Raw genomic sequence first — 57,671 nt, 5'->3', positions numbered from 1 at the left:
GACCCGGCGGTAGAGCGTCTCCTGCTCTCCGGTGAGCGACACCAGGTGGTCGGTGACCGTCTTCGGCGGCAGCTCCGGCGCGATGCCCGGGTCGGACTTGCGGCGCCGCAGCAGGAACGGACGGACCAGACGGGACAGTCGGTCCACGCCTGACACGTCCCGGTCCACCTCGATCGGCCGGGCCCACCGGGCCCGGAACGTGCCGACCGTGTCGAGCAGGCCGGGGGTGGTCCAGTCGAGGATGGTCCACAGCTCGGAGAGGTTGTTCTCCACCGGCGTGCCGGTGAGCGCGAGACGGGCGTCGGCGGGGATCTCGCGCAGCGCCCTCGCGGTGCCGCTGAGCCGGTTCTTCACGTACTGCGCCTCGTCGGCGACCACCAGCCCCCACCGTCGCCGGCCGAGCACCGCGGCGTCCAGTCGCATGGTGCCGTAGCTGGTCAGCACGAACCCGTCGGTGCGGTCGTCGAGCGTGCGGGCCGCGCCGTGGAACCGGCGGACCGGCACGCCCGGCGCGAACCGGCGGATCTCGCGTTCCCAGTTGCCCAGCACCGAGGCGGGACAGACCACGAGCGTCGGCCCGGTGAGGGCCGGGTCGGCGCGGCGGCGCAGGTGCAGCGCGACGACGGTGACGGTCTTGCCCAGACCCATGTCGTCGGCGAGGCAGCCGCCGAAGCCGAGCGAGGTCATCCGCTCCAGCCAGCGCAGCCCCCGCAGCTGGTACGCGCGGAGCGTGCCGTCCAGCCCGGCCGGCGGGGCCAGCCGCTCGGGGCCGCCGTCCGGCTCGGCGATCCGCTCCCGCAACGCGCCGAGCCAGCCGTCGGCCACCACCTCGACGCGTTCGTCGTCCACCTCGGTGCTGGCGATCAACGTGGCGGCCAGCGCGTCGTACGCCCGGAGCGGCGGGAGCTGCCGCTCCCGGGCCCGGCGGGCCAGCTCCGGCTCGACCGCCACCCACCGCTCCCGCAGCCGGACGATCGGCCGGGACTTGGCGACCAGGTCCATCTCCGCGTCGGTGAGCGCCTCGCCGCCGAGCGTGAGCTGCCAACTCCGCGGCATCGGCGCGGCCGAGCGGAGGAAGCCGGCCGGGTCGGCCGGCTGTTCCGGCGGCGAGGAGATCAGGACGCGGGCGGTGAGCTCGCGGGACAGCCGCGGCGGCCACTCGACGTCGACGCCGGCCGCGGCGAGCCGCCGTTCGGCGCCGCCCAGCAGGTCGATCAGATCCTCGTCGAGCAGTTCCAGCTCGACCGGGGCGGCCTCGTCGAGCAGCCGGGCCAGCGGCTGCCACACCGTCGCGGCCCGGCGCACCGCGCGCATGGCCTCGAACGTGGCCTGCTCGCCGAGGCCGTGCGCGTCGCCCTCCCAGAGCGCGGCCGCGTCGCTGACCACCGTCGGGTCGGCGAGGCTGCGCAGGCGGACGACCGCGGTGAGGCCGGTGGTGGCGAAGTCGCCGCGTCCCTCCAGCCGCAACGCCACCCGCAGCCCGGTGTCCACGCCGGCGGAGACCTCCCGCGCCCAGTCGCGCAGCTCCTCCACCGGCTGCGGGTCCAGGGCGGTGAACCGGTCGTCGCCGGTCAGCCAGGGCGCCGCCGGAATGCGCGGCAGCGTGTCGGCCACCGCGTCCAGGAACGCCCGGACCAGGTCCTCGGCGGCGGGCAGCACGAGCGTGCCGGCGAACGGGTCGACCGGCACGGCGCGAGCCCCGGCCGGCATCGCCGCGGCGAGCGCGCGGATGCGCTCCACGTCGGCCACGTCGAAGGGGCCGACCCGCCAGGCGTCGTGCCCGTCCGGGGTGACGCCGGGCAGCAGCCGGCCCCGCGCCACCAGGTGCAGGCCGGTGACCGCCACCGCCGACCAGAACGCGGCGGCGGGCGTCACGTCCGCCGCGTCGCGCAGCGCGACGAGCTGCCGGACCGCGTCGGCGACCGGCACGGCGCAGACCCGCACCTGCCACGCCGCGACCGGGCCGTCGAGGGGCAGGGCCAGCGTCAGTTCGCGGACGTCGCCGAGTTCGTCGCACTCGTCCGGCACCGCGTCGCCGGTCGGGTGGTAGAAGCTGACCGTGCCGGCCCGGGGCGGATCGCCCGGCTCGAAGACGACCGCGAACCGCCCGAGCAGCACCTCGTACCTCCCGATCGCACCGGCGGCCCACCCCGCTTGGCGTACAACGTACCGTAGCTTACCCGTCCGGTCCGACGGTCAGTTGCGCAAGGAGCGGTATCCGCGGACCGCCAGCGGCAGGAAGACCGCCACCAGGACCAGCGGCCACGCCACCGCCAGCACCGGGTAGTGGGACACCACCCAGGAGTCGCCGCCCCAGCCGGGGTTGCCGAACAATTCCCGGACGGCGCCGACGGTGGCCGACAGCGGGTTCCACTCCGCCACCGCCCCGAGCCACGCGGGCATGGTGGACGGCGCCACGAACGCGTTGGACAGGAAGCCGAGCGGGAACTCCAGCGTCTGCACGCCGACGACCGCCTGCGGCCCCTTCATCACCAGACCGAGGAAGATGCCGACCCAGACCAGGGCGAAGCGCAGCAGCAGGATCAGCCCGAACGCGGCGAGCGTGTCGCCGACGCCGCCGTGCGCCCGCCACCCGACGGCGAGGCCGGCGAGCACCATCACCGCCAGGGTCACCACCGCGAACAGCATGTCGGCCGCGGCGCGGCCGATCAGCAGGGCCAGCGGCGACACCGGCATCGACCGGAGCCGGTCGGTGACGCCCCGGTCGACGTCGGCGGAGACGGCCAGGGTGGTGAGGCTGATGCCGAACACCATGGTCATGGCGAACATGCCGGGCATCAGGAACTCGCGGTAGTTGCCGCCGCCCGGCACCTGGAGCGCGCCGCCGAACAGGTAGGCGAACATCAGCACCATGACGACGTCGAAGCCCAGCGACGCGATCAGCGGCCCGGGGTCGCGGCGCCAGTGCGCCAGGCTGCGCCGGGTCAGGGTGACGCTGTCGGCGAGCAGGAACGGTCGCCCGGGCACAGCGGCCGGGCCGACCGCGGTGGGCAGGGTCGCGCCGGTCACGCGGCCACCTCCTCGGCCGCCCGCGAGCGGTGGCCGGTCAGGTGCAGGAACACCTCGTCGAGCGTCGGACGGCGCAGCGCCACGTCGGCCACGGAGACGCCGCCCGCGTCGAGCGCCCGCAGCACCTCGGTGAGCGCCCCGACCCGGTCGCCGACCGGGGCGCTCACGCGGCGGCGGTCGTGGTCGACCTCCGGCTCGGCGCCGGCGACCAGCCGCAGCCGCGCGGCGGCCACGGCCAGGTCGACGGCGTTGTGCAGCACGAGGTCGATCCGGTCGCCGCCGAGCCGCGACTTCAACTCGTCGGGGCTGCCCGTGGCGATGACCCGCCCGCTGTCCAGCACCGAGATCTGGTCGGCGAGCTGGTCGGCCTCGTCCAGGTACTGCGTGGTGAGCAGCACGGTGGTGCCGGAGCGGACCAGTCCGCGGACCGACTCCCAGACCTCGTTGCGGCCGCGCGGGTCCAGACCGGTGGTCGGCTCGTCGAGAAAGAGCACCGACGGCGCGAGGATCATGCCGGCGGCCAGGTCGAGCCGGCGCCGCATGCCGCCCGAGTACGCCTTGACCGGCTTGTCGCCGGTGTCGGCGAGGCCGAAGCGCTCCAGCAGCTCGGCGGCGCGCTGCCGGGCCCGCTTCGTGCCGAGGTGGCAGAGGCGGCCGAAGAGGACCAGGTTCTGGTGGCCGCTGAGCACCTCGTCCAGCGCGGCGTGCTGCCCGACCAGACCGATGCGGTGGCGCACCTGGTCGGGCCGGCGGGCGACGTCGAAGCCGGCGACCTCGGCCCGTCCCTCGTCGAACCGGAGCAGGGTGGACAGGATCCGCACCGCGGTGGTCTTGCCGGCCCCGTTCGGGCCGAGCAGGCCGCACACGGTGCCCGGCGGGACCCGTAGGGCGAACCCGTCCAGGACGTTTCTGTCCCCGTACCGCTTGCGTAGCCCCTCCGCGATGATCGCGTGTTCGCCTGCTGCCACGTCGCGCCCTCCTCCGCAGTATCGCCCGATGGCGGCCCTAGCGTACATCATACGGTAGCGGTTACGGCAGAGCCGGACACGACGCGGGGAACGCCGGCTGGCCGGCGGGGTCACGACATTCGGCGGGGCGCGGTCCGGCGACGGCCGGCACGGCGCGGAGCGGGCCTCGCGACGGCGAATCGGCCCGGGAGAGAGCGGGGGCACTGATGTTCCCCGCCACCATCACCATATAGCGCACCCCGGGTCTTGCGGCAAGACCCCGGTGGGGGCGCAGAATGGCCGGCCGAAGCGATTCTCCCGACATGGAAAAGGCCGCCACGAGCGGCGGGTGGCTCGTGTCCGCCTCCGCCCGGACCGGGCCCACCACAAGCGTTTCGCGGCACACCGGCCGGCCGCCGGCCGCAGATCGGAGCTGATTTCGTGAATCACGCCGCCACCAGCGTCTTCGACCTTCCCGAGCGCCTCTCCGCGAAGGCCGATCCCGAACTGATCGCCCACGACGAACGGCACTTCGCGACCGTCGGGGAGAGCCTGCGACGGTCGATCGCCGAACTGTCCGACCGGCTCGACGCCGAGCGCCGGGCCGCCGGCGGCAAGGGCCGGCAGGCCGTCGACCGGGACCAGGAGATCCGCCGGCTGACCGCGCGGCTGCGTACCCTGCGCCGGTACGGCCTGGACCTGTGCCTGGGCCGGATGGTCGGCGCGGACGGCGCCGACCCGGTGTACGTGGGCCGACTCGGTCTCACCGACGGCGCGGGCGGCCGGCTGCTGCTGGACTGGCGTTCCCCGGCCGCCGAGCCGTTCTTCGGCGCGACCCACGCCAACCCGATGGGCCTGGCCAGCCGCCGCCGGTACCGCTGGACGCGAGGCCGGATCACCGACTACTGGGACGAGGTGTTCACCGCCGACGGGCTGGCCGGACACGCCGCGCTCGACGACCAGTCCGCGTTCATCGCCAGCCTGGGCGACACCCGGTCGGCCCGGATGCGGGACGTGCTCGGCACCATCCAGGCCGACCAGGACGCCATCATCCGGGCCGGGTCGCGGGGCACGCTGGTGGTCGACGGTGGGCCGGGCACCGGCAAGACGGTGGTCGCGCTGCACCGCACCGCGTACCTGCTGCACGCCGACCCACGGTTGGGCGAGCGCCGGGGCGGCGTGCTGTTCGTCGGCCCGCACCAGCCCTACCTGAGCTACGTCTCCGACGTACTGCCCAGCCTCGGCGAGGAGGACGTACAGATCTGCACGCTGCGTGACCTGGTGCCGGAGGGCGCGGCGGCGGTGGCCGAGACCGACCCGGCGGCGGCCCGACTGAAGTCGTCCGCGGACCTGGTCCGGGCCGTCGACGCGGCGGTGCGCTTCTACGAGGAACCACCCACGTCCGGCATGACCATCGGCGTCGCGGACGCGGAGCTGCGGCTGACCGCCGACGACTGGGCGGACGCGTTCGCGGCGGCCGGGCCCGGCGTCCCGCACAACGAGGCCCGCGACGACGTGTGGGAGGAGCTGCTCACCATCCTGCGGGAGCGGTACCACGGCGACGAGCCGGACCACGCGGTCCGGCGGTCACTGGCCGGCAACCGCGACCTGGCCGTCGCGTTCGGCCGGGCGTGGCCGCTGCTCGACCCGACCGACGTGGTGGCGGACCTCTGGTCGGTGCCGGCCTACCTGCGCCGGTGCGCCCCGTGGCTGAGCGTGGACGAGATCCGTACGCTGCGCCGGGACGACGCCCGCGCCTGGACGGTCGCCGACCTGCCGCTGCTGGACGCGGCGCGGCAGCGGGTCGGCGACCCGGAGGCGTCCCGGCGACGGCGTCGGAACGCCGCGGCCCTGGCCGCGCAGCGGGAGCGGATGGACACGGTCGTCGACGCCCTGATCGCCACGCACGCCTACGACGACGGCGAGGGCCTGATGACCATGCTGAGCGGTGCGGACATGCGGACCAGCCTGATCGACGACAGCGGGCTGGCCGTCGCCGACCCGGACCTGCTGGCAGGCCCGTTCGCGCACGTGGTGGTGGACGAGGCGCAGGAGCTGACCGACGCGCAGTGGCAGATGCTGCTGTCGCGCTGCCCGTCGCGCAGCTTCACCGTGGTCGGCGACCGGGCCCAGGCCCGGCACGGGTTCGCCGAGTCCTGGCGGGAGCGGCTGGAGCGGGTCGGCCTCGACCGGATCGAGCTGGCCTCGCTGACCGTCAACTACCGCACCCCGGCGCAGGTCATGGCCGCGGCCGAGCCGGTCATCCGGGCCGTTCTCCCGGACGCCAACGTACCGACGTCCATCCGCACCGGCGACCTGCCGGTGCGGTACGGCGACCGCTCGGAGCTGGGCGCGGTGGTGCACGGGTGGCTCGCCGCCCACCCCGAGGGGACCGCCTGCGTCATCGGCGACCCCACGTTCCCGGCCCCGGCCCGGGTCCGGTCGCTGACCCCGGAGCTGGCCAAGGGGCTGGAGTTCGACCTGGTCGTGCTCGTCGACGCGGCGGCGTTCGGCGACGGCGTCGCGGGCGCGGTGGACCGCTACGTCGCGATGACCCGGGCCACCCGGCAGCTCGTGGTGCTCGGCTGACCGCCGCGGCGCGTGGCGGTGCGGCCGGCGGCCGGCGGCCGGGGCGGCGACGTGCCGTCCCGCCGCCGGCGCCCGTCCGCCGTCACCGGGCCAGCAGCGCGCGCAGCGCGGCGCTGACCTCGGCCGGCGCCGACTCCGCCAGGAAGTGCCCGGCGGAGGTGGTGCGGTGCTCCAGGTCCGGGGCCCAGGCCCGCCACACCGCCGCCGCGTCGTAGCCGAGCGCCGCGCCCCAGTCCTGCTGGATCACCGTGACCGGCATCGCCAGCCGCCGCCCGGCGTCCCGGTCCGCCCGGTCGTGCGCGACGTCGATCCCGGCCGAGGCGCGGTAGTCCGCGACGATCGAGTCGACCGCCTCCCGGGAGGCCCGCAGGTACTCGGCGCGCACGTCGGCCGGAATGGCCGCCGGGTCGCCGGCCCAGGCGTCGAGGAAGTACCCGAAGAAGTCGTCCGCACTGGCCGAGATCATCCGCTCCGGCAAGCCGGGCGGCTGGGCCATCAGGTACAGGTGGAACGCGACCGCCGCGGACGCGCCGTGCAGCACCTCCCACATGTCGAGGGTGGGCAGGACGTCCAGCGACGCCAGGTGGGTTACCGCGTCCGGGTGGTCCAGGCCGGCCCGGACCGCGACCAGGGCGCCCCGGTCGTGGCCGGCGAGCGCGAACCGTTCGTGGCCGAGCGCCCGGGCCAGGGCCACCACGTCGGCGGCCATGGTCCGCTTCGCGTACGTGTCCTCGTCGCGCGCGGCCGGCTTGTCGCTGGCCCCGTACCCGCGCAGGTCCGGGCAGATGACGGTGTGGTCGGCGGCCAGGTCGGCGGCGACGTGCCGCCACATCAGGTGGGTCTGCGGGAAGCCGTGCAGCAGCACGATCGGGCTGCCCGAGCCGCCCACTGCCACGTGCAGCGCCACGTCCTCGGCGACGGTGACCCGTCGCGTCTCGAATCCGGCGATGGTGAAGGTCATCGGTCGTTCCTTTCTCCGCTCGGCTGGTGCCCGACCAGCGTCGCCGCGCCGGATGAGCAACCGATGAGCGCGGTACGGTGACCCGGTCGAGGAGGGGGACGGTCGGTGCGGGTCAACTTCGGTGTGCTCGGTCCGGTGACGGCCTGGGACGACACCGGCGCACCCGTCGACCTGCGGGGTCCCCGGCACCGCGCGGTGCTGGCCCGGCTGATCGTGGCCCGGGGTCGGGTGGTGCCGGTCGGGCACCTCGTCGAGGACCTCTGGGACGACCCGCCGGCCGGCGCGGTCGGCGCGGTCCGCACGTTCGTGGCAGCGCTGCGCCGCGGCCTGGAACCACACCGCCCACCGCGGCAGCCGGCCCGGCTGCTGGTCACCGACGGCCCCGGGTACGCGCTGCGCGCCGCCCCGGACACGGTCGACGCCTGGCGCTTCGAGACCGCTGTCGCCGACGCCGCCGACGCGCTGCCCCGGCCGACACTCGACCGACTCGACGCGGCGCTGGGCCTGTGGCGCGGGCCCGGGTACGCCGACGTCGACAGGTCGTGGGCGCACGCCGAACGCGCCCGGCTCGACCAGGTGCGGCTCACCGCCGTCGAACGCCGGGCCGAGGCGCTGCTCACGCTCGACCGGGCCGCCGACGCCGTACCCGACCTGGACGCCCACGTGGCGGACCACCCGTGGCGGGAGGACGGCTGGCGGCTGCTGGCGCTGGCGCTCTACCGCGCCGGGCGGCAGGCCGACGCGCTCGCGGTGCTGCGCCGGGCCCGCGACCTGCTGCGCGACCAGCTCGGCCTGGACCCCGGCCCGCGACTGCGCCGGCTGGAGACCGACCTGAGACGCCAGGCCGACCCCGAGCCGTCCGGTCCCGCACACGTCTGGGCGGAGGCCGCCGCGGCGTACCAGCGCAGCGTGGTGCCGGGCGCGCGGGCCCGGCTGGAGTCCACCGTCGGCCTGCTGCGCAGCCTCGCGGTGACCGGGCCGGGCGGCCTGGCCGCCGCCCGCGACCAGCGGCTGGCGGCCATCGACGCGGCCGAGCAACTCGGCGACCCGGACCTCACCGCGCGGGTGATCGGCGGGTACGACGTGCCGGCGATCTGGACCCGGTCGGACGACCCGGAACAGGCGGCCCGGGTGGTGACCGCGGCGGAGCGGGCGCTCGCCGGCCTCGGCCCGGACGCGCCGGAGACGACCCGGGCGCGACTGCTCGCCACCGTCGCGGTCGAGTCACGCGGCCGGCCGTCGACGCGGGGCCCCGAGGCGGCCCGGCAGGCCGAGGCGATCGCCCGCCGACTCGCCGACCCGGCGCTGATGGCCCAGGCGCTCAACGGCGTGTTCCTCCAGACGTTCCACCGCACCGGGCTGGCCGCCGAACGGGACGCCGTCGGCGCGGAACTGGTCGCGCTGGCCGCCCGGCACGGGCAGGCCCCGGTCGAGATCCTCGGACACCTGATCCGGATGCAGGCCCGGGGCGCGCTCGCCGACTTCGCCGGCGCCGACGGGCACGCGGACGCCGCGGACCGGCTCGCCGACCGGCACGAGTCCCCGCTCACCGGCGTGTTCACCACCTGGTACCGGGCCATGCGGACCGCGGCGACCGGCGCACCGTACCCGCGGGCCGAGGCCGCCTACCGGTCGGCCGCGCCCCGGCTGGCCGGCTGCGGCATGCCCGGCGTGGCGCGCGGCCTGCTCCCGTTGGCGCTGCTGTGCCTGCGGGTGTGGCACGACCGGCCCGCCGACTTCCCCGACGACACCGACTGGGGGCCGTACGCGCCCTGGGCCCGCCCACTGGTCCTGCTCGCCGCCGACCGCCCCGCCGACGCCGCCGACGCGCTGCGCCGGACCCCCGCGCCCCCGCCCGACCTGCTGTGCGAAGCGTTGTGGTGCCTCACCGGCCGGGCCGCGGCGGCGCTCGGCGACCGGGCCGCGATGCGGCGGGCCCGGGCCGCGCTCGCCCCGGCGGCGCACGAGGTGGCCGGCGCGGGCAGCGGCATGCTCACCGCCGGGCCCGTCGCCGCGCACCTCGACCGACTCGACGCCGCCCTCGGGTCGGTGTGACCGGCGGCTCCGCGACGCGCGTGACCGGCGGCCGGGCTAGGGTGCGGCGATGGACGAGCTGCGGAAGCTGTTCCGGCGGGCCGCCGACCACGCCGCCGACTACCGGCGGTCGCTGCCGGAACGACCGGTCGGGGTGCCCGTCGACCAGGCCGCGCTGACCCGCGCGTTCGCCACCGGGCTGCCGGCCGCGCCCACGCCCCCGGAACAGGTGCTGGCCGAACTGGTGGCCGCCGCCGACCCGGGGCTGGTCGCCACCGCCGGGCCGCGCTACTTCGGCTTCGTGGTCGGCGGCGCGTCCCCGGCCGCCACCGCCGCCGACATGCTCGCCGCCGGCTGGGACCAGATCGCGTTCAACGCGGTCACCTCGCCGGCCGCGGTCGCCGCCGAGACCGCCGCCGGCACCTGGCTCAAGGACCTGCTCGGCCTGCCGGCGTCGGCGTCGGTCGGCTTCGTCACCGGCGGCCAGGCCGCCAACACCGCCGGGCTCGCCGCCGCCCGGCACCAGGTCCTCGCCGACGCCGGCTGGGACGTGGAACGGCGCGGCCTGCTCGGCGCGCCGCCGGTGCGGGTGCTCGCCGGCGCCGAACGGCACGCCACCGTCGACCGGTCGCTGCGCCTGCTCGGCCTCGGCACCGACGCGCTGCGCGAGGTGCCGGCCGGCCCGCAGGGCGCGATCGACCCGGACGCGCTGGCCGTGGCGCTGCGCGACGCCGGGCCCGGCCCCACGATCGTCTGCCTCCAGGCCGGCAACGTCAACACCGGCGCCTGCGACGAGCTGCGCCGGGCCGGCGACCTCGTGCACCGGTACGGCGGCTGGGTGCACGTGGACGGCGCGTTCGGGCTGTGGGCCGCCGCCAGCCCGGCCACCCGGCACCTGGTGGCCGGCATCGAGGCGGCCGACTCGTGGGCCTGCGACGGACACAAGTGGCTGAACCTGCCGTACGACACCGCGTTCGCGTTCTGCGCCCGGCCCGACGCGCACGCGGCGGCAATGTCGTACGCGGCCGCGTACCTCGTGGGTTCCGGCGGAGTGCCGGCGGGCGCGGATCTGACCGCGGAGTCCTCGCGCCGCGCCCGTGGCTTCGCGGTCTGGGCCGGCCTGCGGGAGCTGGGCCGCGACGGCGTGACCGCGCTGGTGGACCGGTGCTGCGCGCTGGCCCGCCGGTTCGCCGACGGGCTTTTCGCAGCCGGGTTCGAGGTGGTCAACGACGTGGTCCTCAACCAGGTGCTGGTCGGCTTCGGCGACGACGCGGGCACCGACCGGCTGGTGGCCGCGGTGCAGGCCGACGGGACGTGCTGGGTGGGCGGGACGACGTGGCGGGGGCGGCGGTTGATGCGGATCTCGGTGTCGAACGCGACGACGACGGCGGCGGACGTGGACCGGTCGGTGGTGGCGATCGCCCGGCTCGCCCGCTGAGCCGCCGGCGCACGGAGGAACACGCGGAGCGCGACTGCTCAGGAGTCCCGAGCGCCGTACTGCAACCAGACGTGGACCCGCTCGGTGACCGCGTTCCGTCCGCCGAGCGCGTCGCGCACCTCGGCGGTGAACGCGGCACGGCGTTCCGCGGTGGGCAACCGGTCGGCCGACATCGCCGAGAAGACCCCGCCGACCATGTCCTCGACGGTGAGCGCGGCGTCGTACGCCACGCCCGCCTCCGCGTACCGGTAACCGGCAGCGACGAGTGCCTCCCGGTTGAGTCGGCGACCGGCCTCGTCTGTCTGGCAACTGCCGGTCACCGGATGCCCGAGCAGCTCCTCCAGACATTGACGCAGCGCTCTCGACCACTCGGAGTCCTGCAACCACAGGGGAGCGCCATTGGTGATCACCGCGACACCGCCACCGGGTCGCAGCATCGACCGTGCGGCGGTGAACGTGGCCGTCCGGTCCATGAAGTGGATCGCGACGGCGATGGTCAACGCGCCGACAGTTCCCGGTCCGAGCAGCCGGCCCACCGTGGCCAGATCGTGGTCCGCGCCGAGCAGCCAGGTCACGTTGGTCAGTCCACCGCGGACGGCAGTCGTACGCGCGATGGTCAGCATGTCCGGCTCCGGGTCCATGCCGACGACCGCGGCCACCCGGGCTGCCAGCGGGAGAGTCAACTGGCCGTTGCCGCAGCCGAGATCGATCACCGTGTCGTCGGCATCGAGGGTCAAGGCCGCGGTGAGGGCGTCGAGCACCTCGGGCGGATAGCCGCGCCGGTGCCGCGCGTAGCAGGTGGCCACCTCACCGCCGAATCCTCTCGTCATTCCCGCAGCCTGCCCGCCGCCCTCGTGGTGAGGCGAGCCATTCTGCTCACGGCATGCGAAGGGTGCTCGGTTCCCGAGCCGGGAGCCCGTTGTGCGGCGGTGCAGGGCTCAGCTTCTCCTCCGGTTGCCGGAGCGCGATGCCGCGCCCCTGTGTCGCGCCGTACCCACGAAGCGGTCGGTGACGTCATGTCCGTCGGGCAGCACGTCCGCGAGTGTGATCAACACCGCGCCCCTGACCACCTCGGTGCCCCTTCCGAACGACGCCGGCATCCGCCACGTGCGCCACTTCCACGGTCGTGTCGTCTGCCGCTTGAGGGTCGCCTCGGCGGCGATGACGTCGGCGTGGCGCCCCTCGAGCACCTCGACCAGTTCCGCGCCGGCCCGCAGATGCTCCCGTACCCGAGCCGGGCGACCGACCCCGAACTTGAGCAGCCCTCGATGCCGGACCAGATAAAGCAGATAGGGGGTGTTCCGCAGCGCGGCGAACGACCGGTCGCCCGGCTCCGGCGGACACTGCGGGCAGGCCCGGTCCCGCAACCGCTGCCAGGCGCCACACCGGTCGTGCACACCCCAGGTGCCGTGGGACCAGGCTGCGGTCCGTTCGCCGTGCCACGGCAGCCCGTGGATGTCACCGGTGAGGTCGTCCCAGCCGTCCCGGCGGCGCCGGTCGAGCTCCGTACCGAGCGCGATGGCCGCCTGGAACTCGGCGGCGACGCGTACCGGAATGTCGTCCTCTGCGGTGAGGCCGGCGAACCGGCGGAGCTGGGCCGCGTGGGCTGGTTCGTGTGGAACGCCCGCCAGCAGCCGTTCCCCGACCGCGAGAGCGTAGCCGGCCGAGCGCTCGTCCAGGCAGATGTGGCATCGGGTCCGCCAGCCGGTACGGCAGATACGGCGGGTGCCACAGCTCCGGCACCGGTGGATCTCCACACCGCTGCCCTCCGGCAGCAGATCGAGCCGCTCCATCTGGTCCACCACCAGCGCCGCGCACGGCCGGCAGTGGGCGTGCCAGGCGATGTCCGGGCCGCGACCGCGCGAATTGGCCCGGCCGTGGACGACATCACCGCAGTTGACGCAGCGCACCACGGCCTCCTCCCCGCGGATCGTCATTCGTACGACGTGGCAGCGTGGGACTCCTCGGCCGCGAGGGCCTGCGGGGTGCCCCGGCGACCACCGGCCCCCACGACACCGTGCTGTAGTCGTCCCACCGCCTGTCGACAGCTGCCGCGTCGCCCGCGGTTGCCAGGGTGACGGTGAAGTCGCACCCGGTCGCGTTCATCTGCGCCCAGAGCACGTTGGCGATGTCCGCATACCGGTCAGGGTCCTCGCAGTCGAAGCGGATGGTGATCTCGCGCATCTCATCACACCACGGGAACGGGTAGCCGCAGGCCGGGACAGTCGCTGGAAAGGTGGGCGTGCCGATGCCGCATCCAGAACACCACGTCGAGCACCCGCAACCGGCTGACCGCAGCCGGTAGCTCGGCCTCCCGGTGCAGGGCGTCGAGTTGCCGCACCAAAGCGCCGCCGTCCTCGCGGAGCATGTCGTGCAGCCATGCCCAGAAGCCCTTCCGCGTGCCGTAGGCGCAGGCCACCACGCGGTCGTAGACCGGCACGAGCCGCGGGCGTTTGCGGGCGAGCAACTTGCCGGCGATGACCCAGTCGATGTTGGGCGTGTCGCGGAGCCGGCGCCACGCGGTGTCGGCGGCACCGCCGTCGACGACGTACGCGAGCGCGTCGTCCTCCCCCAACTCGACGTCGGTCGGGATCGTGGCCAGTGTCGCGGACACCTCCCGACCGAGTTGGCCCTGGAGCAGGTCGAGCCGTTGTCGGTGGCGGATGGTCACGCGGAGCAGTTCCACCGCGATCAGGTCCTCGGCGGTGACGGTGTCCGCGACCTCCGGGCGGGACCCACCGCCGCCCAGCGTGTCGAACCGGCCGCCCGTGTAGGCCGCGTCGGCGACGCCGTGGAAGTAGCTCCGGAGATCGCCGATCGATTTCGGGGCGGCCAGCACGGCCAGGATCTCGGCGAGGGTGAGGGGTTGGCGCATGGGTCTCCTTCGAGGTCAGGGCCGCGTCGCCTTTCACGTCGCTCCGGGGATGATCGAGTCAGCCAACCAGACGTCCGAAGTGGATCGACGTCTCGATCGGGAACGCGACTCCTCCGGCTTGGATGCGGGACGGGTTCGGGACCTGCTCACTCCCAACGGCTCAGCTGTGGGTCCCGCTCGTGCCGAAATCGGCTCCGGCCACGTCGGCTGCCCGGCCGGTCGCAGGAGTAACAGCCGTACCCGACGGTCGGTAGGCCACGCCTGCCCACCTCGAAACGGACGAGGGCACGAGAGCAGCGGCCACAGTCGTCGCCGAGTTGACCGCTTCCCGGCGCGTTGTCCGGCCGGCGCCTCTGGGCCCGGCGGACCGCGTCGGCGAAGGCCGCGTTCCGGGTTCGCAGCACCACGCCGGGCTCGGGCCCGAGCAGCGAGCCGGTAGCCGTCCACACCACGTCATCGATGACGGCGCTGGACTCCAGGATCGGAGTGCAGGGGCGGATGTTGATGCCCCGGCGTTTGGCCTCCATGGCCTCGGCCGACAGATGTCCGTCCGGGTCCGGTTCCACCCATACCGTCACCGGCTCGGTGTCGACATCCTGCTCGGCGATCAGCTTCAAGGACGGGATCAACGACCGCAGCCCGACCAGCGATGCCCGAGGCAGCCGGATCTCGACCGATCCGGCACCGGAAAGGTCCTCGCGCATCAGGTCGGTGACGTCGCCGGTCACCCGCCGCGTCATCGAGCCGTGGCTGAGCGCCTCCTCCCAGGGGGCCACGCGTCCCCGCGCGAGCAGGGTTGTGAAGAAGCGCCCTACCGCGTCCAGGGTGGCGCGATGTCGGTGAAGCTGGTCCAGGGCCGCGACCACCACGAGGTGGTCGCGAGCACGACTGGCTGCCACATTGAGCAGCCGGGCACCGTCACCGCCGGGTCCGCCCTCGGTGAACCAGCGGTGCAGCGGGCGCACGCCGAGTCCGGTGTCGACTGTGTCGTACACGACGATGTCCCGCTCACCACCCTGGAACCGGTGCACGGTCGACGCGGCCCAGTCCGTCGACTCCGCGTCCGGCAGAAGCGACTCCAGCAGCCGGGCTTGTGCGGCGAATGGCGAGATGACACCGAGGCTGGACGCGTCACCGGTCGCCGAGGCGAGGAGGCCGGCAGTGAGCTGGGCGTGCATCAGGTTGTACCGGGAGGACATGCCCTGCTTCCGTGCGGTCCAGGCGCCGAGCCGTGAGGTGTCGAGCACGACAAGTTCGCGATCTGCCCACCTCGCGCTGCTCCTCCGCGGCCGGGTGGCGACTGCCTCGGCCGTGACGAGCGGGCTCTCCGGATAGAACGCCTCGCTGACGACATGGTTGATGTCTCGACGCATGCGGTACTGCTCGGTGAGCGCGGCAAGCCGACCCGGGAGTCGCTCCCCGCCCACGACGCGGTCCACGGCGGCCTTTTCAAACGGGCTGCGGGTGAGCCAGTCACGTGCAGCCGGACTGTCGGCGACAACGACCGGAGGCAGTTGTCGGAAGTCGCCTGCGATGATCGTGTGGCCGCTGCCCGCGCCAGCCACCAGCATCGCGAGCGCGGACGTGGTCATGCTCGCCTCGTCGAGAACCACGACGTCGAAGGTGAGCTCCCGCAGGGTCTTGAGCGCCACCTGGTGTGACGTGGCGGCGACGACCTCCGCCTCCCGGCAGACCTGCCGACGGACGTAGTGCAGCGACATATCGAGTTCTCGGATTCGCGCGCTGGCTTCGGCCAGTTCACGCTCCAGATCGAGCCGCAGGTCCTGTTCCCCGTCGGTGAGGCTGGCATGCCGCCGCTCCAGGTGTCTGAGCCGCTCCCGAAGGTCCCGCGACCGCTGAGCCTCGCGAACCCGCAGTTGAGCGAGCACCTCACCGCGCTTGGCGGCGATCTCGTCGATGAGGACATGGCCCTCGCTCCGCGCGATGAGAGCGGGGTCCGCGGGCTGTCCGAGCCGGACCAGGCCGCCTCCGGCAAGCTCGGGTATCTCTTTCAACACGGCGTTCACGGCGACGTCGACGGCGGCGTTCGTGGGGGCGGTCAGGAGTACCCGCAGACCGCGTACGCACAGCTCCGCGACGAGCGTGCCGAGGGTGGTGGTCTTGCCCGTTCCGGGCGGGCCCCAGAGCCAGGTGACACCGGGCGTGAGCGCGAGGCCCACGGCGTACCGCTGTCCTTGGTTGAGGTGCTCGGCCCGCACCACCGGCAACTCATCCGGCGCGGCTTCCGCACCGGCGGTCATGAGGGCCGCAGCGGCGGCGGCGTTGAAGCCCGGCCCACCCTCGACGAGTTCCCGCAGCCGTTTGCTCTGCGTGGAGAGCAGCCAGGAGAGGTCGCAACGGAGGACGGCTTCATCCGCTATTGCGGCACCGGGCGGCACCGACAGTGTCACCACGTTGCCGAACACCGACACCACCTCGACGTCGATGGGCGTTCCACTGATCACCAGGGTGGCCTGCGCGCCGTCGGACATGCCGAGGTCACCCTCGGCCTCGAACCGCACCAACTTCCGGGAGGTTGTCTCCGCGACCACCACACCACCGCTGACACGTATGTCCAGCAGGGTCCGCCGGTCGGTGACGGCGCGAAGCTCCTCCTGCAGCGCCTTGGCGGCTTGCTCGGCGATCCGCGGCCACGCGCCGGGCACCGGGCCACTGGGTGGGACCGGCTCGTCCATGGGGACGCCGATCGACGAGGCCAGTCGACGTACCTCCGCGGCGGCCCTCCGGGCGGCGGGCAGCTCAGGCGGACGGCGGGTCGACGAGATCGCCTCGCTCCCGCCCATCGGAGCGGCCCAGTCACGCGGCTGCCAGCAGTCACCGACCAAGTCGGCGAGACCATGTGTGACGCAGGCAAGGTAGAGCGAGGCGCTGTCCGCACGTACGCCCGCCCGCTGGAGCGCCGCGAGCAGCGCGTCCTGAGGCAGTGGCCCTCGGGAGAGCGCCTGCCGTACGGCCTTGACGAGCTTGCGTTCCGCTCCGGCTCCCACATCGCCCCCCGTGGTCCTCAGTTCTGGTGCGGCCCCACGTCGCGTTGCTGGCCGGCTACCGTGCGGATCAGGCTAGGAGCGGCAGCGTCGCAGGGGTCTGGCCCGAGCGGACAGACCGTCCACCTTGATCGCGAGACGGTGTCACCGGATCTTCGTCGACCTTGACCGTCCGGCCGATCAATGTCGGATCGCAGGTGGTCGCAGTGCCTGCTCGAATGTCGGCTCCGGTGGCGGGCGTCGCTGACGACGCGGTCCGAGTCGGATACTCGACTCGGCCTCACGCCACCGGGCGTTGGCTGTTCTGCGTCGAAAGGTACGGGCTGGGCGCGCCGCTCCACGACACGTGCAGGGCCTCGCGGGCGCGGGTTGCCGCGACGAAGAGCAGGCACCGCTCGCGGAGCAGGTCGTTGTCGTGCTGTATCCGGTCCACCTCCGCCGGCGTGACCTCCTTGACGAACGGGATCGCCTTCGCCGTTACCCCGACCAACGCCACGCAGCGAAACTCCAGCCCCTTCATGGCGTGCATGGTGGCCAGCCGTACCCCGTCGATGTCGGCGCCCGGCTGGTCCCGCACCCAGGCGGTGGAGATGCCGGCGGCGGTCAGGGCGTCGTGGACGTCGCGCAGCGTGGTGGTGAACCGGGCGCAGACCGCGATTTCGCCGAGTCCGACCCCCTGCGTCATCCACTCCCGCATCCGCTCGACCAGCGCCGTCACCTCGGCCTGCGGGGACGCGTACCCCTGGGTCTGGGGTTTACGGCCGTGCAGCAGGGACCGGTAGCCGGCGAGGCTGTCCTCGCCGTCACCGCCGAGTTCGTCGACCCGGGCGCCGATGAGCACCCGGGTGGCCCAGGTGAGGATCTCCTCGGTGCTGCGGTAGTTGACGCGGAGCCGGCTGCTGCGCCCGGCCACCGAGATGCCGAGCGAGCCCAGCGACACCCGTGAGTCGTAGATGCGTTGGTGCGGGTCGCCGGTGATGAAGAGGTCGTCCGGGCCGGGCGCCACGGCGGCGCGCGACACCCGCCACTGCGCCGGGTGCAGGTCCTGCGCCTCGTCGACGACGACGTGGGCGAAGCCGTGGTCGGCGAGGTCCCCGTCGGCGAGCAGGTCCGCGGCGCGGGCGCAGATCTGCAGGTACGTGGCGGAGCCGGCCGCGGACAGCTCGGCGTGGAACATCTCGACGGCGTCCCATAACCGGTCGCGTTGCCGCGCGCCCAGCACCGACCCCCGACCGCGTCGGCTGGCCGCCCGGTAGTCCTCCCGGCTGCGCACGTCGTGGGCGAGCACGACGTGCCGGTATTCCTGGGCGAGGAACTGCTCCGGCCACGGCAGTGTCAGTCGCCGGCACACCCGCCGCCAGACCTGCCGTTCGTCGACGTCACCGACGGGCGTCGGTACCCGGCCGGCGAGGGCGCGCACGGTGCGGTTGGCGAACGCGTTGACGGTGGTCACCTCCACCCGGGCGAGCTGCCCCTCGTCGTCGAGCAGCAGCGCCAGGTGCTCGCGCAGCGTCGCGGCCAGGGCATTGGTGTACGTGGTGAGCAGCACCCGGCCGTCGGCCGAGCGGGACAGCAGGTGCTTGACCCGGTGCAGCGCCGCCACCGTCTTCCCGGTCCCTGGACCACCGCTGACCTGGGCCGGGCCGGTGTAGGACGGCCGGTACGCGACGCGCCGCTGCGACGGGTGCAGGAACACCCGCCAGGCGGCGAACGGCTTGTCGAGGATCTCGGCCAGCTCGTCGGGTCGGGTGACCAGCGTGATGCGGTTGCTGGTGTTCGCGATCGCCATCGCCAGGCTCTCGCTCGGCTCCTTCGGCGCGTCGGCGGGCCGACGTTCGGCGACCAGATCCCGGTAGACCTCGTCCGGCGTGAAGCCCTCGGCGAGGTGTTGCAGCACCTCGTACTGGTCCTCGGGCAGCAGCGTGCCGAACGCCTCCAGCTGCGGCTTGTCGATGATGGTGCGTACGGCGCGCAGCACCTGGTCGTCGATGCCGAGGTGCCGCAGCGCCGTGTCGGAGTGCTTCGCGAACAGCAGGCTCGGCGCCTGCGCTGCCGCTTTCTCCAACGCCGGGGTGAGTTGCTCGATGGCCACCACGTTGCGGACCTCCAGCGCCCGGGTGGCCGTGTTGACGGTGTAGAGCAGCTTCGTCGCCCAGGTGTACGCGGCGTCGTGCGGCACGACCTTCAGGAGCAGGAACGTGTCACTGCCGTCGTCGGGTGCGAGCACGACGCCGCGCCAGAAGTCGGTGACGCGGATGGTCCGCATCCGCGGGTCGCGGGCGTTGTGCACCGACTCCAGGTGCAGGCCCTTGTCGGCGTACAGCTCGGCGATGGTGAGCTGCTGGAACTTCTGCATCGCCTTGCGTACGCCGGCCTTGATCGGCTTCTCCAGGACGTCGAAGCTCTGCCAGAAGGTGTTGGCGAAGGCGAGCTGGGGCACGGGTGGGCCTCTCGGGGGTGGTGGACGGTCAGTCGACGACCAATTCGTCCGTGGCGGGCACCTGCGCCTCGTCGTAGAACCAACGGAGGTGGTCGAGCAGCGCTTCGCGGGCATCGGCGTCGGCGAGGACCGCCAGCGGGAAGCCCGGCCGCAGGGTGAGCCTGGCGGCGGCGATCTGGACGCCCGGCAACTGGTTCAACCGCTGCCGCAGTTCCTCCCGCAGGGCCACCGCGTCGAACGGCGTACGGATGCTGAGGTGCTGGAAGACGACCTCGCACTTCCCGCTGGGATAGAGCGCCACCGGCCAGATGCTGCCGTACTCATGGTCCTTCCCCCGGGCCACCAGGAAGCAGGAGGTCTCGTCGCCGCTGCCGTAGCCCAGGATCCCGCCCATGGTGGTCCATTCGTCGAGCACGACGGCGACGGCCGTGGCGACCGTCGACCCCTGCGACGCGGTGAGCTGTTCCATGAACCGCGCGGCGCGGTCGACGACGCCGGTCGCGCGGGGTCGCGGCTCGGGCAGGTCGGGCGGCGTGACCCCGGCGAGCTGCGCCAGCTCCTCGACGGTGAGCCGCTGGGCGGGGTCGGCGCGGCCGTTCCTGTCGAACGTCACGCCCTCGCCGCGCAGCACGTCACGCGGGTCGTCGGTGCGGCCGGGCTCCAGCCACTTGAAGTTGCCCGCGACGATCCCACCCGCCTGGAGCACCCGGTGGGCGTTCAGGGTCGGGTGGTTGGCCAGCCGGTTACCCACCGGCTGCGGGGCCGTGCCGATCAGGGCGGCCAGGTCACCGTAGGTGGTCCACGTGCCGGTAGGCAGCTCGGCGAGGGCCTTTGCCAGCACGTCCCAGGGCACGTCGGACTGGTTGCCGCTCTCCTCGGTGGGACCGGGCCAGATGGTGACGATCCGGTCGGCGAGGGCGTCGGCCCGCGCCAGGATCTCCGAGCGACCCCACCGCTGCCGGTCGGCGATGTCCCGGCTCAACTGGACACCGCTCTTCGCCAGGGCGGTCCGCTTGACAGGGAACGGTTTGTTGCTCAGCTCCGAGTTGTAGCCGGTGAGGGTCAGGTTCCCCAGGGTGTGCACGAGCGCGTCGTGCGCCTCGTCGGGGGTCTCGTCGGTGTCGAGGTCAGCGGCGAGCATCTGCCGCCACTCGTCGCTGAGGGTCTGCGGCAGCACGTGCTCGATGGTCAGCTTCTCCAGCACCACCGGCTCCTTGCTGCCGTGGGACTCCTCCAGCCAGCGCAGCACCAGGTTGCGCTGGTTGGCCCGACCGTTGAGATAGAACGGGATGGTCCGCACCAGGGCACGCAGGCTCGAGTCGGCGGCCCAGTGCTTGCGGCCCGTCGACAGGTATCTGCGCACCGCCTCGTGGACCGGCAGGTCTCGGTCCATCTCGGTGACCACGGCGAGCAGGATCCGGTTGATGTTCATCGTGCTCCGGCCGATCAGCAGCCGCCGGACGAAGAAGCTCTCCAGGTACAGCATCGCGGCGGCGATCTGCTCGGAGGTCGCCGTGCCCCGGTCCCGCCGGTCGAGCAGGTGCAGCAGCACCGGATAGACGGTGGTGGTGCCCCACGCGCTGAGCCGCTCCAGCCGCTGCCGTACGGCCGGGTCGTGCTCCTCGGCGGGGTGCAGGATCACCCGCAGCAACGCGCCGAGCCGGCTGAACCGCTGCACCTCGGCTTCGACGTCCGCTTCCGTCCGCAGCTTCTCGAGGCGGGCCTGCTGGCTCGCATACGTGTCGGTCTGCTTGACCTTCGGGTCACGGTGGACCAGGTCGAGCCAGAAGAGCAGGACCAGCTCCGTCGGGGTGAACCGCTGCTGCAGCGGCAGCCAGAGCGACTCGTAGACGACCGGTCCCCGGTTGGGCAACCGCATGAAGATGTAGTTGCGCAGCAGGTCGGCCTGGGTGAGCGTCAGCCCGGTGTTGTTCAGCGACTCGAAGATCCGATAGACGTTGTCGCCCGGCTTGGCGGTGATCGCCACCAGCGCCAGACCGGTGATCACGGCGCTCTCGATCTGCTCGACGGCGATCGGCTCCTCGGCGGCACCGAGGGCATCGAGCGCCTTGACGAAGAACCGGTACGCCCGACCCACCGCGTTGTCCCCGCCGACCTGCGCCGTCGACTTCACGCAGGCCACGTACGCGTCCCGGTCGGCCTGGGTGGGAACCAGCTTGAGCCAGCGCTGCTCCTCGAACGGGTTGGTCAGGTACTGCTGGTCCAGCCGGAGCCGGTGTTTCTGGTCTTCGTGCTCGGCCCGGTGGTCGCGGATGGCGCAGAGCAAAATGGTCAGCGTGGTGAGCCGCTGCTGGCCGTCCACCACCAGGTATTCGGCGACGCCGACCGGACCCATGGCCGGGCTGGGCGCGAGCACCAGCGAGCCGATGAAGTGGGTGGCCTCCGGGTGGTCGGCCCGGTCCCTGGCGAGCTGGCACACGTCGTCCCAGATCCGCGCGAACTGAACCTCGGTCCACGAATAGGTCCGCTGGTAGAGCGGCACAAGGTATTGCCTCGTGCCCTCCAGCAGACGCTGCAACGTGGTTTCCTGCGCCGCGACCATCCCGCCACCGTCTCTTTCGGACCCGCCACTGAGCCGGCAAGACAACCAGATCGATTCGCTCGGGAGCAACCCCGACGAAAAGGTCGTCGGATAGTCGACAGCCAAGCAGGCGGCCCGACGTGGGGAGCCAGCGGTCGCGCTTACGCACGCCCATCCCACTTGCTGGAGTGAACAGATGAACAGCCTACACGCACCTAAGCATATGCGCAGTTCATGTGAACAGTAAGCAGATGTTCAGTTCGACTGTTTCTACCGTGACAGGGTGCGGAAGCTTCGGCTGGTGGCGAGCCAAGAGGTGCAGGACATGCTTGGTGTCTCTCGCACGCGTGCCTACCAGATCACCAACTCGAAGACGTTTCCCGATCCGGTGGCAGTGCTGTCCGTCGGCCGTATCTGGCTGACCGACGACGTGGAGCGGTGGATCCGTGACCACCGCCCCGACCTCCAGGACAGCTCCAAGTAAGCCCTCCAGCGCGACGGTGCGCCTCGGACGATCAGCTCCCGTCGTTCCCCAGCCGGTCCAGGTGGTTCAGCAGCGTCTCAATCTCGGCAGCCGGCGGGGATCCGGCGCCGTGGAGCGCGTTGACGTCACGCCGCAGTCCCTCCAGTTGGCGCCGGGCCTCCGGAACGTCACCCAGGCCGGCGACGAGCATCGCGATCTGCTGCCGTAGCGGAAAGAGTTCGGGTGAGTCCGCGGGCATCACCTGCTGCTCGTCGGCGAGCAGGGCACGCAGCTCTCTCAACGCCTCGGTCGCCTCGCCCAGCTCCGCCTGGCAGCTCGCCGCCTGTTGCCGGCACTGCCAGATCAGCTCTTCGTCCGGGACCGGACGCGCGGCGAGATCGACGATGAGCCGCTGGAACTCGGGCAGCGCTTGCCGGAACGCGCCGGACAGGACATACAGGTTCGCCAGGTTGAGCCGCAGCTCCAGGATTCGAGGCTGCTTGGCCCCGTGCCCTCTGCCAACCGGCCGCAACGCCGATTCGAGCAACTCAGCGGCTTGCGTGAATCGTTCCTCCTCGGCGAGCGCCCAGACGCGGTCCTCCACCTCGGCCAGTTCGTCGAGCGACGGCGGCTCGACGATCTCCGTCGCAGCTCGCGGCCGGGCGATGTCGACGCGGGTTGGCGGCAGTGGCGTCCTGGGTGGCAACGGCCCGAAGGGATAGCGGTACGGCATGGTCGGGTCGACGCGCTGCCCGTCCGCCACGGTCAGACCGATGTCGGCCGCTCTCTCGGTCGCGACCGCGCCGAACGGCGCCAGCAGCTCGTACACCTCGACGGCTGAATCCGGACGGTGCTGGGGGTCCTTGGCCAGCAACCGGACGAGGAGCTGCACCAGGACGTCCGGCACACCCGCCCGGTGGTTCGTGACGGAGGGGACCGGGTCGTTCAGGTGCCGGTGCAGCATTCCGAGCGGGTTGTCGGCCCGGTAGGGCGGCTGACCGGTGAGCAGCTCGAACAGCACGCAACCGAGCGCGTAGAGGTCGGCGCGCGGGCCGACGGCGCTGTTGAGCGCCTGTTCCGGGGCCATGTAGGTCGGCGTACCGAGCGTGTGCCCGGTGGCGGTCAGCCGGGGCACGTCCGGCCCGAGCAGGGCCGCCACGCCGAAGTCGAGCACCTTGACCGCGCCGGCGGGGGTGACCATCACGTTCTGCGGCTTCAGGTCACGGTGCACCAGCGAGGCAGCGTGCGCCACCGCCAGCACCGAGCAGATCTGCGTACCGATGGCGGCGGCCCAGGGCACCGCCAGCCAGCCGCGCTCGGCGATCAGGTCGGACAGGAGCACACCCGGTACGAGCTGCATGACGATGTAGAGATCGTCGCCGTGGTGGCCGACATCGTGCACGCTCGGCACGCCGGGGTGGTCCAGCCGCGCGGTCACTCTGGCCTCGCGGATGAACCGATCGATGGCGGTGTCCCGGTCGCCTTCCGGCACGGTCAGCTTGCGCAGGAACTTGATGGCGACCGGCCGGTCCAGCTTCTCGTCGAAGCCCGCCCACACCTCCCCCATGCCGCCGTGCCCGACCGGATACGTCAGCTCGTACCGGTCGGCTACCCGCTCCTGCGCCTGCATGCGTCTCCCCTCGGCGCCCCGTCAGTTGCTCTGCGGCTTGGCCGGCTAGTACCGCTCGCCGTAGATGTCGGCCAGTTCCCGGTACGCCTCGCGGACGGCCTCGCCGGCACTCGGATCGTGAGCCGCGTTCTCGGCGGCTACGGCGGCGAGTTCCAGCGCGTCACGAATCCGGGCCAGCTCCGCCTCGGTCTCACCCCAGAGGCCGGACACGCGTCGCCGCTGCTCGGTCAACGCCTGGGAGACGTGGCTGCTCGCGTCACCGGTCGTGGCAGGCTGCTGCTGGCGGCGCACCTGAGTACGCAGTTGCTGACGACGGCTCAGCACGTCGCTCGCCTCCCAGAGCACCTGCGCCAGGAGTTCGGCGCCTTCCGTGCTGTCGACGACTGGGCTCACCCCGGGCAGCGCGCGGCCGGCGCGTTCCGCCAGCTCGACCAGGTCGAGGAAGTCCTCCCGTTCCTCGCCGCCGGTCAGGGTGTGGTGCAGAGTCGGGAAGGCAGCCTGGTCGGGCGCCTCCACCTGGGGCGGCGGCTTCTTCGACATGATGCCGGCGAGCCCGAGGGCCAGCAGGAGCGCCACCAGGAACAGTACGACAAGCACGGGTGCGCCAGAGCCGCAGAGCACGGCGGAGACGAGCACGGCGACGGCGCAGAGCACGATGACGCCGGGAACCTTGGAGGACTCCGGGCCAGCAGGGACCGCTCGCAGGTCGGTGATGCTGCCCCACTCATGCCGTAGGGGCGACCTGGTCACCTTGAGCGGCGCGAGCGCGGTCATGACGCGCGCCTCGTCCACGGCGATCCAGAGGTGGAAGGCGGGTTCGGACGGGGACAACCGTCCTCCTCTCGGCGGTATTCAGTTAGGCGATGCCCTTGCGGCGGCGGATCATCTGGTACGCCTGTCGGCGCGCGAACTGGTTGAGTCGTGAGCGCAGGCTCTCGTCGTCGAGGTAGCGCTGCATCAGCTTGCCGTTGTCGTCGTGCCGGGACAGGATCACGTCCTCGATCCGCTTGTCGCAGACGACCCCGAAGTTGCTCTCGTCGTTGACCAGCGCGGCGGCTTCGAGAGTGCCGTCCTCGGCGAGGGCGACGATCTGCTGTTCGACCCAGACCTTGTCAGCCTCACCGAGCCCGATGCCGAACCGGTCGTTGAACGCGTCGATCAACTCGGAAAGCGCGACCTTCTCCGGGTCGTGCTGGGATCCGGCGCCGCCGCCGACGAAACCGGGCAGCATCTGCTCCCCCTCGGGCGACAACGAGGCGTCGTGCTCGCCGGTCTTGCTGACCCGCAGGTGGGTCAGCTGCACCTCGCCGATGTCGACGGACGGGTCCTGCCGGCGCGGCAGCCGGTTGAGCAGCGCCCGCCCGTACAGGTAGAGCCGTTCCAGGTCCTCGTCGTGGTAGGGCACCACCTGGCTGAGGAACGCGTACATCCGGGTGTAGTCGCGCAGCGCGGACCGGAAGCCGTCCGCGGCCTCCGGGTCCTCGGCGGCCAGGGCCTTGAAGCGCTGGACGGCCGGCTCGGTGAAGCGGTAGAGCGCGGCGTGGGCCCGCTGGAGGCCGGTCTCGGTGGTCGCCTTTCGTTCCGCCGCGAGCAGCGCTTCGGCGTACGCCTGCATCTCGGACTGGACCAGCACCGGGTAGGAGGTGACCGCGTTCTGCGCCGTGTAGAGCAGGTTCGGGTCGGTGGGGGTGGTCGCGGCGGTCTCGAAGTACGGCTTGAACTGCTCGGCGATGTCGCCGGCCTCGTTGACGAAGTCCAGGACGAACACGTCACCCTGGTTCTTCAGCGGGTGGGTGCGGTTGAGCCGGGACAGGGTCTGCACCGCGGCGACGTTCTTCAGCAGCTTGTCGACGTACATCGTGGTGAGCAGCGGCTGGTCGAAGCCGGTCTGATATTTCTCCGCGACGACCAGGATCTTGTACTCGGTGTCCTGCTTGGCCTTCGGCGTGCCGGCGTGCTTGTCGTCGGCCGCGGTGTAGGCGAACCGCGTCCGCAGTTCCTCCTCGCTGAAGCCGTTGATCCTGGCCTCGGTGTGCTCGACGCCGTCGACCTCCAGGTCTCCGGAGAACGCCACCAGGGAGTCGCAGCCCACGTAGCCCTGCATGTCGACGTACTTCCGAATGGCCGTGTGCAGGCGGACGGCGGCCTCACGGTAGCCGGTGACCACCATGGCCTTGGCGCGACCGCCGAGACGCGGCGCGGCGTGCCGGCGGAAGTGCTCGACGATGATCTCCGCCTTCTGGGCCTGCATCGTGGGGTGCAGGCTGGCGAAACGGGCGAGCTGGGAGCCGGCCTTCTTCGGGTCGACCTCCGGATCGTCGGGGTTGGCGTTTGCCAGCTTCCAGTACGACTTGTAGGTCAGGTAGTTGCGCAGCACGTCGAGGATGAAGCCCTCGTCGATGGCCTGCCGCATCGAGTAGGTGTGGAACGGCTGCGGGTTGCCGGTGACCGGGTGCGGCGTGCCGAACAGTTCGAGCGTCTTCGGCTTCGGGGTGGCGGTGAACGCGAAGTACGACAGCGTCTCGTGCCGACCCCGCGCCAGGGCCGACGCGGTGAGCAGGTCACCCGACTCGTCGACGTCGTCGCTGCCGAGCTTGAGCAGCACCTTCTTCAGCGCGGCGGCCGAGTCGCCGGACTGCGACGAGTGCGCCTCGTCGACGACGACCGCGAACCGCTTGCCCTTCAGGCCCTGCACCTGGTTGAGCACGTAGGGAAACTTCTGCATGGTGGTGATGACCACCTTGGCGGTCTCACCCTGGAGCGCGGCGGCGAGCTGGGCGGAGTCCTTGTCGATGCGTTGCACCACGCCGGGCACGTGCTCGAACTGGAAGACGGTGTCCTGCAACTGCCGGTCCAGCACCACCCGGTCGGTGATGATGATGACCTTGTCGAACACCGGCTCGTTGGGCCGCAGCCCTTCCTTCACGACGTCGGGCGCGGTGTGCAGGCTGGAGAGCCGGTGCGCCAGCCAGGCGATGGTGTTCGACTTGCCCGACCCGGCCGAGTGCATGACCAGGTAGTTGTGGCCCGACCCGTGGCGGGCGGCGTGGTCGGTGAGCTGGGTGACCGCGTGCCACTGGTGGTAGCGCGGAAAGATCAGCGCCTTGGATTCCTTGTCGTAGTGCAGGAACCGCCGGACCAGGTCGAGCCACGTATCGGGGTGCCAGATCTGCTCCCACAGGTAGGAGCTGCGGTAGCCCTTGTCGCCCGCCGGCGGGTTGCCGGCGCCCCCGGAGACACCCGGCCCGCTGGAGCCGGTGTTGAAGGGCAGGAACCGGGTCTTGTCCCCCGCCAGCTTCGTCGTGACGAAGACCAGGTCAGGATCAACGGCGAAGTGCACGAGAGTACGCCGAGCGAAGATCAGTTCCTTCGGGTCGCGCGTCTTGCGGTACTGCTCCTTGGCGTTCTCGACGGTCTGCCCGGTGAGCGGGTTCTTCAGCTCGGCGGTGGCGAGGGGGATGCCGTTGACGAAGAGGATCAGGTCGAGGGTGTTGTTGTTGCTGGTCGAGTAGGCGAGCTGACGGGTGACCGTGAGGCGGTTGGCGCGGTAGAGGCTGAGCGCGTCGTCGATGATGGAGTGCGCGGGCTTGAAGTAGGCGAGCCGGATCAAGACGCCCTTGTCCTTGACGCCCCGGCGGAGGACGTCAAGGGGTCCGCGTTCATCGATCTGCTTGGCGAGGTGCCGGGCGAACTGCCGCTGCGCCACGTCCGGGTCGTTTCCGTGATAGGCCAGCAGCCTCGCCCACTCGTCCGGCTGCGTCACCCCAATGAAGGCAAACACCTCGGCGATGTCGAGCCCGAGATGCGGATCGTAGTGCCCGGGGATGCCGCCGAGCCACCCTACACCAGCGAGAGCTCCTTTGATTGCAGTTTCAAACGACTGCTCCTGGTGCGCCGGACTCATGCGTCCACGCTCTGGGCCGTAGTTACATCAATTTGCCCTGTTACGGCGGCGGTAATGAGCGACTGCCGGCGCTCGAAGAGTAGGTCCTGCTGACGTCCCAGATAATTATTTAGCCTTCCAGTCTCCTCGTTAAGAAGATCCAGATTCTCGACTACGGCATACTGTTCCTCAACAGGAGGAAGCGGAATCCGCAAATTTGCTATTGTATCAAGGTAAACACCCGGCTGAGCGGAGAATCCGGACCTGAGCCACAGACTGTCCTGGAACTCGCGCGCCCGTAGGGCCCAAAGAAGGAATCGGGGCACCAGCCTTCTTCTATCTGGACGAAGTACAGCTAGGCTTCGTTGGATACAGAAGGGCTCCATCGGTCCAACGACCGCCGCTTTCCCGAGCGTGGCACCGACGATTGCCAGCACTACGTCACCCTCCACAACAGGGCACGCCTTCCAAAGATCACGGAAATCCTTAGGGCTTACAAAACTGTCGTCGGGCCGGCGGACTAAGTTGCCATCGATGATGTTCCTGACGCTGAGGAGGGGGTAGCCCTCATCGACGCGAGGAGGCGGCTGGTGCGTGCCATCCCGAAGCAGGCTTAGGAGTGGACGTAGCTTCTTCCGCTCGAACGGGCTCATCGCAAGCTCAATCTGCACCCCCATTCGTTCGGTCAATAGCAGGCCGCAGGACTGGTAGCGCCTCGCGAGCTCTGCAAGCCGCAGAATCTCACTGTCCAAATAGTTGGCGATCCGCTGTTGGTCCGGCAGCGGCGGCATGGGAACCGCGATGCTTTGGAAGGCGTCCCAAGAGATGTCGAACTGGTTCGGCGGCATGCTCTTACCGAGACGCTCGTATTCGCAAATAAGGTGGCGGGATCGCAACAGATAGTGGATGAATCGAGGATACGCAAGCGACTGGTCGACTTCCAGCACCCAATAGGCCGGACTCGTGATACCTGAGTGATTCGACACGCCCACGGATCCATGCGGCTTTCCCAGCCGGTTCATGACGACGTCGTTCACGCGTACAAACTTGTAGGCGGAGAGGTCTTCGCTGGCAGCTGGCCGTCCATCGCCTGCTGCACGCAGGCGGACACCCTCCTTGAGGTCGACGCCTAACAGCGGCAGTTCGGGCCGTCGAGAAATCTTGCGCTGATGGAAGAGGGTCCTGAAGCTGACGACAGGCCACGACAAGCGATTTCCATGGTTGAGAACGGCACCAGCGAGAGTCATTGCGTCACCTCGCTGAGTAAGACCTGAATCTGCATCTCGAGCGCCCTGATTTCGGCATCGATCTCAGAGAGTGGACGTGGAGGCTGGTAGACGTAGAAGTGACGAGTGAAGGGAATCTCGTACCCGGTCTTGGTCTTGGTCTCGTCGATCCAGGCGTCAGGGGCGTGCGGCAGCACCTCGCGCTTGAGGTACCCGTGGTTGTCCTCACCTAGCGGCACAATTTCGTTGTCGCGAAGATCCGGGTCCGCCAACGGCTTGCCTTTGCGATCGTTCTGCATCTCCCCCTCCGGATCGCTGACCGCGAACGCCTCCCACACCGCCTTCTCCACCGCCGCCGGCAGCTTTCCCAGCCCGTTCAGCTTCATCGCAAAGTCAGCACGAGTTGCAGACGACGTACCTATCAGTGACTTCGCCGCCGCCAGCAGCGACTCCCGCTCCGCGTACTTGAGGACCGCCCGCGCCTCCGTGAGCAGGGCGACTGTCTCCTCGGTAACCTCGAAACGCAGCCGCAGCGGACGCTCGACGATGATCCGCTGGTAGCCGAAGTCGGTGGTCTTGAAAACCTTCACCTTAGCGTGCTGCGGGTGCTCCGGATCGTCCGCGATGGACAACGCCTCAACGTACACCTTGGTGAGCTCAGCGATCTGCTCCTCATCGATCTGCTTACGCTTTTCGCCGAGGCCCTTGCGCATCCTCGTCCAGTAGTCCCGGCCGTCGAGCAGCACGACCTTGCGCGCGCGGGCCGGATCCTTGCGGTTGGTGAGGATCCAGAAGTAGGTGGAGATGCCGGTGTTGTAGAATAGCTGGTCAGGCAGCGCCACGATGCCTTCGAGGAGGTCGTTCTCCAGGATCCAGCGGCGGATCTCCGACTCTCCCGACCCGGCGGTGCCGGTGAAGAGCGGCGAGCCGTTGAAGACGATCGCCAGGCGGCTACCGCCGTCCTCGGGCCGTTTCATTTTTGAAATCATGTGCTGGAGGAACAGCAGCGAGCCGTCGTTGATCCGGGGCAGGCCGGCACCGAACCGGCCAGCGTGGCCACGAGCCGCCTCGTCCTTGACGAACTTCTCGACCTTCTTCCACTCCACCCCGAACGGCGGGTTGGCGAGCATGTAGTCGAATCGCTCGGCCTCGTGGCCGTCCTGGTTGAACGAGTTCCCGAAGGCGATCTTCGTCGGGTCGCCGCCCTTGAGCATCATATCGGAGCGGCAGATCGCGTAGGTCTCGCCGTTGAGTTCCTGCCCGTACACCTCGACCGTGGCGTGCGGGTTGTGCGCCTGGATGTGCTCCTGCGCCTCGGTCAGCATGCCGCCGGTACCGCAGGCCGGGTCGTAAATCTTCCGGACGATGCCGGGCGTGACTAGGTCGTCCTCGTCGGGGGCGAGCAGCAGGTTGACCATCAGCCGGATGACCTCGCGCGGCGTGAAGTGCTCACCGGCGGTCTCGTTGCTGATTTCCGAGAAGCGGCGGATCAGCTCCTCGAAGACGTAGCCCATCTGGTGGTTGGAGACCACCGTCGGGTGGAGGTCGATGTCGGCAAACTTCGCGACCACCTGGTACAGCAGGCCAGCCTCGGCGAGCCGGCTGATCTGCGCATCGAAGCCGTACTTCTCCAGCACGTCGACTGCGCCGGGCGAGAAGCCGCCGATGTAGGCGCGCAGGTTGAGCGCAACGTGGTCCTGGTCGCCGAGCAGCTTGCGGAACGACATCTCGCTGATGTTGTAGAACGACAGGCCGGCGGTCCTCCGCAGCACCGGGTCCACGTTCTGCACGCCGGCATCCTTGAGCTGCTGGTGCCGGGCGAGCACCGCGTCCTTTGTCGGCTCCAACACACAGTCCAACCGGCGGAGCACGGTCAACGGGAGAATCACCCGGCCGTACTCGGACTGCTTGTAGTCGCCGCGGAGCAGGTCGGCCACCGACCAGATGAAGTTGGCCAACTCTTGGTGCTTGGTGCTCACCAGGTTCCCTTCGATTGCCTTAAGGCAAGCAGTATGCCTGCCGCCCTGCGTCGTTCCAGTCGTCCACTCGGCCAAGTTGATCAACCGACTGTCAGCGTTTCATTGCTGACGGAGGATGTGCGCCGGGCCGTCGGCCCCGCAGGCTTCCGCATCTGTCGTCGGAGCGCTGCGCCACCGTCGGATATCTGACGAGAAGTGCATTCGGTGGGACGTCACCGTCGCTCCCCATCGGGGCGGACCGCGCCGCGCGCCAACCCGTCGGCGGTCAGCCGCACCAGTTCCGCCCCGAGCGCCGCCGCCTGCCGCATCGCCGACTCGAAGGCGTCCAAGCGCCGGAACGCCTCCCCGTAGGCTCCCTGCTCCTCCCGCGACACCCGCCGCACCTGGGCCCGCCGCACGTCGAACCGCAGCGTCCCCGACAGGCTCGACGCCTGCCGCTCGTTCGTCGACGTCCGCAACTGCCCGGCCAGGAACCACGATTCCAGGACCGCCGGATCAGGCCGCAGCAGGTACAGACCCGGCCCCAGCAGTGCTCCCTCTGCGGTCACCACGAGTGCGGTGAGCTGCCGGGCGATCACCGGCACGACCACGTCCCCGACGGCGAGGGGGATCTCCTGCCCGAGCGAGACACCGCCGCGCGCCGAGGGCTCGCTGCGGGTGACCACGTCCGGCGCGGTGAGCACCGGTCGCCCGTCCCCGCCCGGTTCACCGCTGTCGCCGGGCACGCCTCGGATCGGGCCGAGGAGTTGCAGCGCGCCGGAGCGCACCAGCTCACCGACGGTGAGGAACTCCCCCTCGGCCCCGTCGAGCGCGGGCGTGACCTGCGGCATCAGCGCCGGCAGGTCGGCGACGACGGCGGCGAGGCGCTCGCGCGTGCGTACCAGATGTTCTCCGCTCGCCTCGCCCACGACGGCGGGTTGGCGACGGGCGGGGGTGAGGTCGACGTCTTCGTCGAGCAGCTCGATGACCGGCACCGCGCGGGCGTAGCCGGGCTCGTCGACGTCGGCGTCCGCGACGAACGCGCGCCAGGTGTCCAGGACTCGCGTCAGGTCGGGGGCGTCGACCAGCAGCGTCCGCGCCGGTGGCGGCGCGTCGGCCGGCGGGCGTCGCAGCACCCACAGGTGCAGGGGTACGCCGTGCGGCGCCGCCGCCCCGGGCGGAAGTGCCACGACGGCGCGCAGTGCGCCGCGGCGCAGCAGTTCGGCGCGGATGCGCCGCCCGGCGCGGCGACCGGCGACGGTGGGCGGCATCAGGAGCACGGCGTGGCCGCCGGGGCGCAGGTGGGCCAGGGCGTGTTGGACCCAGGCCAGCTCGGGTTCGGTACGCGGGGTGGTGCCGACGATCCACCGGGGGTCGTGGCCGAGTTCGTCGTCGCCCCAGTTGCTGGCCCCGAACGGCGGGTGACAGACCACCGCGTCGAAGGTGCGCCCCCGGTAGGCGTCGGCGCGCAACGAGTCGCCGGTGGACACCTCCCCCGGCACATCGCGGACGGCGAGCCAGAGCCCGGCGAGCCGGGCGAGGTCGCTGTCGAGTTCCTGCCCGTACGCGGCGGTGCAGCCGGCGCGGACGGCGGCGCGGAGGGTGGCGCCGGTGCCGGCGGCCGGGTCGAGCACGGCGCCGCCGGCGACGTCGGCGAGCCCGGCCATCAGGTCGGCGAGGTCGTCGGGGGTGGCGAACGCGCGGCCGGGGCCGGGGCCGGAGAAGCGTTGCCACAGCGCGTCGAAGGCGCCCTGCGGGCCGAGTTCGTCGGCGAGCGCATCGACGTCGGGCAGCAGCGGTGTGAGGTTAAGGCGGGGCCCCCGCTTAACGCATTCGGTATAGGCAGGGCCCCCGCTTAACCGTTGACGGGCGAGCAGCAGGGTGCCGACGGCGGCGAGGCCGGCGGCCGGGGAGGTGCTGGTGGCGGCGAGGTGCCGCCAGAGCCGGTCGGCGGTGGCGAGGTCGGGGAGCTTGCCCTGGGCGTGCAGCCAGCGTTCGACCTGGGCGAGGTCGAACTCGGGGCTGGTCGCGCTGCCGCCGACGGGCGCGGGGAAGTCCTCGTGCCGTTTGCGCCAGTTGCTGACGGCGGCCCGGCCGACACCGGCGAGCCGGGCGATCTCCGCTGCGGTGATGGTCGGCGTCTCCTGCACGTTCGAAGTGTGCCACAGACGTCAAGCGTCATGTCTGTTGACACGGTTCACGGACGATGCTCTCATTAAGCCCGTTGCCACCCCTGCTCTCCACGGAGTTCGTCATGCGCTTGGTGAACAACCCCGACGACACCTACCCGACCACGGTCTACCGGCTCGCCGTGCCGCCCACCGTCAACGGACTGTCATCCGCGCTCCACGTCGACTACCTGCGGCGACACGGGTTCGAGCCGACGCCGCACCGGGTCGGCGACGCGCTGGCGATCCTGGTGCACGGCAGCGCCCCGCGCAGCCGGGCCGAATGGTGCGGCGTGCTGTCCGGACTGGTCGGTACGGACGTGACCATCGGCCACAGCAACGGCGGCGGAGCGCTGCTGCTCGCCGTGGACGACCGGGCGTACGCCCTGGCCTTCGGCACGCTGGGCCGGTTCATGGTCGCTCCGGAGCGGGTGGATCCCACGTTCGGGGTCTCCTTCGCCGTGCGGACCCTGAAGCCCGACGACATCCGCCACGTCCGGCGGCGGGTGCTCGGCGCCAGTGGCCGCGTGGACCGCAGCCTCGTGCCGGGCGGTCAGCCCATCTGGAGGTACGCCATCGACAAGTGGGGCGAGATCGTCGGCCAGCTGTCCGGCCGGGTCGACAATCCGGCCCTGACCGCGTGCCGGCGCGTCGGCGGGGCGGTGAAGGTCGAGGGCGGTGACGCGCTGCGCATCCCGCTCGGCGTCTCCCCGGAACGGCTCCTCGCCGACCTGCGGGAGATCGACCGGGTGTGCCGGCAGGAGTCGCCCCCGGCCGACCTGGAGTTCATCGAGGAGATCCGGCCACTGCGACCCACCGACCCGCGACAGTCGGCGCTCGCCGACGAGTTGGACCGGCGGCTGGCGCTGGCGGAGCCGCCTGACCTCGGCGTCGCCGTGCCGGGCCGGCTCGTGGCCGACGTCGAGCACGTCGGGTCGTACCGGATCCGGGTCCCCCGCTCCGGACGGCGCCCCACCCTGACCACGGAGCTGGACCTGGCCGCGATCCTCGCCCACACCACCGGAGCGCTCGACGGTGACCGGTGGACCGGGCTGCACGACGGCACGCTGACGCTCTACGCCGACACCGCCGGCACCGAGGAGCTGGCGTCCACGCCGGTGTCCCGCTGGCTCACCGCGGAGGTGGCGGTCGACGCCGGCCACCTGCTGCTCCACGAAGGCCGGTGGTACGAGATCGGCGCCCGGCACCGGGAGTTCCTGCGCGAGGAGATCAGCCGCATCCTCGACCGGCCGTCGACCGTCGTGCTGCCGCCCTGGACCGCCGACCTGGCCGACGAGGACGCCTACAACCGGGAGGCCGCCAGGCGTGACCCACGGTTGGTGCTGCTGGACAAGAAGCTCGTCCGCACCCGGCAGCACCCGCGCGGCATCGAGGCGTGCGACCTGCTCGGCCCGAACGGTGAGCTGATCCACGTCAAACGGGCCTCGGGCAGCGCCCCGCTCAGCCACCTCTTCGCGCAGGGCGTCACCTCGTTCGACGCGCTGCGCTACGACGCCGAGGCGCGTACCCGGTTCCGCGACGTGGTGCGCGCCCAGCCCGGGGGACGTGACCTGCCCGAGGACTTCCGCCCGCGCAGCGTCGTCTACGCCATCGCGCTGAGCGCCGCTCGCACCCTCACTCCGACCTCGCTGTTCACGTTCGCCCAGGTGGCGCTCTACCAGGCGGTGAAGACGCTGCGCGCCGAAGGCGTCGACGTCGAGGTCGTCGCCATCCCGCCCGCCTGCCCCTGAGCCGCGTCCGCCCCCATCGACCACTCCCGGAGGCACCCGTGCGGCCCGATGAGTTCCGCCAGGCCCTGAGCCTGCTTCCCGCCGCCCTGCACGACCGCGTCCTCCCGCTACACCGCCACGTCTTCCGCACCGGCTGCCCGCAGTGTCAGCGCATCGGCGACACGGTCGCGCTCGCGCTCACCGCGGCCCACTACGAGCGGCTCGCCTCGGCCGGCCAGCTCCTCGACCACGCCGTCCGGCTGGCTGCCGGGCACGGCGTCGCCTGCCGTCCACAGCCCGACCAGGAACGGGGACGTGCCCCGGCGGGGCGCCGGACGGCGGTGTCCGCGACCGACGTCGGCGGGGACGGCCGGGCCGCTGGTCCCGGGTACGCCGCCGGCGTCGGCCGGTCCGGCCTCCGTGCCCGAGGCGCGGGCCGGTCCGGCCTCCGTGCCCGAGGCGCGGGCCGGTCCGACGCGTCCCGGGTGCGGCGGGGCGGCCCGGCCACGGTGCCTCCGCGACGGACCGCCTCCGGCCCGCGTGGTTCGTCACAGCGCTTGCCCCGGACCAGTACCGGATAGTTGGCTCGGCGGCATGGCGCGTATCGCGTACGACGACACCGACGCGGCAGCGTTCGCGGCGACCCGGCACCTCACCGACGACGGCCTCACCGCGTGGCGACAGGCCGTCACGACCCACCTCGCCCCGACGCCGGGCATGCGACTGCTCGACCTGGGTTCCGGCACCGGCAGGTGGGCCCTCGCGTTCACCACCTGGTTCCCCGGCCTCGACGTCGTCGCCGTGGAACCGTCCGCGGCGATGCGGGCGCGCTCCACGTTCCGACCGGTCCTGGCCGGCGACGCGGCGCGCATCCCGCTCGACGACGACAGCGTCGACGGCGCGTGGCTCTCCACCGTGATCCACCACGTGCCCGATCTCGCCGCAGCGGCGCGTGAGCTGCGCCGCGTCGTACGGGCCAGCGGCCCGGTGCTCATCCGCTCGGCGTTCGCCGGCCGGCACGAGGCGATCACGTTGTTCCGCTGGTTCCCGGAGGCCGTGCGCGTGCTCGACACATACCCCGGCGTCGCCGACGTCTCCGCCGCGTTCGCCGACGCCGGATTCGCCACCGCGTCCGTCGAGCCGGTCCCGCAGGTCACCGCGCCGTCGCTGGCGGAGGCGGCGGCCACGCTGCGCCGGGAGGCGCACACGCCGCTGCACCTGATCACCGACGAGGAGTACGCCGCGGGCGTGGCGCGGCTCCGCGAGGCCGCGCGGATCGACACCGGGCCGGTGATCGACGCGCTGGACCTACTGGTGGTGCGTTGATCCTCAGCGCCGCTCGGCGCACCATGGTGAACCGGCGAGACTCAGGATCCGCCGGCCCGGACCGGCCCGAACCCGGGGTCGGCCAGGTGCAGCGGCAGGACCTTCGCGGCGCTGACCGCCAACTCCCGGTCGAGCACCCGCTCACGCGGGACGAAGACCATGGCCTGACCTTCGCCGAGCACCACGTCCTCCTGCCGCGCGTCGGTGGTGCCCCGGAAGACGTACACGGTGACGGTGTGCGGGAAGCCCTCCTCGTACGGCCGAGGGCCGCTCCACAGCAGGTGCAGGTCGCCGGCGGTCAGCCCGGTCTCCTCCCGCAGCTCGCGGCGGGCGGCCTGTTCGGGCGTCTCGCCGGGCTCGATGCTGCCGCCGGGCAGGCTCCACGCCCACGGCGAGACCGGCGCGTTGCCGTCGCGGTGCTGCATGAGGATGGCACCACTCGGGTCGACGAGCAGGACGAGGGCGACGTCGTAGCTGGTCACGGCCCCAGCATGCCACGGATGTCCGTCGCGCCAGGACACGTGGCACCGTCAGCGGCGCCAGTGCTGGCGTGGGGCGTAGCCCTCGCGGCGCAGCCAGTGTTCGGTGTAGACGATGCGCTCCGCCTCGATCACCACGAGCGTCTCCCGGGGCGGCTCGGCCAGCGACCGCCCCCGCTCCACGTGCTCGTTCTGCCAGCGGAACGCCGACCAGTGGCGCGCGTGGTCCGGGTGGTCGGGGGCGAGCACCCGGGCGGCGCCGAACACCTGGGCGCCCCGGCTGCTGGCCAGCCCGACCAGCGGCGCGAAGACGCCGACGGACACGCGCGGGTCGGCGGCGATGTTGCGCATCTTCGGCGAGCGGGGCGCGGCGGTGAACATCAGCGTGAAGTCGAGCGGGTAGTAGCGCACCGGCGTGGCCAGCGGCCCGTCCGGCCCGGCGGTGGCCAGGACGCACATGTTCTGCGAGGACAGCAGGTTGAGGATGCGCTCCTCGAGGCGGTCCCGGTCGAGCTTCCTCGTCGGTGTCGGCCCGGCCAGCCACGGGTTCGTCAACGGCGCGTCGTCGATCATGCCGGGCACCCTATCGGCCGGCGACGCTCACGTCAGGCGGGCGCGGACGGCGGCGAGGTGGGCGGGCGTCACGCCGGAGCCGAGCAGATAGGCGGTGACGCCGCCGTAGCGGGCGTGCAGGTGGTCCCACGTGTTGGTGATCATGGAGGGGGGCGAGTTCACGGTGAGCGCGTAGTCGGCGGCGATCGCGTCCACCGGCACGCCGGCGACGTGCAACGCCAGCGCCACCAGCACGCCGGTGCGGTCCCGGCCGCCGTGGCAGTGCACCACCACGCCACCGGGCGGCGCCTGGGCGATCGCGGTGAACGCGGCGGCCAGGCGGTCCCGGCTGGCGTCCACCATCAGCCGGTAGCTGTCCGGCGGGATGTCCTCGTCGCCGGTCGGGTCGAAGCAGGCCGGGACCAGCCGGTAGGACGGGTCGGCGGCCAGCGGGCTCGGATCCGCCTGCGCCTCCGACCGCCACCGCAGGTCGAGCACGCGGCTCACCCCGTACGCCCGCAGGGCGGCGAGTCCGGCGGCGCCGAGCCGGCGGTGGTTGTCGGTGCGGATCAGCGCCCGCTCGCGCACCCGCCCGCCGCCGGTGGTCGGGACGCCACCCACGTCGCGGGCGTTGCGCAGGTCGGGCCAGGCCAGGCGAGCCACGGATCGAGCGTACGCATGACGTCAGTCAGGCGCCCACCTTGGCGGTGCTGGCGCGCAGGACCACCTCGCCGCTCAGGCGCAGGATCCGCCGGCGACGGGTGGTGTTCTCGGTGAGCGCCAACTCCATCACCTTCTCGCCGATCTCGCGCAGCGGCAACGCCACGGTGGTCAGCGGCGGGGTGAGGTCGCGGACGATCGGGATGTCGTCGAACCCGGCGACGGACACGTCACCGGGCACCGACAGCCCGTGGTCACGCAGCGCCGCGTACGCGCCGATGGCCATCACGTCGGTCACCGCGAACACGCAGGTGGCGTCCAGGCCGCGGGTCAGCAGGTCGGTCATCGCCTGGTAGCCGCCGTCGCGGGTGAACGGCCCCTCGACCACGTCCGCCGGGTCGAGGGTGACGCCGGCGGCGGCCAGCTCGTCCCGGAAGCCGCCGAGCCGGTCGATGACGGTGGTGAGCGCCCGGGGGCCGGAGAGCACCGCGAAGCGGCGGTGGCCCAGCTCCAGCAGTGCGCGGGCCATGGCGGCGGCGCCGGCCCGGTTCTCCGGCAGCACGCTGTCGACCTTGAGGCTGCGGTGCCGGCTGACCACGGCGACCCGGCCGCCGCCGTCGAGGTAGGGCTTCAGCTCGGCCTCCATGGCCCGCTCCCAGCGGGTGTCCTCGAAGCCGGAGCCGATCAGCAGGATGGCGGGCGCGCGTTCGGCGCGCAGCATCGACACGTACGCGATCTCGCGTTCCGGGTCGCGGAACGTGCTGGCCAGCATGACCAGCAGGTCGTTGGCGCCGGCGACCCGCATGACGCCACCGGCGACGGCGGCGAAGTAGGGGTCGGTGACGTCGTGGCAGATGACGCCGACGGTGCGGTGGGAGGCCCCGGCCAGCGCCCGGGCGTGCGCGTTCGGGGTGTACGCGAGTTGCGCGGCGGCGGCCAGGACGCGGTCCCGCAGGTGCGGGGTGACCCGCATGCCGTTGAGCGCGCGGGAGGCCGTGGCCAGCGAGACGTCGGCGGCCCGGGCCACGTCCTCCAGCGTCACGTGCGCCCGTGGCTGCATCGATCTCCCCCGTGCGGAACGTCTTGACCGGCCGGTTTCGGCGTGGCTACCGTACCTCCTGAAAGCGCTTACTGAAAACGCATTCAGGAGCGGGACCGCCACCCGGAAGGACACACGTGGAGCGCACGTCTATCGGGATCATCCTCAACGGCGTGACCGGGCGGATGGGCTACCGGCAACATCTGGTCCGGTCCCTGCTCGCGATCCGGGAGCAGGGTGGGCTGCCCGCCCGCGACGGCAGCCGGATCTGGCCGGAGCTGACCCTGGTGGGCCGCAACGAGGCCCGACTCGCCGAGATCGCCGCCCGGCACGGGCTCACCTCGTACACCACCGACCTGGCCGCGGCGCTCGCCGACGACCGCCACCAGATCTACTTCGACGCGCAGGTGACCGCCCAGCGGGAGAAGGCGATCCGGGCGGCGATCGAGGCCGGCCGGCACGTCTACACCGAGAAGCCGCTCGCCGAGGGGCTGGCCGGGGCGCTGGAGCTGGCCCGGCTCGCCACCGACCGGGGCGTGAAGAACGGTGTGGTGCAGGACAAGTTGTTCCTGCCCGGCCTGCGCAAGCTCAAGCGGCTGGTCGACGGCGGGTTCTTCGGCCGGATCCTGTCGGTGCGCGGCGAGTTCGGCTACTGGGTGTTCGAGGGCGACTGGCAGGACGCGCAGCGGCCGAGCTGGAACTACCGCGCCGAGGACGGCGGCGGCATCACCGTCGACATGTTCCCCCACTGGCACTACGTACTGGAGCAGCTCTTCGGCCGGGTCACCGCCGTCACCGCGGTCACCGCCACGCACATCCCGGAGCGCGTCGACGAGAACGGCGTCACCTACCCGGCGACCGCCGACGACGCGGCGTACGGGATCTTCGAGCTGGCCGGCGGCGTCATCGCGCAGATCAACTCCTCGTGGGCGGTCCGGGTGTACCGGGACGAGCTGGTCGAGTTCCAGGTCGACGGTACGCACGGCAGCGCGGTCGCCGGGCTGCGCGACTGCCGCATCCAGCACCGCGGCGCCACCCCGATGCCGGTGTGGAACCCGGACCTGCCGGTCACCGAGCCGTTCCGCGCCCAGTGGCAGACCGTGCCGGACAACGCCGACCACGACAACGGGTTCAAGGTGCAGTGGGAGGCGTTCCTGCGGCACGTCGTGGACGACGAGCCGTTCCCGTGGGACTTCCTGGCCGGCGCGCGCGGCGTGCAGCTCGCCGAGGCCGGGCTGCGCTCCGCCCGCGAGGGGCGGCGGGTCGAGATCGAGGAGATCGACAGGTGACCGTCCGGATCACGCTGCCCGCCCCGGGCGGCGGCACCGAGACACGGACGCTGCGGGAACCGGCCGGCTGGCAGCGGCCGGCCGCGCCGCCGGCCAGCCGGATCGCGTACGCGGCGGCGCACGTGGTCGCCGACCCGTACGCCGACAACGCCCCCGACGCGCCCGCCCGGCTGGACTGGGACGCCACCCTCGCGGTACGGCGTGACCTGTGGTCGTGGGGGCTCGGCGTGGCCGAGGCGATGGACACCGCGCAGCGCGGCATGGGGCTGGACTGGGCAGCCACCCGCGAGCTGATCCGGCGCAGCGCCGCCGAGGCCGCCGCCTGCGGCGGGCGCATCGTCGCCGGGGCGGCCACCGACCAGCTCACCGGCGTGCCGGACACGCTCGACGAGGTGGTCACCGCGTACGCCGAGCAGGTCGCGTTCGTGCAGGAGTGCGGCGCGGTCGCGGTCGTGATGGCCAGCCGGCAGCTGGCCGCGCTCGCCACCGGCGCCGACGACTACCTCCGCGTCTACGAGCAGGTGCTGCGGGAGTCCGATGCGCCGGTGGTGCTGCACTGGCTCGGAGACATGTTCGACCCGGCGCTCGCCGGCTACTGGGGCTCGACCGACCTGGACGACGCCACCACGACGTTCGTCGCGCTGGTGCGCGCGCACGCCGACGTGATCGACGGCGTGAAGGTGTCGCTGCTCGACGCCGGCCGGGAGGTGCGGCTGCGGGAGCTGCTGCCGCCCTCCGTGAGGGTCTACACCGGCGACGACTACCACTACCCGGAGCTGATCGCCGGCGACGGCGAACGGTCCAGTCACGCACTGCTGGGCGCGTTCGCGGCCATCGCCCCCGCCGCGTCCGCCGCGCTGCAACGGCTCGACGCCGGCGACCCGGCCGGCTTCCGGGCGGTCCTGGACCCGACCGTGCCGCTGTCCCGGCACGTGTTCGCGCCGCCGACGCGGTACTACAAGACCGGCATCGCGTTCCTCGCCTGGCTCAACGGCCGGCAACCCGGCTTCACCATGGTCGGCGGCCTGCACGGCGGACGCGGCGTACCGCACCTGGTGGAGACGTTCCGGCTGGCCGACGCCGCCGGGGTGCTGCTCGACCCGGAGCTGGCGGCACACCGGATGCGCGGGTACCTCGACGTGGCGGGGGTGACCGGATGACGGCCGATCCGCGGCTGGCGAAGCTGTCGCTCAACCAGCGCACCACCGAACGCTGGTCGGTCCGGGAGGCGGTCGACGGCTGCGTCCGCGCCGGTATCCCGGCGATCGGGCTGTGGCGCGAGCCGGTCGCCGAGATCGGCGTACCGGCCGCCGCGTCGCTCGTCGCGGACGCCGGGCTACGCGTGTCGTCGCTGTGCCGGGGCGGGTTCCTCACCGCCGCCGACGCGGCCGCGCGGGCCGAGGCGCTGGCCGACAACCGCCGCGCCGTCGACGAGGCGGCCGGCCTCGGCACCGACTGTCTGGTGCTGGTCGTCGGCGGTCTGCCGCCCGGGTCCCGCGACCTGGCCGGCGCGCGGGCGCGGGTCGCCGACGCGCTCACCGAGCTGGCCCCGTACGCGGGCGAACGCGGCGTACGCCTGGCGTTGGAGCCGCTGCACCCGATGTACTGCGCCGACCGGGCGGTGCTGTCCACGCTCGGGCAGGCGCTCGACCTGGCCGAGGCGTTCCCGGTCGACCAGGTCGGCGTGGTGGTGGACACGTTCCACGTCTGGTGGGACCCGGACGTGTGGCGGCAGATCGCCCGCGCCGGGGCGCGGATCGCCAGCTTCCAGGTGTGCGACTTCCTCACCCCGCTCCCGGCCGACGTGCTGCTCGGGCGCGGGATGATGGGCGACGGGCACATCGACTTCCCGCCGCTGCGCCGCGCCGTGGCGGCGGCCGGCTACACCGGGGACACCGAGGTGGAGATCTTCAACGCCGAGGTGTGGGCGACCGACCCGGACCAGGTCGTCGCCACCATGGTCGAGCGCTACGTCGAGCTGGTGCTGGCCGACTGACGCGCCCCCGGGTCCGGCCTGTCGGACGAAACACGTGGTCGTCCGGCGGACCGGTAGGTCAAGATCGGATCATGACCCTGCCGCCCCCCTCGATCACCACGCCGATCACCGCCGACCTGCTGCGCGGCGCGCTCGACCTGGAACGCACCGCGCACGGGGTGCTGCCGCACCGGCTACCGGCCCGCGCCCGGGCCCAGAACACCGACCCTCAGGTGACGATGGCGGAGACGATGCCGTCCGGCGTACGACTGGTGTTCCGCACCCGCGCCACCGTCGTCGAGCTGGACGTGCTGCCCACCAAGATGGTCTACCGAGGTGCCCCGCCGCGCCCGGACGGCCGCTACGACCTGCTCGTCGACGGACGGCTGGCCGGGCAGGCCACCGCCGGCGGCGGCAAGGTGCTCACCATCGACCTGACCACCGGCGCCGTGACCACCGATCCCGGACCGGTCGCCGCGGTCCGCTTCGCCGACCTGCCCGCCGGCGACAAGGAGGTGGAGATCTGGCTGCCGCAGCGGGAGATCACCGAGCTGGTGGCGCTGCGCACCGACGCGCCGGTCGAGCCGGTCGGCGACCGGGGGCGGCGGGTGTGGCTGCACCACGGCAGCTCGATCAGCCACGGCTCGGACGCCGAGAGCCCCACCGCCACCTGGCCGGCGATCGCCGCCGGGCTCGCCGGCGTGGAGCTGGTCAACCTCGGGTTCAGCGGCAGCGCGCTGCTCGACCCGTTCACCGCGCGGGCGATGCGCGACACCCCGGCGGACCTGATCAGCGTGAAGATCGGCATCAACCTGGTGAACAGCGACGCGATGCGGTTGCGCGCGTTCACCCCGGCGGTGCACGGCTTCCTCGACACGCTGCGCGACGGGCACCCGGACACCCCGCTGCTCGTCGTCTCGTCGATCCTGTGCCCGATCCAGGAGGACACGCCCGGCCCGGGCGCGGCCGACCTCAGCACCGGCACGCTGCGGTTCGTCGCCACCGGCGACCCGGCCGAGCAGGCCGCCGGGAAGCTCACGTTGCGGGTGATCCGCGCCGAACTGGCCCGGATCGTGGCCGCCCGCGCCGCCGACGACCCGAACCTGCACTACCTGGACGGGCTGGCGCTCTACGGCGAGGCCGACTACGCCGAGCTGCCGCTGCCCGACGAGCTGCACCCGGACCCGGTGGCGGACCGCCGCATCGGCGAGCGGTTCGCCGCGCTGGCGTTCGGCGCGGGCGGTCCGTTCGCCGCCGACGGCTCCTGAGACGCGGGCCGGTCGGGACGCACGCGGCGTCCCGACCGGCCCGGGTGACGGCGGTGTGGTCGGGTCAGATCCGTCGCCGGCCGTAGGTGCCGGCGACGATCGCCACGCCGATCGCGGCGAAGACGACCTGGATGAGCAGCTCGATCCAGTCGACGCCGTTGGTGTCGGCCACGTCCAGCGCGCCCGCGACGGCGGTACCGAGGAGCGCGGCGACCACGCCGATGACCAGGGTGAGCCAGATCGGGATGTTCTGCTTGCCCGGTACGACCAGGCGGCCCAGCGCGCCGATGATCAGACCGATGATGATGCCGGAGATGATGCCGCCGACGTGCATGATGGCCGCCCTTCCTCAGGGGTGTGAGTCGACCGGTCAATTGCCCAGGGCAACGGAAAATGAAACCGGGTGGCGGGCTGACCGGAGCGCCGCCGGTGAGGTGGGATGGGACGGACCGGACGGCGCGGCACACCGAGGAGGACGCGATGGCACACGGCCCGGTGCTGGTGATCGGACTCGACCCGGCCCGGATCCCGGGCTGGGACCCGGCACCGGTGGTCGCCGCGATCGCACGCGGTCACGCCCGCTTCGCCGAGCACGGGATCGAGGCCGACCTGTGCCTGGTCGCGCCGGACCCGGACGCCGAACGAGAGGTCGCGGCGGCGCTGACCCGCCGGGCGTACGCCTGCGTGGTGGTCGGGGGCGGCCTCCGCAAGCACGAGCCGCTGCTGGAGCTCTTCGAGCAGGTCGTCAACCTGGTGCACCGGCACGCCCAGGGCGCGGCGATCGCGTTCAACAGCACCCCGGAGGACACCGTGGACGCGGCGCTGCGCCGGCTCGGCTAGGGCGTGTCGCGCAGCGGCCACACCTCGACGACGCCGTGGGCCACCGCGCACGGCGTCCCGGACACCAGCTCGATCGCCTCCGCCATCGACGCCGCCTCGATCACCGCGAAGCCGCCGATCGGCAGCGCCGAGGTCAGGAATGCCCCGTCGCGCACCTCGGCGCCCGCGCCGTCGGGGTTGCGCACCTGCACCGGTGGGCCGGCCATGCCCATCCGCACCCCGGCCGCCCGCAGCCGCTCGTCGTGCGCGTGGGCGGCGTCGCGTACCGCGGGATCGGTGCGGTCGTAGCCGTCCTGGTCGCCGTATCCGATGGTGATGAACGTCGGCATGCTGCGGGCCCTCCGTCGCGGTCGCGGTCCTCGACCTGCCTACCACGCCCGCGCCGCACCACGGCGCGCCGCGCCCGTCCGGGGAGATCGAAATCGATTTAGCACCATCGATTGACACCGTTATCGAAGGCTCAGTAGCGTGGGGCCGGCGGGAGTGGAGGGCACGCTCCCCGTGCGGCACGACACCGGTGTCCGGGTCCCGGTCGGCCGCGCCGCACCTCACTCCCGTTCACCGCGCGCCACGGCGACCGCGGTGACGCACGCACCGACCGATCCCCCGCGGAGGACCCGATGATCCGAAGATTTCGACTGTGGAGCGCGGCGGCCGCCGCGATGGTGGCCCTGGCCGCCGCGGCGACGATGGCCGGCGGCCCGGCGAGCGCCGAGTCCAACGGGGGCGTCCGGGTGATGCCGCTCGGCGACTCCATCACGGACGGGTTCAACGTGCCCGGCGGCTACCGGACGGAGCTGTGGCGGCGGCTGGCGGCGGACAACTACCGGATCGACTTCGTCGGCTCGCAGTTCAACGGCCCGAGCAGCCTGGGTGACCACGACCACGAGGGGCACTCCGGGTGGACCATCGCCCAGATCGACGCCAACGTGGTGAACTGGCTGCGGGCGACGAATCCCCGCACCGTGCTGCTGCACATCGGCACCAACGACATGTACGGCGACACCAGCGGCGCCCCGGGCCGGCTGGCCACGCTCGTCGACCGCATCACGTCGACGTCGCCCACGACCGAGCTCTTCGTCGCCACGATCGTTCCCAAGTCCGGCGCGGACACGCAGGTCCGCGCGTACAACGCGGCGATCCCCGGCATCGTGAAGAGCCGGGCCGACGCGGGGCGGCGGGTGCACCTGGTGGACATGTACGCCGCGCTGACCCTCGGCGACCTGGCCGACGGCGTGCACCCCAACGCCGGCGGCTACGCCAAGATGGCCGCCGCCTGGTACAACGCGCTGCGCTCGGTGCCGGGCAGCATCAGCGACAGCACGCCGCCGACCACCGCCCCGCCCACCACGCCGCCGCCCACCACTCCCCCGCCGACCACCCCGCCGCCGGCCGGCGGGTGCCGGGTGGCGTACGCGGTCAACGCCTGGAGCAACGGTCTCACCGCCAGCGTCACGATCACCAACACCGGCGGCGCGGCCGTCAACGGGTGGGCGCTGGCGTTCACGCTGCCGGGCGGGCAGACCATCACCGGCGGCTGGAACGCCTCGTACGCCCCGACGAGCGGGGCGGTGACCGCGCGCAACGTCTCCTACAACGGCACGATCGCCCCGAGCGCCTCGGTCGACATCGGCTTCCAGGCCAGCCACTCCGGCAACACCGGCAAGCCGGCGTCCTTCACCCTGAACGGCGCCCCCTGTTCGGTCGGCTGATCCCCGGTGACCCTCCGGACGCGATCCGCCGACGGACCGTACCCGCCGTCGCGACGTGCCCGGCCGCACCGGCCGGGCGCGCCGGGCGCGGCGGGAGGTCAGGTCCGCACCGGCGCGTCGGCACGCCGGAGCACCGCCTCCAGCCAGCTCCGCTGCCGCCGCACGTGGACCGCCTCCCCGCCCTCGTGGCCGTTGTACGGGTAGGTGTGCATCTCCCGCAGCGGCGGCACCGGCCGGCCGCTGGCGGCGCCGTACTGGTTGTACGCGGCGAATCCGGTGCTCGGCGGGCAGACGTCGTCCCGCAGGCCGATGCCGAAGTGCGCCGGGGCGGTGGCCCGGCGGGCGAAGGCGACGCCGTCGACGTGGGCGAGCGTGTGCCGGACCGCCGCCTCGACCTCGCGGTCGACGGCCAGGTACCGGGCGATCTCGCCGTACGGGGAGGCGTCGGTGAGCTGGACGGCCCGCAGGATGTGACACGCGAACGGCGCGGTGACCAGCACCGCGGCGAGGTCGTCGACCAGGCCGGCGACCGCCAGGGCGAGTCCGCCGCCCTGGCTGTTCCCGGCCGCGACGACGCGTGTCGCGTCGACGCCGGGCAGCGCGCGGACCGCGTCGACCGCGCGGACCGCGTCGGTGATCAGGCGACGGTAGTAGTAGTCGTCCGGGTTCAGGATGCCCCGGGTGGCGATGGTCGGACCGCCCGGGCCGCCGTGCGGGTCGGGGGTGTCGCCGCGGGCGTACCAGCCGCCCTGGCCCCGGTTGTCCATCAGCAGGTGGGCGTACCCGGCCACCGGCCAGGTCAGCCGCTCACCGGGCAGGCCCCGCCCGCGTCCGTAGCCGGCGTACTCCACCACGGCGGGCAGCGGCCCGTCGACGCCCGCGGGGCGGGTGTACCAGGCCCGCACCGGTTCGCCGTCGAAGCCGGCGAACGTGACGTCCCAGGTGTCCACCAGTCGCAGGCCGGTGGGTTCGGGCCGGACGTCGCACAGGACCGGGGTGGCGGCGGCCCGGTCGAGCGTGGCGCGCCAGAACCTGTCGAAGTCGGCGGGCTCGGGGACCGCCGGCCGGTACCGCCGGAGCTGGTCGAGTGGCAGGTCGGAGAAGGGCACGGATCCTCCACGGATGACGAGGAGATCGATCACCTTGACATCGATCAAGCGATGGCCATAAATTTCCGGAAAGCTTACGGGCCATTACCGGAATTTTCGGCCACGGTGGGAGGGCGCGAATGACATCCGTACGCTCGGATGCGCGGTTCGCCCCGACGGGGCCCGCGCCCGCGCCGCGGCCGGACCGCCGGCGTCGCGTCGGCCGCCGCCGACCCTGGCGGCGGGCGCTGCGGCGGGACTGGCAGCTCTACTCGCTGGCCGTCCTGCCGCTGCTGTTCTTCCTGGTCTTCCGCTACCTGCCGATGCTGGGCAACGTGATCGCGTTCCGGCGCTTCCGGCCCGGCGGCAGCGTGTTCGGCGAGTACTGGACCGGCCTGCGCTACTTCCGGCTGTTCTTCACCGACCCCACGTTCTGGGACGTCTTCACCAACACACTGGTGCTGGGCGCGTTGACGCTGCTGTTCTGCTTCCCGCTGCCGATCGTGCTCGCGCTGCTGCTCAACGAGGTGCGCAGCCGGGTCCTCAGGCGGTTCGTGCAGTCGGTGTCCTACCTGCCCCACTTCCTGTCGATCGTGATCGTGGCCGCGATGGTCATGCAGTTGCTGTCCGTGGACGGCACGGTGAACCAGGTGGTCGGCGCGTTCGGTGGGCAACCGGTCCCGTTCATCCAGGAGCCCGGCTGGTTCCGGTCGATCTACGTCTCCTCCGAGGTCTGGCAGACCGTCGGCTGGGGCACCATCCTCTACCTCGCGGCGCTCACCACGATCGACGGCGACCTCTACGAGGCGGCCCGGATCGACGGCGCCAACCGGTGGCGACAGACCTGGCACGTCATGCTGCCCGGGATCCGACCGACCATGATGACGTTGCTGATCCTGAACATCGGCACGTTCATGGCGGTCGGCTTCGAGAAGATCCTGCTGCTCTACAACCCGCTCACTTACCCGACCGCGGACGTCATCTCCACCTATCTGTACCGGGTGGGCATCGTCTCCGGGAACCTCAGCTACGCCGCCGCGATCGGCCTGTTCGAGGCCGTGATCGGCCTGACGCTGGTGCTGTCCGCGAACGGGATCTCCCGGCGCGCGGTGGGGACGAGCCTGTGGTGACCCCCCGCCCCACCCGGGGCTACCGCGTCTTCCAGGCGGTCAACGCCGTCGTCCTCACCGCCGTGGTGGTGGTGACGGTGTACCCGTTCCTCACCATCGTGGCGCGCTCGCTCAGCGACAACGCCGCCATCGTCAGCGGGCAGGTCAACCTCGTCCCGCGCGGGTTCAACCTCACCGCGTACCGGGTGGTGACGTCCGACCCGGCGTTCTGGATCAGCTACCGCAACACCGTCGTCTACACGGTGGTCGCCACGCTCATCTCCGTCGTGCTGACCACCTGCTACGCGTTCGTGTTGTCGAAGAAGCACCTGCGGGGCCGGACCGCGCTGGTCGGGATCGCCGTGTTCACCATGTTCTTCACCGGCGGCCTGATCCCCAACTACGTGCTGGTCACCAGCCTGGGCCTGAAGAACACCGTGTGGGCCGTCGCGCTGCCCAACGCCATCAACGTGTTCAACCTGCTGGTGATGAAGGCGTTCTTCGAGAGCCTGCCGGTCGAGTTGGAGGAGGCCGCCGCGGTCGACGGGCTCGGCACGTACGGGACGCTGCTGCGGATCGTCCTGCCGCTGTCCAAGGCGATGGTGGCCACGATGGTGCTGTTCTACGCGGTGTCGTTCTGGAACTCGTGGTTCGCCGCGTTCCTCTACATGGACCGTCAGGACCTGCTGCCGGTGACGGTCTACCTGCGCAACCTCATCGTGGGCGCGAGCGACGCCACGCAGACCGGCGGCGGGCTCGGCAGCGGCGACGACATCGTGCAGGCCGCCGCGACCATCCAGTCCGTGACCATCGTGCTGACGGTCCTGCCGATCCTCGCGGTCTACCCCTTCATCCAGCGCTACTTCGTCTCCGGAATCATGCTCGGCGCCGTCAAGGGATAGCGGTGCCACCAACCGAAGGGAACACCAATGGTCCAGCTGTCCCGCCGCCAGGTGCTGCTCGCCACCGGCGCGGCCGCCGTCGTCTCGCTCACCGGATGCGGTGACGACGGCCCCGACAAGAAGGACCTCGACCGCAACCGGGCCGGCGCGATGGAGAAGTACGGCGTCGGCGACCAGTTCCGGGCCACCGAGCCGGTCACGTTCTCGATCCTCTACAACAACCACCCGAACTACCCGCTCAAGCCGGAGTGGCTGTTCTGGTCGGAGCTGGCGAAGCGGACCAACGTCAAGCTCGACCCGGTCGCCGTGCCGCTCAGCGACTACGAGCAGAAGCGCAGCGTGCTCGTCTCCTCCGGGGACGCGCCGCTGATCATCCCGAAGACCTACCACCCGCAGGAGAACTCGTACGTCTCCTCCGGCGCCATCCTGCCGGTCAGCGACTACCTCGACCTGATGCCGCACTTCGCGGAGAAGCTGGAGAAGTGGAACCTCAAGCCGGAGATGGACACGCTCCGGCAGGAGGACGGCAAGTTCTACCTGCTGCCCGGCCTGCACGAGAAGCCCTGGCAGGAGTACACGCTCGCGGTCCGCACCGACATCCTGGAGCAGCTGGGCATCCCGTCGCCGACCACCTGGGACGAGGTCTACACCATGCTCAAGGCGATGAAGGCGGCCCACCCGGACGTCCATCCGTTCTCCGACCGGTTCGGCAAGCCCAACCCGGCCGGCAACCTGCTGAACATGCTCGCCCTGTCGCACGGGCTGCCGGGCGCCGGCTGGAACTACCAGGCCACCGCGTGGGACGCCGGCGCCGGGAAGTACGTGTTCACCGGCGCGTCGGAGCAGTACCGGCAGGTGGTGACGTTCCTGCACAAGCTGGTCGCCGAGGGGCTGCTCGACCCGGAGACGTTCACCCAGACCGACGACCAGGCCCGTCAGAAGCTCGCCAGCGGCAAGTCGTTCGTGATCAGCACGAACGCGCAGACGCTGGTGAACGACTACCGCCCGGACATCGCGAAGATCAACCCGAACGCCCGGCTGAAGAAGATCATGTTCCCGATCGGCCCGGCCGGTCCGGTCAACCCGGCGAGCCGGCTGGAGAACGGTGTGATGATCTCCAGCAAGGCGCGGGAGAACAAGAACTTCGTGGCCATGATGCAGTTCATCGACTGGCTCTGGTATTCCGACGCCGGCCAGGAGTTCGCCAAGTGGGGCGTCGAGGGCACCACCTACACCAAGGACGCCTCGGGCCGGCGCGCCCCCGCCCCCGACGTCGACATCGTCGGGCTCAACCCCAAGGGCACCAAGCACCTCCAGAAGGACTTCGGCTTCGCCAACGGCGTCTTCGCGTACGGCGGCAAGCTGGACCTGGTGCAGTCGTTCTTCTCCCCGGAGGAGATGGAGTTCCAGCGGGAGATGAACGGCCGCAAGCCGGCGCCCTGGGTGACGCCGCCGCCCGCGCCGCTGACCGACGAGGAGCGCGAGCAGACCACGCTCTGGGCGACGGCGCTGAAGGACTACGTCACCCAGAACACGCTCCGGTTCGCGCTGGGCCAGCGCCCGTTGAGCGAATGGGACGCCTACGTCACCGAACTGAAGGGCAAGAACGCGCAGGCGTACACCGATCTGGTCAACAAGGCGTACGAGCGGTACCGCAAGAACCACGGGTGACCGGCAATGCGCCAGATCGTCCCCGATCGGCCCGTCGGCCGGCTGACCGACGCCTGGCGCGCCTGCGTGGGCACCGGGCGGTTCGACCTGGCGCTGCGCCGGGACTACCAGGACTCGCTGGCGCTCGTGCAGCGCGACATCGGGTTCCGGCACATCCGCGGCCACGGGCTGTTCAGCGACGGCGTCGGCGTGCACCGGCCGTACGAGTACCGGGGCGAGCGCCGGGTGCGGCACGCGTTCACGTACGTCGACCAGGTCGTCGACGCCTACCTGGAACGGGGCGTCCGGCCCTTCGTGGAGCTGGGTTTCATGCCGTCGGCGCTCGCCTCCGGGGACCAGACCGTGTTCTGGTGGCAGGGCAACGTCACGCCACCGGCCTCCTATCCGGAGTGGGGCGACCTGGTCCGCGCCACGGTGGCCCACCTGGTCGACAGGTACGGCCTGGCCGAGGTGCGCGGCTGGCCCATCGAGGTGTGGAACGAACCCAACCTGCCCGACTTCTGGCGCGACGCCGACCAGGCCGCCTACCACCGCCTGTACGAGGTGTCGGCGCACGCGGTCAAGGACGTCGACGCCTCGCTCCAGGTCGGCGGCCCGGCCATCTCCCCCGGCGCGGACGAGTGGCTGGCGCCGTTCGCCGAGTTCGTCGCCGCCCGCGACGTGCCCGTCGACTTCGTCAGCCGCCACGCGTACACCTCCGGCCCGGCCCGGCACATGCCGTTCGGCACCCACCAGACGCTGGCCCCGGCGGCGGAACTGCTGGAGCAGTTCGCCGCGCCGCGCCGCCACCTGGCCGGCACCGCGCTGGCGGACCGGCCGGTGCACATCACCGAGTTCAACTCCTCCTACCGGCCGGACAACCCGGTCCACGACACCGCGTTCCACGCCGCCTACCTCGCGCCGGTGCTGGCCGGCGGCGGGGACCTGGTCGACTCGTTCTCGTACTGGACGTTCAGCGACGTGTTCGAGGAGGTGGGCGTGCCGACCACGCCGTTGCACGGCGGTTTCGGCCTGCTCGCCCACCGGCAGCTCAAGAAGCCCACCTACCACCTGTACGCGTTCATGGCGCGGCTCGGCGGCGACGTGCTCGCCCGCGGGCCGGACCACCTGGTCACCCGGCACCCGGACGGTCGGGTCGCGGTGCTGGCCTGGGCACCGGTCGACGTCACCGGCCGGGCACCGGCGCCGGCACGGCACACCCTGGCGCTGTCGGTCCCGCTCGGCCCGCCGGGCGCCACCTCGGCGTTCCAGCTCCGCTCGTCGGTGAGCGAGGAGGCCGGCAACGTCCGGGCGGCCTGGCGGGAGATGGGCAGCCCGCGCTCGCCCCGCCCCCGGCAGCTCGACGCGCTGCGGGAGGCCGCCGAGCCGGCCCGCAGCCACCGGGCCGTGCCGGTCGCCGCCGGGCGGGCCGACGTCGACCTCACGCTCGCCCGGCACGAGGTGACGCTCGTCGAGCTGACGCCGGTGGTGGACGAGACGCCGCCGTGGGACGACGGGCGGCTGCTCGACCCGACCGGTGAGCCGGCCCCGACCGGGGCGGAGCCGTGGTGAGCGGGCCCGGCCGGCGGGAGTTCGGCGACGGACCGCTGTCGCGGGCCGCCGCGGCCGTGCACATCCTGCTCGTCGTGGAGGTGCTGCTCCTGCTCGCCACCGTGCCGGGGCTGGTCGCGCTGGTGCTGCTCGACCGGGACGTCAGCAACCTGCCGCTGGTCGCGGTCTGCCTGCTGCCGGTCGGGCCGGCCGTCTCCGCCGCGCTGCACGCCCTGCGTCACCAGCGCCGGGACCTGACCGACCTGCGGCCCGCCGCCGCGTTCCGGCGTGCCTACCGGGCCAACCTGCCGGGCGTGCTGCGGGTCTGGGTGCCGACGCTGGCGTGGTTGACGCTCATCGCGATGAACCTGGCCCACCTGTCGGCCGCGGCCGTGCCGGCCTGGTGGGCGGTGCCGCTGGTGCTGGTCGGTGCGGGCGTCGCGCTGGTCGGGACCAACGCCCTGGTGATCGTCTCGCTGTTCGCGTTCCGCACCCGCGACGTGGTCCGGCTGGCCGGGTACTTCCTGGTCCGTACGCCCGGCGTCACGGTCGGCAACGCCGTCCTGCTGGGTGCCGCCGCCGGCGTCACCGCCGTCTTCTCCGAGGCGGTGCTCGCGCTCCTGGGCGCGGTCGGCGTGCTGGCGCTGCTCCGGATCGGCGACCCGATGATCGACGTGATCCGGAGGGAGTTCACCGCGTGAGTACCGCTGCCACGGACGACCCGGCGAGCGGCGCGGAGCCGCTGCCGGTGGAGACCACCACCTGGCACGCCGCCTGGCTGCCGCCGGAGGCGTTCCGGGCGCTCGGCACCCGGGGCGTCCTGGTGCACGGTGCCGGCCCGCTGGTGGACACCGTGCTGGACGAGGTGACGCGGGCCTGCGCCCGGCACGGCGGCCGGGTGTGGCGCTCCCCGTCCTGGGACGTCGACGCCGACCTGGTGCTCGCGCTGCGCGACGCCGGTCCGCTGGCGAACGCGACCGCCGAGGCGGTCCGCCTCGCCGCCACGCCGGCGGGAAACGGCCGGGGCGACGGCGCGCTCGGCGACGAGGGGTTCCTGATCGCCCGGTCGGCGGGCGTGACGGTGGTGCTGGCCGACGCGCCGGCCGGCCTGCTGTACGGGCTGTTCCACGTGGTCCGGCTGGGCGCGGCGGCGTTCGACGTCGACCGGCCGGCGCGGCGGCACGGCCCGGCGTTGTCCCGCCGGATGCTCGACCACTGGGACAACGTGGCCGTGCACCCGGTGTCCGGTCAGGTCGAGCGCGGCTACGCCGGCGGCTCGATCTTCTGGCGCGACGGCGCGGCGCGGCGGGACACGGCCCGGATCCGGGACTACGGGCGGCTGCTCGCCGCCGCCGGGATCAACGCGATCGCGGTGAACAACGTCAACGTGCACGACACCGAGGCGCGGCTGCTGACCGATCGGCTGGGCGACGTGGCGGAGATCGCGGACGTGCTGCGCCCGTACGGCGTGCGGGTGCACCTGGCGGTCACGTTCGCCGCCCCGGTGGTGCTCGGCGGCCTGCCCACCGCCGACCCCCACGACGACCGGGTACGGGCCTGGTGGGCCGCCGCCGCCGGGCGGGTGTACGCGCGCGTCCCGGACTTCGGCGGCTTCCTGGTCAAGGCCGACTCGGAGGGCCGGCCCGGCCCGTTCACCTACGGGCGCGACCACGCCGACGGGGCGAACCTGTTGGCCGCCGCGCTCGCGCCGCACGGCGGTGTGGTGCACTGGCGGGCGTTCGTCTACGACCACCACCAGGACTGGCGGGACCGGTCGACGGACCGGGCCCGGGCCGCGTACGACCACTTCACCCCGCTGGACGGGCGCTTCGCCGACAACGTGATCGTCCAGGTGAAGTTCGGCCCGGTGGACTTCCAGGTCCGCGAGCCGGTGTCGCCGCTGCTGCTGGCCATGCCGGCCACCCGGATGGCGGTCGAGGTGCAGGTGACGCAGGAGTACACCGGTCAGCAGCGGCACGTCTGCTGGCTCGGCCCCTGGTGGAGCGAGGTGCTGCGGTTCGCGCCCCGGGGCGACGCCGGCACGGTCGCCGACGTGGTGGCCGGCGCCCGCGGTGGCGGCCTGGCCGCGGTGGCCAGCACCGGCGACGACCCGTTCTGGACCGGGCATCCGCTGGCCCAGGCCAACCTGTACGCCGTCGGGCGGCTCGCCTGGGACCCCCGCCTGGCGCCCGACGCGGTGCTCGACGAGTGGATCGGGTTGACGTGGCCGCCGGCCACGACGCCCGACCCGGACCTGCTGCGGCGGACGCTGCACGAGATCATGGACGACTCCTGGCGCGGCTACGAGCGGTACACCGCGCCGCTGGGCGTCGGTTTCATGGTGCGGCCCGGGCACCACTACGGGCCCGACGTGGACGGCTACGAGTACACCGCCTGGGGCACCTACCACTTCGCCGACCGGGACGGTGTCGGGGTGGACCGCACCCGGGCGACCGGGACCGGGTTCACCGGCCAGTACCCGGCGCCCTGGTCGGAGGTGTACGAGTCACGCGAGCGGTGCCCGGACGAACTGCTGCTCTTCTTCCACCACGTCCCCTACGACCACGTGCTGCACAGCGGCCGCACGGTGATCCAGCACATCTACGACACGCACTTCGCCGGCGTCGAGCAGGTGGAGGCGATGCGTGAGCGGTGGCGCCGGCTCGCCGGCCTGATCGAACCGGCCGTGCACGAACGGGTGGCCGAGCGCCTCGACGAGCAGGTCCGCAGCGCCATCCAGTGGCGGGACCAGATCAACACCTACTTCTTCCGCAAGTCCGGGGTGCCGGACGCGTACGGTCGCCGCATCTGGTGACCCGGCACGGTCACCACGGGTGCACCGTGCCGTCGGTGAGCCGGTTCACCGGCAGGTAGGCCGGCGCGTACGGGAACCGGGCCGCCGCCGCCTCGTCGATGTCCACCCCGAGGCCGGGCGTCTCGGCGGGGTGCAGGTAGCCGTCGGCGAAGTGGTAGCCGTGCGGGAAGACCTCGTCGGTCTCCTCGGTGTGCCGCATGTACTCCTGGAGGCCGAAGTTCGGGATGGCGAGGTCGAGGTGGAGCGCGGCGGCCATGCAGACGGGCGACAGGTCGGTGGCCCCGTGCGAGCCGCTGCGCACGTGGTGCAGCGCCGCGAGGTCGAAGATGCGCCGCAGGTGGGTGAGCCCGCCGGCGTGCACCACCGTGGCGCGGACGTAGTCGATGAGCTGTTCCCGGATGAGCTGGGCGGCGTCGAAGATGCTGGTGAAGACCTCACCGACGGCGATCGGGGTGGTGGTGTGCTGGCGGATGAGCCGGAAGCCCTCCGGCAGGTCGGCCGGGACCGGATCCTCCATCCAGGTCAGCGCGTACGGCTCCAGGCTGCGGCCGAGCCGGGCCGCCTCGATCGGGGTGAGCCGGTGGTGCACGTCGTGCAGCAGCCGCAGGGTGGGGCCGAACTCGTCACGGACCCGGGCGAACACGCCCGGCACGTGGGCGAGGTACGCCTCGGTCGACCAGGTGGTCTCGCTGGGCAGCGCGGCGTCGGCCGGCTCGTAGAACATCTTGTCGGCGCTGACGCCGTAGGTGCGGGGCAGGCCGGGCACGCCGCACTGCACGCGTACCGCGCGGTAGCCGAGGTCGACGTAGCGGGCCACCTCGGCCAGCACCTCGTCGACGGTCTCGCCGTTGGCGTGGCCGTAGACGGTGACGCCCTCGCGGGACCGGCCGCCGAGCAACTGGTAGACCGGTAGCCCGGCGACCTTGCCCTTGATGTCCCAGAGCGCGGTGTCCACCGCCGCGATCGCGCTCATCGTGACCGGTCCGCGTCGCCAGTACGAGCCCTGGTAGAGGTACTGCCAGGTGTCTTCGATGCGGGCCGGGTCGCGGCCGATCAGCAGCGGCACCACGTGGTCGCGCAGGTAGGACGCGACGGCCAGCTCCCGACCGTTGAGGGTGGCGTCGCCGACCCCGGTGACGCCCTCGTCGGTCACCACCTTGAGGGTGACGAAGTTGCGGCCGGGGCAGGTCAGGATGACCCGAGCATCGACGATCCTCATCATCAGGACATTAACAGACATCCATGGTCGCGGCGGGACGGCGGCCCGCCGGCCGGGTCAGGTCGTCGACACCCAGGCCACCGTCCGCATGGTGGTCGGTGCGGTCGCCTTCAGGCCGGTGTCGGAGACGGTCCAGAGCACCCCGTCGACCACCAGCGACCGGCGGACCGGCGTCCACTCCGCACCGTCGCCGAGCGACGGCGGATGGTCGATCGTGCCGGCCACCGTGAACCCGTCGTCGCCGACCCGCAGCGCCAGCATCCCGGTGGCCGGTGCGGCCCGGCCAGCCGCCCCGCCGGCCCGGTCGGTGACCACGCCCGGCCGGTTCACCGGCAGCACCACCAGGCGCTCCGGCGCCCAGTAGAGGAACGCGTGCGGGTCGGACTCCGCGTCGGACCAGCCCCGCGCGACGTGGTGCCGGGCGATCCGGGTCGGCCGGGCCGGGTCGGCGACGTCGAACAGCGACACCTGGGTGCCCAGGACCTGCCCCCTGTCGGTCGCCTCCTGCCCGACCCCGAGCAACCGGCCGTCCCCGGCCGGATGCAGGTACGACGAGTACCCGTTGATCTTCAGCTCGCCGGTCACCCGGGGCGCGACCGGGTTCCGCAGGTCCACCGCGTACAGCGGGTCGGTCTGCCGGAACGTCACCGCGTAGCCGGTGGGGCCGAGGAACCGCACCGCGAAGATCCGCTCGCCGCGGCCCAGCCCGGTGACCTGGCCGACCCGGGTGAGCGTCGGGCCGTCCGTCCGCAGCACGTAGACGCCGGAGGTGGACCTGTCCCCGCGGCCCCACCGGTCGCCGGTGGTGGTGGCCACCCGCAGGTGCCCGTTCCACTCGGACAACGCGTACTGGTTGATCAGCCAGCCCGGCACCGAGCCGGACGCGACGTGACGCGGGGTGCGCCCCGTCAGGTCGAACTGGTAGATCTCGGTGCCGCCGTCCGCCCCGCCCGACGACGCCAGCGGCATCCGCCGGCGCTTGTCGTTGGTGAGATAGAGGCGAGGACCGCTGCTGTAGACCGTGTCGCCGTCGGCCGCGACGGTCACCGGGTCACCGATGCCGAGCGTGGACGCGCCGAGATCGAAGCTGAGCACGGTCACCATCGCGGTGCCGGAGAAGCCGGTCGGCCGGCTCACCCGGTCGCAGTCCACCCGCCCGGTGGCGGTGCGGCCGCCCTCGCGAACCTCGTACCGGGGCAGCCAGTCGTCGATCGTGGCCCGGTCGACGACGGCGCGGTTGGCGGCCGTCCGCTGCGCGTCGCTGCCCCGGGCCGGCGC

Annotated in this window: 45 protein-coding genes (2 of these 45 cut by a window edge); 19 read left to right on the top strand and 26 right to left on the bottom strand. The window is 72.2% G+C overall.

Annotated elements, in window-relative coordinates:
- The 3 genes from C8054_RS11620 to C8054_RS11610 form a co-directional block, all read right to left on the bottom strand.
- Positions 1–2,118: the 5' portion of a DEAD/DEAH box helicase gene (locus tag C8054_RS11620; protein WP_107156780.1), read on the bottom strand. 672 nt of this gene lie to the left of the window's left edge; the window shows 2,118 of its 2,790 coding nt (coding positions 1–2,118); its start codon is at positions 2,116–2,118; the stop codon falls past the left edge of the window.
- Positions 2,119–2,196: 78 nt separating this feature from the next.
- The gene (locus tag C8054_RS11615; RefSeq protein ID WP_107156835.1) at positions 2,197–2,988 is read right to left on the bottom strand and encodes an ABC transporter permease; all 792 of its coding nucleotides are present in this window, start codon (positions 2,986–2,988) and stop codon (positions 2,197–2,199) included.
- Positions 2,989–3,026: 38 nt separating this feature from the next.
- Positions 3,027–3,998 (bottom strand): ATP-binding cassette domain-containing protein, encoded by a 972-nt coding sequence (locus C8054_RS11610; RefSeq protein ID WP_199199698.1) that lies wholly within the window; start codon positions 3,996–3,998, stop codon positions 3,027–3,029.
- 420 nt (positions 3,999–4,418) lie between these two features.
- On the opposite strand from C8054_RS11610, the gene helR reads away from it, so the two are divergent.
- Positions 4,419–6,566 carry an RNA polymerase recycling motor ATPase HelR gene (helR, locus tag C8054_RS11605; protein WP_107156779.1) on the top strand — a complete coding sequence of 716 codons (2,148 nt, stop codon included), beginning with the start codon at positions 4,419–4,421 and terminating at the stop codon, positions 6,564–6,566.
- 82 nt (positions 6,567–6,648) lie between these two features.
- Here helR and C8054_RS11600 read toward each other — a convergent pair whose 3' ends face one another.
- Positions 6,649–7,527, bottom strand: coding sequence for an alpha/beta fold hydrolase (locus C8054_RS11600; protein ID WP_107156778.1), 879 nt, complete (start codon positions 7,525–7,527; stop codon positions 6,649–6,651).
- A 105-nt stretch (positions 7,528–7,632) separates the two neighbouring features.
- Here C8054_RS11600 and C8054_RS11595 point away from each other — a divergent pair, with 105 nt between their 5' ends.
- Together C8054_RS11595 and C8054_RS11590 are read left to right on the top strand one after the other, a co-directional pair.
- Positions 7,633–9,582, top strand: a complete 1,950-nt coding sequence (locus C8054_RS11595) for a BTAD domain-containing putative transcriptional regulator (RefSeq protein ID WP_107156777.1) — start codon at positions 7,633–7,635, stop codon at positions 9,580–9,582.
- 49 nt (positions 9,583–9,631) lie between these two features.
- Positions 9,632–10,999, top strand: a complete 1,368-nt coding sequence (locus C8054_RS11590; RefSeq protein WP_107156776.1) for a pyridoxal-dependent decarboxylase — start codon at positions 9,632–9,634, stop codon at positions 10,997–10,999.
- 38 nt (positions 11,000–11,037) lie between these two features.
- Here the strand turns inward: C8054_RS11590 and C8054_RS11585 are convergent, their stop codons facing one another.
- The 7 genes from C8054_RS11585 to C8054_RS11560 all read right to left on the bottom strand — a co-directional run bounded on the left by C8054_RS11585 (position 11,038) and on the right by C8054_RS11560 (position 21,882).
- Positions 11,038–11,829 (bottom strand): class I SAM-dependent methyltransferase, encoded by a 792-nt coding sequence (locus C8054_RS11585; RefSeq protein WP_107156775.1) that lies wholly within the window; start codon positions 11,827–11,829, stop codon positions 11,038–11,040.
- 108 nt (positions 11,830–11,937) lie between these two features.
- Positions 11,938–12,936, bottom strand: coding sequence for a hypothetical protein (locus C8054_RS11580; protein WP_107156774.1), 999 nt, complete (start codon positions 12,934–12,936; stop codon positions 11,938–11,940).
- Positions 12,887–13,183: a hypothetical protein gene (locus tag C8054_RS31715; RefSeq protein ID WP_146179910.1), complete on the bottom strand. Its 297-nt coding sequence runs from the start codon at positions 13,181–13,183 to the stop codon at positions 12,887–12,889. The genes C8054_RS11580 and C8054_RS31715 overlap by 50 nt, the downstream gene beginning before the upstream one ends.
- Before the next feature lie 4 nt (positions 13,184–13,187).
- Positions 13,188–13,874: a DUF6308 family protein gene (locus C8054_RS11575; protein ID WP_107156773.1), complete on the bottom strand. Its 687-nt coding sequence runs from the start codon at positions 13,872–13,874 to the stop codon at positions 13,188–13,190.
- A 146-nt stretch (positions 13,875–14,020) separates the two neighbouring features.
- The gene (locus C8054_RS11570) at positions 14,021–16,570 is read right to left on the bottom strand and encodes an AAA domain-containing protein (RefSeq protein ID WP_158273845.1); all 2,550 of its coding nucleotides are present in this window, start codon (positions 16,568–16,570) and stop codon (positions 14,021–14,023) included.
- Positions 16,571–17,159: 589 nt separating this feature from the next.
- On the bottom strand, positions 17,160–19,319 hold the full coding sequence (locus C8054_RS11565) for a UvrD-helicase domain-containing protein (protein WP_107156771.1): 2,160 nt from the start codon (positions 19,317–19,319) through the stop codon (positions 17,160–17,162).
- A 28-nt stretch (positions 19,320–19,347) separates the two neighbouring features.
- Positions 19,348–21,882 (bottom strand): DUF262 domain-containing protein, encoded by a 2,535-nt coding sequence (locus C8054_RS11560; RefSeq protein ID WP_107156770.1) that lies wholly within the window; start codon positions 21,880–21,882, stop codon positions 19,348–19,350.
- Positions 21,883–22,144: 262 nt separating this feature from the next.
- Between C8054_RS11560 and C8054_RS11555 the strand changes: the two genes are divergently transcribed.
- The gene (locus C8054_RS11555; protein WP_199199697.1) at positions 22,145–22,345 is read left to right on the top strand and encodes an AlpA family transcriptional regulator; all 201 of its coding nucleotides are present in this window, start codon (positions 22,145–22,147) and stop codon (positions 22,343–22,345) included.
- Positions 22,346–22,376: 31 nt separating this feature from the next.
- On the opposite strand, the gene C8054_RS11550 is transcribed toward C8054_RS11555, so the two are convergent.
- The 6 genes from C8054_RS11550 to C8054_RS11525 all read right to left on the bottom strand — a co-directional run bounded on the left by C8054_RS11550 (position 22,377) and on the right by C8054_RS11525 (position 33,171).
- Positions 22,377–23,954 (bottom strand): serine/threonine-protein kinase, encoded by a 1,578-nt coding sequence (locus C8054_RS11550; RefSeq protein ID WP_107156769.1) that lies wholly within the window; start codon positions 23,952–23,954, stop codon positions 22,377–22,379.
- Between the two features lie 45 nt (positions 23,955–23,999).
- Positions 24,000–24,785 carry a hypothetical protein gene (locus tag C8054_RS11545; protein WP_107156768.1) on the bottom strand — a complete coding sequence of 262 codons (786 nt, stop codon included), beginning with the start codon at positions 24,783–24,785 and terminating at the stop codon, positions 24,000–24,002.
- A 25-nt stretch (positions 24,786–24,810) separates the two neighbouring features.
- On the bottom strand, positions 24,811–27,717 hold the full coding sequence (locus C8054_RS11540) for a type I restriction endonuclease (protein ID WP_233219593.1): 2,907 nt from the start codon (positions 27,715–27,717) through the stop codon (positions 24,811–24,813).
- A 137-nt stretch (positions 27,718–27,854) separates the two neighbouring features.
- Positions 27,855–29,084: a restriction endonuclease subunit S gene (locus tag C8054_RS11535; protein ID WP_107156766.1), complete on the bottom strand. Its 1,230-nt coding sequence runs from the start codon at positions 29,082–29,084 to the stop codon at positions 27,855–27,857.
- Entirely contained in the window at positions 29,081–31,042 is a 1,962-nt protein-coding gene (locus C8054_RS11530) for a class I SAM-dependent DNA methyltransferase (protein WP_233219592.1), read from the bottom strand. The genes C8054_RS11535 and C8054_RS11530 overlap by 4 nt, the downstream gene beginning before the upstream one ends.
- A gap of 212 nt (positions 31,043–31,254) precedes the next feature.
- Positions 31,255–33,171 (bottom strand): N-6 DNA methylase, encoded by a 1,917-nt coding sequence (locus tag C8054_RS11525; protein WP_107156765.1) that lies wholly within the window; start codon positions 33,169–33,171, stop codon positions 31,255–31,257.
- A 104-nt stretch (positions 33,172–33,275) separates the two neighbouring features.
- Between C8054_RS11525 and C8054_RS11520 the strand changes: the two genes are divergently transcribed.
- The 3 genes from C8054_RS11520 to C8054_RS11510 are packed head-to-tail and all read left to right on the top strand — an operon-like array spanning position 33,276 to position 36,245.
- Positions 33,276–34,940, top strand: a complete 1,665-nt coding sequence (locus C8054_RS11520) for a DUF6119 family protein (protein WP_158273844.1) — start codon at positions 33,276–33,278, stop codon at positions 34,938–34,940.
- Positions 34,941–34,978: 38 nt separating this feature from the next.
- Positions 34,979–35,500 carry a hypothetical protein gene (locus C8054_RS11515; RefSeq protein ID WP_107156763.1) on the top strand — a complete coding sequence of 174 codons (522 nt, stop codon included), beginning with the start codon at positions 34,979–34,981 and terminating at the stop codon, positions 35,498–35,500.
- A gap of 13 nt (positions 35,501–35,513) precedes the next feature.
- Positions 35,514–36,245: a class I SAM-dependent methyltransferase gene (locus C8054_RS11510; protein ID WP_107156762.1), complete on the top strand. Its 732-nt coding sequence runs from the start codon at positions 35,514–35,516 to the stop codon at positions 36,243–36,245.
- Positions 36,246–36,286: 41 nt separating this feature from the next.
- On the opposite strand, the gene C8054_RS11505 is transcribed toward C8054_RS11510, so the two are convergent.
- Genes C8054_RS11505 through C8054_RS11490 form a run of 4 tightly spaced genes read right to left on the bottom strand, consistent with a single transcriptional unit; the run spans position 36,287 to position 38,996 of the window.
- Positions 36,287–36,727 (bottom strand): NUDIX domain-containing protein, encoded by a 441-nt coding sequence (locus C8054_RS11505; RefSeq protein ID WP_107156761.1) that lies wholly within the window; start codon positions 36,725–36,727, stop codon positions 36,287–36,289.
- Positions 36,728–36,775: 48 nt separating this feature from the next.
- Positions 36,776–37,297: a pyridoxamine 5'-phosphate oxidase family protein gene (locus C8054_RS11500; protein WP_107156760.1), complete on the bottom strand. Its 522-nt coding sequence runs from the start codon at positions 37,295–37,297 to the stop codon at positions 36,776–36,778.
- Between the two features lie 27 nt (positions 37,298–37,324).
- Entirely contained in the window at positions 37,325–37,939 is a 615-nt protein-coding gene (locus tag C8054_RS11495) for a tyrosine-protein phosphatase (RefSeq protein ID WP_107156759.1), read from the bottom strand.
- A 25-nt stretch (positions 37,940–37,964) separates the two neighbouring features.
- On the bottom strand, positions 37,965–38,996 hold the full coding sequence (locus C8054_RS11490; protein ID WP_107156758.1) for a LacI family DNA-binding transcriptional regulator: 1,032 nt from the start codon (positions 38,994–38,996) through the stop codon (positions 37,965–37,967).
- A gap of 116 nt (positions 38,997–39,112) precedes the next feature.
- Here C8054_RS11490 and C8054_RS11485 point away from each other — a divergent pair, with 116 nt between their 5' ends.
- From C8054_RS11485 to C8054_RS11470, 4 genes are all read left to right on the top strand, one after another.
- Complete coding sequence (locus tag C8054_RS11485; RefSeq protein ID WP_107156757.1) at positions 39,113–40,264, top strand: Gfo/Idh/MocA family protein; 1,152 nt, start codon at positions 39,113–39,115, stop codon at positions 40,262–40,264.
- Positions 40,261–41,424, top strand: coding sequence for a dihydrodipicolinate synthase family protein (locus tag C8054_RS11480; protein ID WP_107156756.1), 1,164 nt, complete (start codon positions 40,261–40,263; stop codon positions 41,422–41,424). Before C8054_RS11485 ends, C8054_RS11480 begins: the two co-directional genes overlap by 4 nt.
- A complete protein-coding gene (locus tag C8054_RS11475) occupies positions 41,421–42,260 on the top strand; it encodes a sugar phosphate isomerase/epimerase (RefSeq protein WP_107156755.1) in 840 nt (279 codons plus the stop codon). The genes C8054_RS11480 and C8054_RS11475 overlap by 4 nt, the downstream gene beginning before the upstream one ends.
- A 71-nt stretch (positions 42,261–42,331) precedes the next feature.
- Entirely contained in the window at positions 42,332–43,507 is a 1,176-nt protein-coding gene (locus C8054_RS11470; protein ID WP_233219591.1) for an SGNH/GDSL hydrolase family protein, read from the top strand.
- 64 nt (positions 43,508–43,571) lie between these two features.
- Here the strand turns inward: C8054_RS11470 and C8054_RS11465 are convergent, their stop codons facing one another.
- On the bottom strand, positions 43,572–43,841 hold the full coding sequence (locus C8054_RS11465; protein ID WP_107156754.1) for a GlsB/YeaQ/YmgE family stress response membrane protein: 270 nt from the start codon (positions 43,839–43,841) through the stop codon (positions 43,572–43,574).
- 146 nt (positions 43,842–43,987) lie between these two features.
- On the opposite strand from C8054_RS11465, the gene C8054_RS11460 reads away from it, so the two are divergent.
- Positions 43,988–44,347, top strand: a complete 360-nt coding sequence (locus tag C8054_RS11460; RefSeq protein ID WP_107156753.1) for a hypothetical protein — start codon at positions 43,988–43,990, stop codon at positions 44,345–44,347.
- Here C8054_RS11460 and C8054_RS11455 read toward each other — a convergent pair.
- Complete coding sequence (locus C8054_RS11455) at positions 44,344–44,676, bottom strand: YciI family protein (protein ID WP_107156752.1); 333 nt, start codon at positions 44,674–44,676, stop codon at positions 44,344–44,346. The two genes, C8054_RS11460 and C8054_RS11455, sit on opposite strands and share 4 nt — an antisense overlap.
- Positions 44,677–44,967: 291 nt before the next feature.
- Between C8054_RS11455 and C8054_RS11450 the strand changes: the two genes are divergently transcribed.
- The gene (locus C8054_RS11450) at positions 44,968–46,059 is read left to right on the top strand and encodes a cellulose binding domain-containing protein (protein WP_306766811.1); all 1,092 of its coding nucleotides are present in this window, start codon (positions 44,968–44,970) and stop codon (positions 46,057–46,059) included.
- Positions 46,060–46,157: 98 nt separating this feature from the next.
- On the opposite strand, the gene C8054_RS11445 is transcribed toward C8054_RS11450, so the two are convergent.
- Complete coding sequence (locus C8054_RS11445; protein WP_107156750.1) at positions 46,158–47,168, bottom strand: acetylxylan esterase; 1,011 nt, start codon at positions 47,166–47,168, stop codon at positions 46,158–46,160.
- A 119-nt stretch (positions 47,169–47,287) separates the two neighbouring features.
- Between C8054_RS11445 and C8054_RS11440 the strand changes: the two genes are divergently transcribed.
- The 6 genes from C8054_RS11440 to C8054_RS11415 are packed head-to-tail and all read left to right on the top strand — an operon-like array spanning position 47,288 to position 55,174.
- Positions 47,288–48,277 (top strand): sugar ABC transporter permease, encoded by a 990-nt coding sequence (locus C8054_RS11440; protein WP_233219590.1) that lies wholly within the window; start codon positions 47,288–47,290, stop codon positions 48,275–48,277.
- Positions 48,274–49,158 carry a carbohydrate ABC transporter permease gene (locus C8054_RS11435; protein WP_233219589.1) on the top strand — a complete coding sequence of 295 codons (885 nt, stop codon included), beginning with the start codon at positions 48,274–48,276 and terminating at the stop codon, positions 49,156–49,158. The genes C8054_RS11440 and C8054_RS11435 overlap by 4 nt, the downstream gene beginning before the upstream one ends.
- A gap of 27 nt (positions 49,159–49,185) precedes the next feature.
- On the top strand, positions 49,186–50,829 hold the full coding sequence (locus C8054_RS11430) for an extracellular solute-binding protein (protein ID WP_107156748.1): 1,644 nt from the start codon (positions 49,186–49,188) through the stop codon (positions 50,827–50,829).
- A 6-nt stretch (positions 50,830–50,835) separates the two neighbouring features.
- Positions 50,836–52,380 carry a xylan 1,4-beta-xylosidase gene (locus C8054_RS11425; protein WP_107156747.1) on the top strand — a complete coding sequence of 515 codons (1,545 nt, stop codon included), beginning with the start codon at positions 50,836–50,838 and terminating at the stop codon, positions 52,378–52,380.
- Positions 52,377–53,060 carry a hypothetical protein gene (locus C8054_RS11420; protein ID WP_107156746.1) on the top strand — a complete coding sequence of 228 codons (684 nt, stop codon included), beginning with the start codon at positions 52,377–52,379 and terminating at the stop codon, positions 53,058–53,060. Before C8054_RS11425 ends, C8054_RS11420 begins: the two co-directional genes overlap by 4 nt.
- Complete coding sequence (locus C8054_RS11415; protein ID WP_233219588.1) at positions 53,057–55,174, top strand: alpha-glucuronidase; 2,118 nt, start codon at positions 53,057–53,059, stop codon at positions 55,172–55,174. The genes C8054_RS11420 and C8054_RS11415 overlap by 4 nt, the downstream gene beginning before the upstream one ends.
- A gap of 10 nt (positions 55,175–55,184) precedes the next feature.
- Here C8054_RS11415 and manD read toward each other — a convergent pair whose 3' ends face one another.
- Together manD and C8054_RS11405 are read right to left on the bottom strand one after the other, a co-directional pair.
- Positions 55,185–56,393, bottom strand: a complete 1,209-nt coding sequence (gene manD / locus C8054_RS11410; protein WP_107156828.1) for a D-mannonate dehydratase ManD — start codon at positions 56,391–56,393, stop codon at positions 55,185–55,187.
- A 57-nt stretch (positions 56,394–56,450) separates the two neighbouring features.
- Positions 56,451–57,671 carry the 3' portion of a beta-propeller domain-containing protein gene (locus C8054_RS11405; protein ID WP_107156745.1) on the bottom strand. 723 nt of this gene lie beyond the right edge of the window, so only the last 1,221 of its 1,944 coding nucleotides appear in the window; the start codon falls outside the window, past its right edge — the gene reads right to left on this strand; it ends in the stop codon at positions 56,451–56,453.

Origin of the sequence: Micromonospora sp. RP3T (assembly GCF_003027925.1) — a bacterium.
In the GTDB taxonomy this organism is placed as follows: domain Bacteria; phylum Actinomycetota; class Actinomycetes; order Mycobacteriales; family Micromonosporaceae; genus Micromonospora.
The sequence above is the reverse complement of the archived record's forward strand: the minus strand, read 5'-3'. Positions and strand labels throughout refer to the sequence as shown.

Bases quoted from the DNA above. Each gene is read 5' to 3' on its own strand.
- C8054_RS11490 (WP_107156758.1), bottom strand. From the start codon at position 38,996: ATGCAGCCACGGGCGCACGTGACGCTGGAGGACGTGGCCCGGGCCGCC.
- C8054_RS11470 (WP_233219591.1), top strand. From the start codon at position 42,332: ATGACCCTGCCGCCCCCCTCGATCACCACGCCGATCACCGCCGACCTG.
- C8054_RS11455 (WP_107156752.1), bottom strand. From the start codon at position 44,676: ATGCCGACGTTCATCACCATCGGATACGGCGACCAGGACGGCTACGAC.
- C8054_RS11460 (WP_107156753.1), top strand. From the start codon at position 43,988: ATGGCACACGGCCCGGTGCTGGTGATCGGACTCGACCCGGCCCGGATC.
- C8054_RS11430 (WP_107156748.1), top strand. From the start codon at position 49,186: ATGGTCCAGCTGTCCCGCCGCCAGGTGCTGCTCGCCACCGGCGCGGCC.
- C8054_RS11475 (WP_107156755.1), top strand. From the start codon at position 41,421: ATGACGGCCGATCCGCGGCTGGCGAAGCTGTCGCTCAACCAGCGCACC.
- C8054_RS11580 (WP_107156774.1), bottom strand. From the start codon at position 12,936: ATGACGATCCGCGGGGAGGAGGCCGTGGTGCGCTGCGTCAACTGCGGT.
- C8054_RS11520 (WP_158273844.1), top strand. From the start codon at position 33,276: ATGCGCTTGGTGAACAACCCCGACGACACCTACCCGACCACGGTCTAC.
- manD (WP_107156828.1), bottom strand. From the start codon at position 56,393: ATGAGGATCGTCGATGCTCGGGTCATCCTGACCTGCCCCGGCCGCAAC.
- C8054_RS11535 (WP_107156766.1), bottom strand. From the start codon at position 29,084: ATGACTCTCGCTGGTGCCGTTCTCAACCATGGAAATCGCTTGTCGTGG.
- C8054_RS11440 (WP_233219590.1), top strand. From the start codon at position 47,288: ATGACATCCGTACGCTCGGATGCGCGGTTCGCCCCGACGGGGCCCGCG.
- C8054_RS11450 (WP_306766811.1), top strand. From the start codon at position 44,968: ATGATCCGAAGATTTCGACTGTGGAGCGCGGCGGCCGCCGCGATGGTG.
- C8054_RS31715 (WP_146179910.1), bottom strand. From the start codon at position 13,183: ATGCGCGAGATCACCATCCGCTTCGACTGCGAGGACCCTGACCGGTAT.
- C8054_RS11560 (WP_107156770.1), bottom strand. From the start codon at position 21,882: ATGGTCGCGGCGCAGGAAACCACGTTGCAGCGTCTGCTGGAGGGCACG.
- C8054_RS11425 (WP_107156747.1), top strand. From the start codon at position 50,836: ATGCGCCAGATCGTCCCCGATCGGCCCGTCGGCCGGCTGACCGACGCC.
- C8054_RS11585 (WP_107156775.1), bottom strand. From the start codon at position 11,829: ATGACGAGAGGATTCGGCGGTGAGGTGGCCACCTGCTACGCGCGGCAC.
- C8054_RS11575 (WP_107156773.1), bottom strand. From the start codon at position 13,874: ATGCGCCAACCCCTCACCCTCGCCGAGATCCTGGCCGTGCTGGCCGCC.
- C8054_RS11500 (WP_107156760.1), bottom strand. From the start codon at position 37,297: ATGATCGACGACGCGCCGTTGACGAACCCGTGGCTGGCCGGGCCGACA.
- C8054_RS11510 (WP_107156762.1), top strand. From the start codon at position 35,514: ATGGCGCGTATCGCGTACGACGACACCGACGCGGCAGCGTTCGCGGCG.
- C8054_RS11600 (WP_107156778.1), bottom strand. From the start codon at position 7,527: ATGACCTTCACCATCGCCGGATTCGAGACGCGACGGGTCACCGTCGCC.
- C8054_RS11465 (WP_107156754.1), bottom strand. From the start codon at position 43,841: ATGCACGTCGGCGGCATCATCTCCGGCATCATCATCGGTCTGATCATC.
- C8054_RS11570 (WP_158273845.1), bottom strand. From the start codon at position 16,570: ATGGACGAGCCGGTCCCACCCAGTGGCCCGGTGCCCGGCGCGTGGCCG.
- C8054_RS11550 (WP_107156769.1), bottom strand. From the start codon at position 23,954: ATGCAGGCGCAGGAGCGGGTAGCCGACCGGTACGAGCTGACGTATCCG.
- C8054_RS11590 (WP_107156776.1), top strand. From the start codon at position 9,632: ATGGACGAGCTGCGGAAGCTGTTCCGGCGGGCCGCCGACCACGCCGCC.